Raw genomic sequence first — 52931 nt, forward strand, 5'->3', positions numbered from 1 at the left:
AGGCAGCTCGAAGCTGGTGACATAGTCGACGTTCAGTAACGCAATGCGCAGGCGCTCCTCTGCCCCGGCCCGCAGCTGACGACACTCCAGGTATACTTCGCGCCACTGCTCCCGGAGCCGTGGCGTCTCACCGGCTTCGGTAAACTGGTATTTTTCAATATCGTAATCAATTCTCCCGGCCACCGCGCATTCCTTTCTGAATCAGTCCGCGGGTTATATTATCATCCTCCGACGCCGTCCCCTATGCCCAACGCCGCTGTCGTTGTCGATTATTTACGATAAAGATAACGGGTGATGATCACATCAAGAACAAACAGCAGGAAGATAACGCTGCTTAACCATAATAAGCCTGCGAATAAATCAAGTAATTGCATCGTTGTTCCCTCGCCGTTGGCCCTAAAAAAGACGCTCCATCACCATAAAGTAGTTAACAACCACCTTAACAGCCACAGAATAAAATTATTTAGCACGATGCCATCCCAAGCCCGGACAGATTCATTTTATTGTCATTAACTTGTCATCAAAAAATGTCTATCATCAACCGGCGCCGCAGGGTCGTCTCTGCCGTCATGGTATGGCGGACAACGCGTCGCCACGCGGTTTAACAACACGGAATAACCTCGCCCTGCCTCATTCTTACTGTCATTGCATAATTTTATATCAGGCACGTTTGTCATCCTGCTGAATAATCCGTAAAAGCGCCGTAAGCAATAAAACCCCTGCAGATCGGTTTACCATGGAGAAATAAGATGCCTAGCGAAAAAGCCCGCAGCCTTGACCATTTCTATGAATTACTGGCGACAGGACAACACTCGAAGATTGAGCTCGATTTTGATGTCGCCGCGGACGATTTTTTTAAAATCGCCACCGAGTTTGGCGATATTGGCGCGAGGATCACCCGGGTTAACGAACGATTTATTATTAAGATCAAGCCGCCGAAGGCATAAACACCCGGCCAGAGTCGTTGCAGCAGATCACCGGTTTGTGCGCATCCCTCTCGGTCATCCCTGACCGGACGGCGCGACGCGCCAGCAAATCCTCACCTGCCGGCGCGAATCAGGCTCAGTGATAGCCCTCGCTGCCGGAGACTTTGCCGCGAAAGACGTAGTAGCTCCAGGCGGTATACATCAGGATCACCGGGATAATGAGCAGCGCCCCCGGCAGCATAAATACCTGGCTGGAGGGCGGCGCAGCGGCATCCCACAGGGAGATATGCGGTGGAATAATGTTCGGCCAGACGCTGATCCCCAGCCCGCTGAAGCCGAGGAATATCAGGCCCAGCGTCAGGATAAAGGGACGGGCGTGGCTGGCGGGGCGCGCGCTCAGGCGCCAGATCCACAGGCTCAGAGCCAACACCAGAATCGGCACCGGCACGAACCAGAAGAAATTGGGCAGCGTAAACCAGCGTTCCGCCACGTAGCGCCAGCCCAACGGCGTCCAGACGCTGACCACCGCAATCACCACCATCAGCGCCAGCAGTACCTTGCGGGTCAGCTCGCGCATCCGCTGCTGCAGCGCGCCTTCGCTTTTCATAATCAACCACGTGGTGCCCAGCAGCAGATAGGCCACCACCAGCCCCAGACCGCAGAACAGATTGAAAGGGGTAAGCCAGTCCAGCGTCGAACCGGCGAAGCGGCGGTCAGCCACCGCAAAGCCGTTGATAAACGCGCCGACGACAATCCCCTGGCTGAAGGTCGCCAACAGCGAGCCGCCGGCAAAGGCATAGTCCCAGAAGATGCGATGCGAGGGAACCGCTTTAAAACGAAATTCAAAGGCCACGCCGCGAAAAATCAGGCCGATGAGCATCGCCGTCAGCGGGATAACCAGCGCATCGGTGATCACCGCATAGGCCAGCGGAAAGGCGCCGAACAGCCCTGCCCCGCCGAGCACCAGCCAGGTTTCGTTACCATCCCAGACGGGGGCGACGCTGTTGACCATCACATCGCGCTCTTCGCCATCATGCACCACGCTGAACAGCATCCCAATACCTAAATCGAAACCATCCATCACGATATACATCAGCGTGGCGAAGACAATGATGACAAACCAAATCACCGAGATATCGATGCTCATGATGCGTTCTCCTCATCACGCACCGGCTCAGCCGCTGAGAGCGGACGCGCCGGGGTGCCTGCGGTTTGCGAGGTCAGCTCCGTCACCGGCTGCGGCCCTTTTTTGATAAGCCGGAAAATGTAGTAATACCCCACGCCAAACACGGCGCAGTAAACCACGATAAATACCAGCAGGCTGATGGCCATCTGCAGGGTGCTGTGCAACGACACCGCATCCCGCGTGCGCAGCAACCCGTATATCACCCACGGCTGGCGGCCCATCTCGGTGGTCACCCACCCGGCGACCAGGGCAATCAGACCGGCGGGCCCCATACAGAGCGCAAACCACTGGAAGGGACGCGAGTGGTACAGCCGCCGCCGATAGCGCAGCCAGGCGCTGCAGATCCCTAAGGCGATCATCAACACGCCCATCCCGACCATGATGCGAAACGACCAGAAGACGGCGGGCGAATAGGGTCGGTCCTCTTTCGGGAAGTCTTTCAGGGCCGGCACCTGCTTATGCAGGCTGTGGGTAAGGATCAGGCTACCGAGAGCGGGGATCTCCAGACCATAGCGGGTCCGCTCCTGCTCCATGTCCGGCAGGCCAAACAGCAGCAGCGGCGTGGCCTCGCCGGGGCGATTTTCCCAGTGCCCTTCGATGGCCGCGATCTTCGCCGGCTGATGCTCAAGGGTGTTAAGACCATGCATATCCCCCACCACCGCCTGGATCGGCGCTACCAGCAGCGCCATCCACATCGCCATCGACAGCATTTTGCGGATGGCCGGCGAGTCGTTGCCGCGCAGAAGATGCCACGCGGCAGACGCCCCGACGAACATGGCGCTACTGAGAAACGCGGCTATCGCCATATGGAACAAGCGATACGGAAAAGAGGGGTTAAAGATAATCGCCAGCCAGTCCTGCGGGATGAGATGGCCATTTTCGATGATAAAACCCTGCGGCGTCTGCATCCAGCTATTGGAGGCAAGGATCCAGAAGGTAGAAACCAACGTGCCAAGCGCCACCATGCTGGTGGTAAAAAAATGCAGCGCTGGCGGCACTTTATTCCAGCCAAACAGCATCACCCCGAGGAATCCCGCTTCAAGGAAGAAGGCGGTCAGCACTTCGTACAGCAGCAGCGGGCCGGTAATACTGCCAGCGAACTGGGAAAATCCGCTCCAGTTGGTGCCGAACTGATAGGACATGACTAATCCGGAGACTACGCCCATGCCAAAATTGACGGCAAAAATTTTCAGCCAGAAATTGTAGAGTGAACGCCAGACATTATCCCGGGTTCGCAGCCACATCCCCTCAAGCACCACAAGGTAGCTGGCAAGGCCGATGGTGATGGCCGGAAAGAGGATATGGAAGGATACGGTAAAGGCGAATTGCAATCGGGCCAGATGAAACGCGTCGAATTCAAACATATTCCACACCCATCATTGTGAATCGCCCCGGCCGCAGCCGGGGCTCATGCGAACATCACTTAGCTGATGATGAAGTGTTTTGCTTCCCGGCGCCGAGTTCGGCGCCGGTCAAAGGATCGCCCTGCGGGTCAGACTGCGTTCGCTTCAGCATCGCTTTGCACAGCGCTTCCTGCTCTGGCGTCAGGCCGACAGAAGCACTGCCATCTCCGCCGTCTACGCCCGGCTGTGGATCCTTGACATAATCGAAGTGTTTGTCACTGTTCCAGCTGCCGCGTACTTCTCCACCTTCAGACATATTGTAGTAGGTGTTAGCGTACTCGCTAATGGGCGGCAGTTTGCCCGGTGGATAGTTGTTGCGAATCGACTGCAGGGCCTTCTCAAAAGAGAGCTGATGCGCCGCTTCGCGGGTCATCAGGAAGGCCAGCGCGTCTTTCACGCCAGGATCGTCGGTCACGTTGATCAGGCGTTCATAGACGATCTTCGCCCTCGCCTCCGCCGCGACATTCGACCGCAGGTCGGCGGTGGGTTCGCCGATAGTATCAATGTAGGCCGCCGTCCACGGCACGCCCGCCGAGTTGGTCAGCGGGGTACCGCCGCCGTACAGCAGGGATGTAATATGGCTGTCATTGCCGTTGGCGGTGAGCGAACGATAGAGTTCCGCTTCGCTCTCGGTGCCCTCCGCCAGGGCTCCTTTGGCGCCTTTATTCAGCATGCCGACCAAAGTGCCAATGATCTCCAGATGGCTCAACTCCTCTGTCGCGATATCCATCAGCATATCTTTGCGGCCGGGATCGTCATCGCTTAATCCCTGGGTGAAATAACGACACGCGGCGGCCAGCTCGCCCTGAGGGCCGCCAAACTGTTCGAGCAGTAAATTCGCGAGCCCCGGATTCGGTTCAGCAACGCGTACGGTATACTGCAGTTGTTTCACATGACGAAACATAGGCCTGCCTCCTGGGTTATTTTTTCGCTTCTACGCCGTCAGCATCTGAACGCAGGAGAAACTGCTCCGTGGTCTGAGGAATATGTTTAATCAGCCAGTCGGCCATTTCCCGCTCTTCCGCCAGGATGGCTTCAATGGCTGGGATGGAGGCGGTATCGCCCGCTTTTTCAGCGGCCGCCAGCAGAGAGGTATAGCAGGCGATTTCAAACTGCTCGAAAACGTACCCGCTGATCGAGCCTTTGACGATTTCATCGGAAGGAAACATCCCGCCGATGGACTGGCCGAGAGCCGCCATTTTACTCATCGAATCTTTAATCACCGAGCGCGAAATCTCATTGCGGTCGAGGATCTCTTCCAGCACGGTAATTTGCCGTTTGGTCTCGTTAACATGCTGTTCGATTCTGGCACGGAGATCCGGATAATTATCGATACGGCCAGCCATTGATTCCAGCATGGACTCTGCCTGTTTTTCCATGGCATGCGCATCTCGTAGCCAGTCATGGTAATGTTCAACGTGATTCATCGTGATTTCCTCGTGTCAGGGAGAGTTTATTTTTCCGCTTTCTTATTAATATTACCTACCGCCAGATCGGTTAATTTCACATCGGTTTGTTTTTCTTCTTCCAGGGTTTCGGCAAGCAGTTTGGCTGCTTTTTTATAGCCCAACTGCTCTGCCAGGGTGACCAGAGTACCGTAACTGGCAATTTCGTAATGCTCGACCTTTTGCGCAGCGGCAATTAATGCAGCATCACGTACCTCATTTTTTTCCGTGCTCTCAACGACTTCATTAGCTTCTTCGATTAATCCTTCCATGGCCACGCATTTCATGCGTTTGATTTTCAGGTTGGATTCCTGTTCAATAATCTGGTCGATACGTTCGATCTGGCCCTGGGTTTCTTCAAGATGAGCATTGAACGCCGCGCTGAGTTTTTCACTGGACGCCGCTCTGGCTAGTTTAGCCAGCCCGCGGGTTAATTGTTTCTCTGCGCTGTAGGTATCTGAGAGCAGGTGAATAAATACATCTTCAATGCTTTTCATATTCATAGAAATACCTTCTGGAGTCAGAAAATAACTGCGAGTCTGTGACAGACTCGCAGGAGATACTTTCACTTCAGGGTGCAAGGAAAAGGATAATCAGGAATTATCGGACTTGCGGCCACCGCCGTGGCTATTCTGTCCGCCTTTTTTACCCGCTTCGGACGCACGCTGCGGATCATTTTTAAAGTTCCCGCCGCTGTGCTGACCACCTTTACGACCTGCTTCAGAAGCTTTTTCACGGTCTTCAGCAAAATTACCGGAACCACCACGATGCTCTGCCATATTTCACCTCATGTATATCGGTTATGTCAGTACGATACGAAAATATTCCGTATCACTCGTCGTTCGATATTTAAATCTAGCGGGTAATGCTGGTTAGTCAAATTATTATTCCGTTTTTTCGACACCTTTTAGCAGTAATTCGGAATAATTCTACAAGACACCTCAAAAATAACCAGACGGCACCTTGACGCTAACTCACTGTGTTCAGGGAAATAATGTATGCAGATCACCTCTGCGGCAAAGAATTATCTATACCGGAGGATTACTACCGTTGGGTTATATAACGAAGCGGCAGCATTGTCCTTTGCCAGACGGAAATTAAGAATTTTCCCTGATTTTACGGATAAAAAAAAGCCGCTGGGGAAGCGGCTAGCAAACAAAATGGAGCGAATATCATACCCGATTAATACTGGCACACATAAGGGCAATAGGCAAATAACTCGAACAGACCAGCCGGGAAATAAGCGAAGCGTGGAATATATTCAGCTCCTGGAATATCACGCAGTTCCATTATTAGTACTCTACGCTTTATTTTTTACGATGATTTATCGGTGACGATAGCAGCCGTTCACCAGGCCGAAGAACCGCATGCTGTCAACCTTTCTCTCGAGGAGAATATTCTATGAAAGCACTCACTTATCACGGCCCGCATCATGTCAGCGTCGACACCATGCCTGACCCGGCTCTTGAGGCAGCGGACGATATTATTCTGCGCGTCACCGCGACAGCGATTTGCGGTTCCGATCTGCATCTGTACCGCGGAAAGATCCCCGGCACGCACCATGGTGATATTTTCGGCCATGAATTTATGGGGGAAGTGGTGGAAGCCGGTTCCGAGGTCACCGCGGTCCGCAAAGGCGACCGGGTGGTTATCCCGTTTGTCATCGCCTGCGGAGACTGCTTCTTTTGTCGCTTGCAGCAGTATGCCGCCTGCGAAAGCACCAATAGCGGCCAGGGAGCGACGCTCAATCGAAAAGGCATTTCGCCACCGGCGGCGCTGTTTGGCTATAGCGATTTGTACGGCGGGATCCCGGGCGGCCAGGCGGAATATGTACGGGTCCCCAAAGCCAATACCGGACCGTTTAAAGTGCCAGACACCTTACCCGATGAAAAGGTGCTGTTTCTGTCAGATATTCTGCCCACCGCCTGGCAGGCGGTTAAAAACGCCGAGGTCAAACCCGGCAGTAGCGTGGCTATTTTTGGCGCCGGCCCGGTAGGCCTGCTCTGCGCCTCCTGCGCCAGGCTCAATGGCGCAGAACAGATATTTATCATCGATCATAACGATTACCGACTCGATTTCGCGCAACAACGCTATGGCGCGATCCCGATAAACTTTGACCACCATGACGATCCTGCGCAGTGGATTATCGATAACACGCCGGGCCATCGCGGCGTCGACGCGGTGATCGACGCCGTGGGCTTCGAGGCGAAAGGTAGCCTTACGGAAACCGTCCTCAGCACCCTGAAAATCGAGGGGAGCAGCGGAAAAGCCCTGCGCCAGTGCATCGCCGCCGTGCGCCGCGGCGGCATCGTCAGCGTACCCGGGGTTTACGCCGGTTTCATCCACGGCTTTATGTTTGGCGATGCCTTTGATAAAGGACTGACCTTCAGGATGGGACAAACCCACGTCCACGCCTGGCTGCCGGATCTGCTGGCGCTTATTGAGCAAGGGCTGCTTACCCCGGAGGAGATTGTCACTCACCATATGCCGCTGGAGGAGGCCGCGCGCGGCTATCAGATCTTTGAGAAACGTGAAGAGGCGTGCCGCAAAGTGATCCTCGTACCGGGAATGCAGCCCGGGAAGGCGACCCTCTGAGAAGGCGATTACCGCGCAAGGAAATTCTCGGCGGACCGATCGCGGCATGATATAAACATAGCGTGCTTTGGCCCGCCGTCGCTGATATAGCCGTTCACCAGAGGAGAAGTTGATGCTCGAGTTACGTCCGAATTGCGAATGCTGTGATAAAGATCTGCCGCCAGACTCACCCGAGGCGTTTATCTGTTCATTCGAGTGCACCTTTTGCCGGGACTGCATGACGACGCGACTGAACGGACATTGCCCGAACTGCGGCGGCGAACTGGTGCGGCGCCCTGTGCGTCCCGAAGAGGCGCTGCGGCGCCACCCCGCCTCCACCCTGCGCCGCCATGCACAGTAGGCGAGACGCAGGTCTCCCGGCTAAGGTAAAAATCCACGCCCGAGGAGAGCGCGGAGCCTGAAGGCGTGACCGGTGGCAGACAACGTGCTCTTCCGATTATCGCCCGGCGGCGCTTCGCTAGTCCGGGCGAGCGTTTCCGGGTTCATATTCTGCATGTCAGTAAAACGGCTTTCCCGCCCGTACTGCCCGTCGGCGATCGCTTTCATCGATAGCCGCAGCCGTCAGGGTTTATCCCCCCACATCGCGATTTCACTAAAACTCAGCCAGCCCTGTGCGCTCAGGCTGCCGTATCGCATGGCTGGCGTTCTTTTTTATTCACCATCGCAAAAACGCTTGGGAGCATTTCCGTTGCAATCGTTGATCTCCTGCCAGGCATATTTCGCTGCACACCGAAGCTTCCTGCTCTGACCGTCAGTAGACTGCCGGGAAATTCACCACGGAGCAGACTTATGATTGCGGTACTTTTTGAGGCCGACGCCTTACCACAAGCACAGGAAAGATATCTTCAGCTGGCGGCCGGGCTGACGCCTTTGCTTTCAGACACGCCGGGGTTTATTGCCATTGAGCGCTTTCAGAGCCTGAGTACGCCCGGCAAAATCCTCTCGCTATCCTGGTGGGAAGATGAAGCCTCGGTGGCCAACTGGCAGCAAAATGAGCGGCATCTGGCTGCCCAGCGCGAAGGCAAAGCATCGATTTTTTCATATTACAAAATACGCGTAGCCCGCGTGTTCCGGGATTACGCATCGGATCGGGGAGCACAGTCAGATGTATGACATTCACGTGATTCTCAGCAACTCGCCGGGCTCGCTTGGCGCAATGGGTATGGCGCTGGGTAACAACGGCGTGGGGCTCGAAGGCGGTGGCGTATTCACCACGCCTGATGCCGGACATGCGCATTTTCTGGTGGAAGACGGTGAGAAAGCCCGCAGGGTGCTGACCGAGGCCGGCTTTACGGTCAGCAATGTATGCCGTCCTCTGATACGAAAGTTACCTCAGGAACGTCCTGGGGAACTGGGAGACATCGCGGACACCCTGGCCCATAATGGTATTAATATTCTGGTACAGTACAGCGACCACCGTAACCGGCTCATTCTCCTTACCGATGATGACGCCCGGGCAGCGGAAGTGACCAAAAAATGGGCCATACTTTCTGAATGAATCTCCTGAAACCGCAGCAAGACAGTGAGCCAGAGGAGGCGCTGGAAACAGCTATGGCGATGGTGGCCTCCGCCCTCTCTGACTCGTCAAGGGTCAGTATTCTCTGCGCGCTGATGGACGGGCGCGCATGGACGGCAACCGAACTCAGTACGGTCGCCGAGGTGTCCGCCTCCACCACCAGCGGCCATCTTGCCCGGCTGCTCAGCAACGGACTGGTGGTGTGTCTCGCGCAGGGGCGCCACCGCTATTACCGCCTGGCGGGCTCGCATATTGCCGGGCTGCTGGAAAACCTGATGGGCGTCTCTATGCAAGCGCATAAGACGCTTCTCCCCAGCACGCCGGTTAATCTTCGCTACGCCCGGACCTGCTACGATCATCTGGCGGGCGAGCTGGCGGTCAATATTTATGAATTTATGCTGAGGGAAAAATGGCTGGCGGCAGATGGCCTGGCCCTGACGTCAGCCGGTAAAACCCAGCTTGAACGCCTTGGCGCAGTACTGAACGCCCGCCCACGGCGTAAGCCTTGCTGCCCCTGTCTCGACTGGAGCGAAAGACGTTTTCATCTGGGAGGCGACGCCGGCTCGGCGCTAATGACGCTGTTCCTGCAAAAAGGATGGATAACGCGCGCGCCGGGATATCGGGAAGTACAAGTGACGGATAGCGGCAGAGCGGCGCTGTCCCGGCTGTTTAATCTGAAAGTGAGCGGATAGCCTGAGTTTAGGCTACAGCACATTTTCGCCGAACGGCACCGGTTTAAGCCGGTCGGGCCATCAGTATGACGCCTGGCGTGCAATCCGTTTTCATGCGAGCTCTTACGGCAAATGGATCTCTCCCTGTCATGAGGTATATAGCTTTGTTGAACGTTGCGCTGCGGGACATTCGCCATCGCCTAATGCTTCAAGCGTCCGGCAGAATAATTGCCTGAAGGCGAAAAAAAACGGGAGCCCATCGGCTCCCGCTTTTACTTAATCCACCAACGGGATTACATATTCGCGATAATCGCGTCGCCAAACTCTGAGCATTTCAGCAGTTTAGCGCCTTCCATCAGACGTTCGAAGTCATAGGTTACGGTCTTGGCGGCGATAGCGCCTTCCATGCCTTTGACAATCAGGTCTGCGGCTTCGAACCACTGCATGTGGCGCAGCAATACCTACCACAAAAACAGATAAGATATTGTTTTTATTATTTATTATATCAATTTAAAGTAAATTTTTTACCTCAAGTATCCATTTTCAACCCATTGATTTATCTTATGTAATTCTTCATTTTGGGGAATGTATATCTATCAATATTCATGCTCACGGCTCTATGTCTCACAACACTGGACAATCATCATCATCCTTCCCTGTCCGATTGATAACGAATGTCACTACCCCGACAACTGTAACATCATCCAGGGCCTCACCTTCCAGCGCTTCACCGTCTCGTGTAATAAATGCCCGGCCCATAATTTTTGCAAAATCAGTGCCGCCGCCGTATTGAATTAAAACGGTATCTCCTTGCTTTGGTTTTACGGAGCAATCCACTACGGCATAGCCGGTTTCTGTTTGTACTATCCGAGTATTGGGGCCGGTACCGCAGAGTGAATCAACGGTCAGACGCCGTTCAACATAGTCAGCAGCTGGCGACGGAAATCCCACGTTATAGCCCTCCGTTTGGGTTGTATAACTGGAACGTGCGCTCATCGCCTTCCTGCGTTGAGACATCCCGGAATGTCGTCACATAGTGCTCTATCCACTGGTTAGCCTGGCGCGGTGACCATATCCAGTTAACTTTTGCGAGTTCCCGGATAAAACCGGACGTTGTCACGGTGCGACGGCCATTAGGCTCAATGACAATTGCCTGACGCCAGGCTATTTCGATATCTGAGTTTCGCGGCATAACTTCACCTCCCGAAAATACTGTTTTTATATACAGTAGATTCATTAAGAGATCTGATCAATACAGGTTCCAGCTATCAATCAGGAACACTGAGGAGGAAACCAGTCACCTTTTAGCCTCTGATATTGGTTTCACTTAGTGATTATGTTGTCTATGTGCCAACTATGAACTATCTTTTCTCAAAACCTGCTACTGCAAAATGGATATAAGATGTCACAGACGGACTTGCTGATTGTTGTTTTTACGCTGGGCATTTTAGCCTATGGCTATTCCATATGGTTCATTTCGAACAGAATACTTTGCTCGATATTTCATAGACTTAAAAAGAATATATGAATTGGGATGGTATAGACCCAAATTCATGGTTCTTGCCCCTCGACGTCGGAAGGTACTTACAGATCATCTTCGCTCTTAACCTATCACATCGGCACCTACTCCATGATGTAACAGCTCAGACCAGAAATATCTGGAAGCTTTAGGCATATTCTTGGAAGATAGACGAGCGCAAAGACGCACACAGCAATGATGTTATGTAGTATTTTCCCCTTGAGTGTGCCTGCTCAAGGGGATTTTTTATCGGCGTATTGTACTGGCAAATATTTGTAAATCGTCTTCACTCCCACGCCTGTCACATCGGCCACACGCTACTGGACGGGCGCTTAGTCCGGTATGTTTCTCGCGCTACTACTGCTTACGTTAACGTCTGGTAATGATCTAGCGGCGCGACGTAAAGCGGCGTTGAAAGCAATTATAGTGACCGGCCGGCGATGGTACTTCACACGGTTAGAATGACTCTGAAATAAATAAACATCTTCTGGATAGCGTTCTCTTCTACGAGCAATCATCGCGTCCACTGGAGGGGTTGATTTAACACGTAGCTCCTTCAGGTGACCCTGTTTTCGTATCAGTATCAGGTCACCATCAATATCATCATATCGAATACTCAGCAGCCTTCCAGCGCTTAAACCCGTGTGAAAAATTAACGCCCACAAGTCAGCCCATGTATCTGAGATGGAAACAAGATTGCTGTTAATAGTTAAAAATTGCTCAAAACTTATTGTTTTCTTACCGTTCACGAACAAACCAAACTGTTTTCAAGGCTGAATGAATTGATTAAGCCAAACGTAACATATCAGGAAAAGTAGTGAAATCTTTGTCTTCAAGTCGCCGGGAGGTACTTGTAGATTGTTTTCACGTCCACGCCTGTCACATCAGCCACCTGCTGCCGGGTAGCGCCGTTCTCCAGCATTCTGCGGCACTGCTCCACCACATCTTCAGTCATAACCCGGCGACAGCCGCCTATGCGTCCCTGCTCTCTCGCTGCTGCCAGCCCTGCGCGCGTAATGAAAATATAAAGCGCGACATTTATCGCGCTTTTTTAATTGCATTTATCGCGATCGGCATCAATCTCTGATATCAAACGGCGATGCCGTGCACATTCAGGCAGTGATTCCTTATTTGGTTGTACTGAGCGGCAATCTCGTCATCAGTCAGCACTCTGTTCCACGCAGCCATCTGTACAGTCGTTAAAAACAGAAAGCATTCACCAACGCCTTACCGTAAATACTGAACTCATAGCCTCCAGGGTGGTTTCGAAGGTCAGAGCCACAAAGTGAGGTTGGAACAATACCCATCCCACCACGGCTGTTTTCATCCGTTAACCAGTCTGTCGGCACATACGCAGCGACCTCATCCATGGCAGCCCGGTATACCTGCCCGTTAATGTATCGCCACTGTTCCAGCGTATAGCGACCATCATCGTGTGAAGGGGTGCGCGGCACGGGCATTATCACGACCTCAGAGCCTGCTGCCTTGAGTTTTTTGATGATGTTGCGGAGGTTGCCATACAGAACATTCCCTGCATTATCATTCATCCCAAAACAGACAACGGTAACGTGTGGCGCTGTCGCGATGACTGCATTCATGCGGGTATTTCCCACACCGCTGGTTGAATTGGTACCCGATACGCCGAAGTTAAGATAATCAACGGTGACGCCGTAGGTTTCCTCCATCCATTCCTTCAGTCGCCAGTTCCATCCAATCTTCACATGTACCGCGCCACCTCCGTCTCCCCAGTCCTGAGCGGGATATAAGTTTGTCAGTGTATCAGTTGCATAACCCTGCAGGATGCGCTGCAAATCACGGGTGCTGCCGTTTGCCACGGTTTCCGGACTAGCGATATTCGACACGGCTGTAATCGAATCACCATAACCGACCAGCGTAATATTTTTACCCTGGTTGAGTCGCGCCAGAGTCTTTTGCAGGCAACGGCGATTATGCTGTCGTAGAAAATCAGCATCCCCCGCCCCCAGCATGTCACATCCGGCCTCGGGCCAGCGATATACCGGCTCCAGTTCAACGCTGCTACCCGCGACTAATGCATAGTAAAGCGCAACTTTTCCTGATGGCACAGCCGGGCGGTATTCCTGCACATCAAAAATCCTGTCCGTCCCTTTGGTTATTCCCACAGCAAGCGTAACAGGGTCGATGTACACAAGGTCATACCGTTCATTAACGTAACTGAAGGTGACGTTCACGGCGCGAGTCGTGGCAGTCAGGCCGCGCAACTTCCCGCCATAGCTGTCAATGTTATAGTCGGTCCCTTCAACCAAAGGGGTACCGGTACTGGCATCCGTTACGACAACATTACTGATGCGCTTATAACCCAGCCACGCATTCACATTTGACGGCCACTGCGAAGTGGCGGCGGTTTGCCTCAGGCTATAACCCTCAACAGTCGCAGAACCAGAGCTTGTCGCATCCAGCGTCAGCGATCCTGTTACAGGCTGACTCACTCCGTTGGCTACGACCGCCGATCCGGAAAAGTCGAGCGCTCGCCCCAGGACACTAACAACTGGAAGGTAGCGAGTAATTAATGGATGCACTGCCGACTCAACGGCTGTAAGCCTCCCGTCAATATCGGCTATTTTCCCGGGAATATCTTCCTGCTTTTTATAAGTAACAGAGTAAGCAACCGCTGCTGTTTGCCCGTCACCAATGGTTGTCCATGCTCCGCCATTAATTCCCCGTCGACTATACCAGCCGCGCTGAGCGAGAACGGGTAATGTTGCGGAAGAATAGAGCGCTGCACCGGCCCCCAGATAACCGATAACCTCAGACGAACCATTTTCCGGGAGAAAAGCCTCAACAGAAATGAGGGGGAACGCACCTTCCGGTATCGCAACATCAAGGCGGAATGGAACCCTGGTCATTGCTGTACCTGTAGATTTAAGGTAGACAGGGATATCTTCACTATAGATTTCCGCATCCCCCTCCAGCTCTCCGGGAGGTGTTTCACTTCCGGTCATGTCAATCGCGCGAGCAAAGACCTTAATGCGCAGGTAATCATTTAATGCCAGACCGTCCAGCCATAGCTCGATTTCATTGAGCGTATCCATTTCATGGGGAATGGGTACCGCCCAGCGGAAAAAAGTACCGGCCAGGGGTTGGGTTGCATAGCCCCATTTATTGCTGGATGATTCACGAATTACAGACTGTGCGCCCTCATCGTTCACCTGTTGCTGTAACGCGTTCAGTTTTGCCATGGTATCCGACAGGGTGACTTCATTTACCGAAGCCTGTTCAACAACGCCCACGAAAGATACATTATTCAGCCAGTACGCAACCCCTTTTGTGCCGGTAATCATCTGCCATGTATTTGTCACCCGGTTGATAAATGCGCCCAGTGCAAAACCTGATGGCGCGGTTTCGCCAGCGGTAGAATACTCATGCGCCTGCGTCCCCATATCGGCTGTTTCACCAGCTTCTGTGCGCGGATAGACAACCAGCATAACGAAATATCCAGCCGGGATATTCAGGTTGGGGATGGAATAATTAACGCCATAGAACCCGTCATCAGGCGCATCGGGGTGAACGCGGCCTGCGTAAACCTGAATATCACCAGCCAGCGTACCGGGCATGGATGTTGATGCTACATCAGAGTTTTTACGTAAAACCGCGCGATAATAAATCTGATTAACATGCGTCAGATTGCTGTGGCGAAGCGTGATGCTGTTAAATCCTGTTTTACCAGGGAAGCTCAGTACCCATCCATAAAACTGACGATTCGCGCTCCCCGTAATAGCCCAGTCAGGAGAATTGGGCGGAACACTGGCTACGGAAACAGACTCACCATTAAATGAACCGTAATTTACCGGACTTTCATACCCAACATTAAAAGCGATGCGATATAGCGATGTTTCTGGAATAGTAATGCGACGCCACTCAGACTGGTCAACTGGCATCCAGAAACCGCCAAGGGAGTTTGATAGCGCAGCAGTCTCGCTATTAGCAATATCCTGACGTCCACACCCCATATAAACAGGATTACCGCTTGCATCGAGCGGCTGAACCACGAAAAGCGCTGTTTTGTCTGCTGGTACCGCCGTATCATCAAAAACAAGGCGGATAAGCTGATATCCGGTTGCAATAGATGACTTAATCGCAACGTCATTCATATTGATGATTTTCGAACTCAGCAGCTTATCGCCATTAGCACCAGGAAAGATAGTTGCACCATCAACAGAGCGAGAATAAATGCTGATTTTCAGGCTATCAATATTGTTAATTCCATCAACCCACATCTCGATAAAATTAAAAACTCGACCATCAGATGTAGATCCTACCGCCCATGTACTTGTGGTGGCATTGGTCCAGTTGCTGGTCCTTATCACGGACGAATGAAACGTTTCTGTAGAACGTAACTCCCTCGACAGAAATTGAGGTTTTGTTTCTGCGTCGCCAACAGCTTCCTGAGATGGCATTTTCCGCCCGGTAGCCTCCAGCGTGCCGGCGTTGTTGATGTACTCATCCGCCAGCGAACTCCCGTCTGCACTTCGCACGTAGGTTGCGGAGCCATCGGGGATATTCGCGATATCCGCCTGCGCCGCAGCCAGCGTCGCATACTGGCGGCTGAGAGGAATCAGATTCTGTCGTGTCTCCTCTGTAAGGGCTTCATTCTTCGCCATCATTCCGCGCCAGGTATCCAGATCATCGCCAGCGCGATCCGGCTCAGTCAGCGCAGACCCATTGACCAGCTTATCCAGACGCTCAGCGTTATCAAGCAGCACAGCGGGAGACGTGCTCCCCAGCTCCGGGTTAAAGTCCATGTTTTTTGCTCCAAAAAAGGCGTTCGCCCAAACGAGGGTTTGAGCGAAAAGATTAATTAGGGGGGATTTTTGGTATTAAGCGACGTCGCCGGGGTATGTGGCGTCGTCGTACTGGTAGAACGATTCGAGATATTCTTTAGCGGTGACCTGGCATGTTCCGTCAGACTGCGGGGCGATCTCCTCTACAATGGCGTCGTAGACGTGGCGCGTTGAGCCGCAGAACACCAGGCGGATCGGCTCGATGGTTGCCGACGACAGGTCAACCTTCATCGGGTCATCAAACTCGCTCAGGTGCGGGACTGACAGCTGAAAATCGCCTACCCTACTCGCCACCATCAGCCCGGATGCAGAGCCATCCTGATAGCGGATCAGCGCGCGGGGGTTTTCGAAAGACCAGTCCAGCGGCTCCGTGACGGTGAACGTTGTCACGCCACCAGCCGTTGTCATCGCCTCCACCAGACAGGAAATCGTGTTGTTACCCGGAATATCATCCGTGAGCACAATGCGATCGCCCGTGTTGTAGCACAGCGCGTCCAGCTCGGTAGTGGTCTGGAACGTCACCCGCTGCTGAAGGTATTTCATCAGGCGACGCATCCCGATCTGGTAGGCGTGATCCTGATTCAGTACCCCATCGAGTTTGTAATTCTCGATTTTCACCGGCGTGGGATTGTCCGGCGTCCGGCATTTAACGGTCTCCTCCGCCCAGGTAGTCCCGTTGATGTATGTCACGTCGACGCCATCAAAATCATCGTCGGACGGTACGGTAAATCCGCTCTGCAGCTCCTCCACCATCTCATGCGGAGTGAGCACGCCAGTCCAGGGCTTAATCCCCTCACGGTTGACCGTCGCCAGGCCATCACTCAGCAGAAAACGTGACTTCCCGGCATTGGCTATCTTCTGCAGCATTTCCAGCGCTGAGATACTGTCGCCGGTAGCAAAGTCGAAATACTCGCCGCGTGGCGTCCAGTATGCAGACTCCAGCACATTGATGGTGTCGACGTCCATCTCCAGCCCAAGAGAGTTCGCGACATGCAGCAGCGCTCCCGAAATGGTTCTGGCCGTTCCTGAGTCGTAGGCCCGCGTGGCCACAACGTTTACGCGGCGGTCCGACTGAGCCGCCAATTTGCCCCCCGTCTCAACGGTCACCGCCATCAGCGACACGCCGGGATAGGATGAAGGGCGCGTCAGCAGTCGCCCGCGCAGTGCCTGCCAGTACATCGTATCTCTGGCATTATCCTGCCCCTGTTCATTTTTCCGGCGACACCGGACCTCAACGAGGCCTGGTGAAGACAGAGTGATACGCTCAGTAAATCCAAGTCCGTTAATATTTTTTAACTTGTAAAATCCGTCGCGCGTTTCCCATCCTCCCCCTGAGCCGTAAATACGGTATTGAATTACCCAGCCAACCCACCACGCTTCTTTCTTGCCCTTCTTGTTGAATCCACAGATACCACTCGGGAAAGAGAAATTTACTTCGAAAGCGTCAATCTTTTCGTTCTCAGGGCAGGCAAGAAATGGTCCCATCCAGGTATCATTATCGTTTATCCCGGTAGCCTCATAGTCGATCATCGTCCTGGCTATGAATCCCGGCCATGACTCATCAATAACACCGTTAACCAGACGCGCCACCGTTGCCGTCGCGCCGTCACCTGACACAATCCGGTACTCATTCCCGCGGTGAGCAAGTGAAAGCCGTTGCACCCCCTCTGGAATGCCGGAAAATGCCGTTCCCGTGGCGGAGTTATAGGCGAGTGTCACATTCGTCGTTACCGCCGGGCTGCCGCCGGTTGATGCCGTGCCGGAGGTGTAAACCGGGGAGGTACCGAAAACAGCTGCAGGCAGCGCAGAGGAAGTGATCGCCCCACCCGCGAATGGACTGGCCGCTTCGGTTATCAGTACGGTGCCGCCGTTGTCCTGCGCGACCAGGCCGGAGCCAGTGAGTCCCTCGGTGATGGCCGCCAGCAGTCCCGACATCGAGACATAGTTAGCTACCAGCGATACGGTATAAGTTGTGCCCTGCCAGGTGATCGTGAACGTGCTGGAGCTGGTCGAAAAATCGTAGGTGGTCGGGGCCGCACTGGCCTGGAGTTTTGCCGCACTCCCCCCGGTGCCGGGCACTGCAGCCTGACCGGGGGTATATGACGCGATAAACAGATCGTAATCGACAGAGTTAAACCCCAGCGTCACCGGCATACCTACTACCGGTGCGATCTCCGTCAGCAGCGGGCTGGCGATAACACTGTATCCAGCCGCCGAAGTGATCTGGTAGTTCGCCGGGGCTTTCAGTTCGACTACTGCGCCAGCGACCCAGCTGGGCGGTAGCGCGTTTTCGTTCTCGTCGTGGTCATCGCCGTCATCCGTGTCCAGCCCGGTAAACGTTACGCTCGAACCGGATACGGTCATGCTGTCTGCGATAATGTCGTTTGCGTCCGGCGACGTCTGGGCCATATCCAGACCGGTACCGGATGATGTCCCGCCGACCTCCGTACTGTTGAACCAGTTTTCACTGCGCTCATCACCGGAAACGTCCGCGCCTGGCGGGTAATGGGTGCTGCTGAATCCCGGTAGCGTTGAAGCTGGCGTACTGCCAACCCGGATATCGCCATTGGTATAAATCAGATCACCGACACCGAGACACAGCAGCATCTGGACGCGCATTTTCGTAGGATCGGCGGCATCAAACCGGGTAACGGGCTGCACGACATAATCCGGATAAATACGCACGCGCCCAAAAACTTCACGAATCGCATCACCCAGTTTCGCGCTGTTTGCTTTAGCGGGGTTCAGGTCGAGGCTCCGACCTGTGGATGACGTATAGCCGCCGGCATCAATGTTACTCATCATGAACAATGAATAAGCCGCAGATGCGACGGCAATGCCCACTCCTATCCAGGCAATTGTCGCGGCCTCAAGCCCGAAAGGCACCGGATAAAGCCTGACATCACTATCAGGGCGAATCACACACTTAGCCCACTCGCCTGGCGGAATTAACAGCCCCTCAACCTCAACGGTCAGCGGTGGGACATCCCGATCCTCGTAGCCTTCAACATTTGCCACCAGCCAGCTGCGAATACTGGTTACACCATGCTCATGCGTTTCGAGTGGTTCACCGGGAAGCCGGGACGGGTAAAAACGAATGGTCATTGCCAGAACTCCACTTTGACAAATCGGCGCTTAAACCGCGGCAACGGCAGAAAGGTGACGTTCGTACCCGGGTTGCATTCCGCCACATGCAACAGACCACCGATACTGACCACGATCCCTACGTGGGTGACGGTCGACCCGGAATAACAGGCCACCCCGGCCCCTTCGCAGGGTTCGCAGCGCTCAAGGGTAAGCATCATCCTGCGCGCTTCCCGGTCGAGGCCGCCGTCGTCTTTGGTGACCCCTGCAAAATCGGGCCAGACGGGTAAATTCAGGTCGCGGCGTATCTCGTTCACAATGCCGAAACAGTCGAGTTGCGGGTATACGCGCCCGCCCTTCAGCCAGGTGACTGAACGGTATTTATCAGGGTTAAACATTGGGATTCCTTAGCTGATATAACGCAGTCCGGGGAATACAGGGAGCGTGTAGCGGTATCGCGGCCAGGCGGTATCGAGGATATTCATGTAGCCCGCAGTGATCTGCACCTCTGTCGCCGTCCAGGAGCCCGACTTGATTTTCAGCGTATACGGCACTTCCGCAGGGGCCGCTAAATCCGTGGAGATATAACGCCGGTACGTCAGAAATGCAGACAGACGGTTAGCCAGCGCATTGCGGATCGCCGTGGACACAACACCATCGATATTGCACAAGGCAAATTTGAGGTCCTGCGTGCCGTCCGCATTGCGCGCCGGCAGCGCAATGTCTATCGCACAGGCTGAAAACGTTACGGTATCGCCGTTCTCCGTCGTCGCCGTGATGTTGTCGTAACCCTGGCACAGATAATGGACGTCAGAACCAATGGTGATCTGCAGCGTCTCAATGATCACCTCCGGCCCGCTGCTGGCGTAGAGGCGTTTAATCTGCGTCATGCTTCGGCCACTCCTTATTCAGCGCAATATCCAGCAGTGAGCTGCCGACGATCCATTCCGGGTAATGCCCCCATCCAGACGGCGGCAATGGACGCTCCCAGAGTTCTACTGGCGCGGTATATCTCCAGTAAAGTCCGCCTTCGGGAGTGGGGCCTTTATAAATATCCGTGAAACGACACACGTAATTTTTCAGCCCTACAGGCGTTAATAACGGTATGTTGAACCACGCCGCCCCATCTGATAACTCATCCCGAAACCACGCCTCAAAAGCCTGCGCCTGGGCGTCAGAAAAAATCCAGGCCAGATCTGTTTGGGTTGGTGTCGAGGTGTAGGCACGCCGCTGTCGTGCCCGGCCAGTTACCATCTGAGTCCGTTTCAGAGGAGATACAGGAGTTAAACCAAAACTCTCTTTAAGCGGTCCAGGCAGGTAAGCGGAGGGGTAATAAAGCGTTGTGGTGATAGCCATTAGCTAATTTTCCTCCCCGAGGTAGTTTTCCCCATCAAGGCCTTATGCAAATCACCCTGACCGCTTGCGACTGAATTAACCGCCTTCCGGTATCCCCTTTCTGCCCCCTCATCTGCAGCCTTACGGACCAGCGCCAAAGTTGCATCGGAAGGGTTACCATTGATGGGAATAGTGATCGTGGGAGAATAAATAGTTCCACCACCGGTTGACTGGTTTGCAACTCGATCCAGAGTGGCATCCAGTTTGGCGCTGGTCGCTGCGGTGGTCACCCGCTCTCCTTTTTGAAGCAACCAGGTACCTGTTTCAGGAACTGCATCAATCCCGTCATGCGCCATTCCGACTGCAGAAATATTTGAAACTATTCCAGCGGTTGCAGCAGCAACTGAAGCCATAGCAGCCAGGTTATAGGGGAATGGGTTTGCCGCAGCCATGGCGATACCCTGCTGGATAGCGATAACAGACTGAGCAATAGCCGCGGCTTTCTGAACTGCAAACGCGGCTTTGTATACTCCTGATTGCTCACCAAAAGCTGTACGGGTCAAATCCACCATAGAACCAAGCCCATCGACAACACTGCTCAACATCAGCTGATTACGTGCGGCATCAAGATTATTCATTTCATCCTGGTGTTTTTTCTTCAGCTCCAGCTCTCTGGCGTCCCACTCCTCATTAAGATCAGAACGTGCCTGGCGGTTCTGTTCCAGCAAATCGAGCTGATTCTGATACCATTTTTCCTGCTCTTTCTGTGCGTCATCAACTTTTTTCAACTCTCCAGACTCACCGCCAAACATCGGATCAAGACCACTAAATTTAGGCGAGTCGGAAAATGACGCTTTCGATATGGCCTTGGCGGCTTTTTTATATTCTTCAGGGCTGATCCCCTTCATTCCCTGAATATCTTTTAATACTTCAAAACGCTCTTTCGTCGTTTTAAGTAATTTTTCTTCTGGAGTTAATAACTCATCCTGCAAATCTCGAAATTTTGACAACGCGTTATATTTATCAACTTCTGAGGCCAAGCCCTCAAGCCTGATTTGCTGTTCTTTATTTATCCCAACCAGACGACCAGATACTAAATCGAAATGTAGTTTTTCTACTTCCGTAGCATCTTTTGTTTTACCGGTTAGTTGATCCACCAGTGCAATTTGCTGGAGATAAGATTGTTCTACGGCTTTGTAGGCATTCTGTAGCTTAGCCGCAGACGTATCTTTTTTCTCGGGTTGCTTCTGATTAGATTCGTTTTTCCCAAGTTTATAATCATTTTCTTTTGACGGGTCTATACCCATATCAGAAAGTAGAGATGTGAGCCCTTTCGCTCCTCTATCTACCTGCTCCGGAGTCATGCTTGACTTTATCGCGCGAAGAAATTGAAGACGTTTAGTTAAAAAGTCTAATTCGTCTTTTTGTTCCTTACTTTGATTCCCTCGTTTGTTAAGGAATTCAATGCGCTGTGCAATATCACTTTCATCAGCAGCGTTATAATTACCAGATACAGCACCGATACGAGAGCGGGTATAAGTAGCAATGGCCCCCAAGCCACCAGCAATACGCCCCACAACCCCGGCAAGGCTTATGGCTTCACCAACCAGGTCTGATAGCCCCTGAAGAACAGCAGGATCGGTGAAGACGTCACGAATATCATCAAGCCCATCCTGCAATGGTGTAAGGTCAACCTTAGCCAGCCCCGAAGCAATTTCCATTTTAAGGCCGCGGGCGCTAGTCTCTATGTCCTGAAAGAACTGATTAACCTTAACAAGGTTATCAATATCTTCTTGCGGCGGTGCGATACCAAAATCCTTTGATAGCTGGATGAACTGTTTCAGCTTCTCGTTGTTGTTGTCGAACAACGGCAGCATTTTTGACAGGTCATTCCCCAGGCTTTCGAGAATATTGGTTTTCCCGGCCTGAGAGGGGATTTTCTGCAATGCCGAGCTGATAGCCAGTAACTGCTTATCAGGGGATTGCTGGGCCAGTTTCTCAGCTGAAAGCCCGAGAGTATCCAGAGCCTGAGCAGCCTCACCAGATTTATTCAGAACCGCATCACCGACTTTATCGTTAATATCCTTGAAGATGTCAGCAATGTTATCCCCGGTTAAACCTGCTTGTTCAGCTGCGTATTGCCAGGATAACAAATCCTGAGTGGACATTTTTAATGACTTAGCCCAGCGATCTGCTTCGGTAACTTGCTGCGCTGTATTTTTTACTATCGCCAGTCCGGCCGCACCAATTCCAACGGCAGCCGTTGCAGCTGCTGCGCCAATAGCAATAATGGATGTTCCGATTTCCTTAGCATCTTTTTTTACCTGGTCACGCCATTTTTGGGATGCCCTTTCGGCTTTATCCATACCCTGGACAAATCCGCCGACCTTTGCAATAAGGTCAATTGTTAGTGTACCGAGGGACTTGCCAGCCATTTATTTTCTCCAGGCAATAAAAAACCCCGCGTGGGCGAGGTTTATGTTTATTGGTGCTTTCCAAGGGGGGCTTTCGGCTATTGATGAGCACTTTGCTCTCAGTTCTGAGAGGCTTTACCACCAGTACATTGATACTCAACTGATACGTTAGTCATGTTACAACCATACGCCCCCATCTGGGCACAGACAGATGTTTGCCCACCAAACGCTTCGGCTCCATCATATCCCCAAGTCTTACATTTTTGTGAGGCGAGATCTTTAGCCTGATTCAAATCAACTACCGGACTTTCGAACATTGCTACTGTGTAGCCCATTCTCACTGTCCCATCAGCTTTGCTACCCCCCATCGGGGTCATTTGTTTTTTTGCGGCACAAGCCGTCAGTAAAAGAGCCCCTAAAGCAACTATCAATATTCTTCTCATTCCATGTTTCCTTTGATTGCAATCGGAAACATCCTAACATATGAAACTTACAAAACAATATAGCGCACCGCTGCCAGATCAATAAATTCTAATCATCAGTAAATGAAACATATTTTTTTAAGCATATGGTTTGTTAACTTAATTTTATGGTCCTCAATGCCAACTTTTCATAGCGTCCTCAAGCGACACAGGAGCTTCGTTGATGTGTGGTGCAAAGTCGCTAACCTTAAACGGGGGCGTGTTCTTTGCCTTATTGATGTTAGCCAGGACAGAAGCCACCAGCGAAGCCCCCCACTCGGTTCGCATCATAACGTTAAGCTGACCATACTTATTACGGTACTTTACCCACACCTGAAACTCACGAAGGCTCATTCGCTCCTGAGCCTCCGCTATGGTCCGCCCACCGATGCCGTTCATGACTAACTCACACCAGAACTCGTCTTCTCCTGTGAGTTCGTAGTCTTTCCCAGATCGTTGACTTCCTGGATGACGGCCAGCAAAGCAATAACGATTGGCCCATCGAGCGCGCCACGGTCTTCAGATGCAGTTCCGAGAATGTCTGCCTCAGTAAAGATTTGCTTCCCTTCCTCATCGCAAATATGGGCAGCAATACGCCCAGCCACCGGATCAGATTTTCCGTTGTACGCCAGCAGTTCAGCTTTAGTGGTGTGGTAGCCCATCGGGCGCACATAGACGGTTGCGATATGCTCTTTCCCGTCACGGCCTTTCCACTTAATTTCTTTTTCCACGGGACGCCCGGTAAAGGCACCGGTTTCTTTTAACGTATCGAGAGTAAGTTGCATTTCAGCTCCTGAATTGAAAAGCCCGGATAACCGGGCATATTAATTACGCTGCGACCTTCGGCACCCATACGGAAGAGCCAGACCGCTGGATCGTGGCGGAGGTCGTCACAACAGCGTTACCCTGGAAATCAAACGGGAAATCGGAAACGTAACCCTGGAAAATGAACCAGGTGCGATCCGATGGCAGCACCAGGCCATCAACAGCATCCTCAGCGCCAGGAGCGGCGGCTGTCGGGACACTGGTTCCATCTGACCAGCCAACCGCAAAAGTTAACGGCGTCTGGTCATTCGCTTCAGCGAGGCCATGCAACATAATGTGGCTGGCGTTCGTCGGATCAGCGTTAAGCCCGACGGTTGCGGCCGCAGGCGTTTTAAGCCCCTTTTTGTAGGTTCTGGAATCCCGTTCACTCAGACAGGTATCTTCAATCTGATCGGCAGGGTTCCCGCCGGGGTTGAAACTGGTGATGCATTCAACCTCGCTGACCACGCCAGACTTGAGCACAAAAAACTGCGTGCCTTGCGTTAATACAGACATGTTTTGTCTCCATAAAAGAAAAACCCGCACAAGGCGGGTCAGTTTGGGGTTGTTGGTTATCTGGTCGTTATCCAGTCAACATCGAAGGAATAGCGGTATCGCATTGTTTCAGGGTCGCGGCTTTGTTCACCCCATCGGGTGATATAGGCCTTGCCCTCTATTGCGTCACGCAAAGCGCGGGCAACGGCGATCACATCGGTGTCAGTATCACCATAGACATCAACCTGCAGAGAATAGTGATCTGCATCTGGCCGCTGGTTCAGATAATTTTCAGGGTTGCCACCTATGTTTTGCCAGACTGCATAGGGGTAAACGATATTATCGTCCTGCATACCGAACGGATAAAGCCGCACGGGGGTAGAACCTAACAAATCCCTGACTGCCTGGCTGGCTGCGCAAACTGCAAATATTGGAGCAATCATACCGGAGTTCCTTTTTTAGCCGCCCGTCGTACAGCGCGATCGATGGACTTTTCCAGCTCCAAAGCAAAAACGTTAATCACATCGGCATCGACCCCATTCAGTGCAGGCCTAATTATTGGCCTCGCTGCAGCATGTTCTGTGCCGAACTCCAGGAATCGCCAGTACCAGGTATCCCCGCCGGGATTACCTTTATCTCCGGCAGTGTTAAAACTTTTACCCGCCCTGCCTTTTCGGACGTTGGCCTTAGTATTGGCGTATTGCCTGGCGCCGCCCATCACCCCGACACGAAACGTCGGATCGCCGGTTCTGCGAAACGCCTTGCTGCTGAAGCTGACCACAATGTTTTTGTAGATAGCCTCTTTGGTGAGAGGGTCATCAACCCGCGCGGCATTATTGCGCGCTCTGTCCCTGATGACGTTCGCCGCTTTACGCAGCGCTGCACGACCGGATTTATCGCGAGTGACCTGTGAGACGGCATCCAGTTTCCCCAGGACGGAATCGAGGCCGGTCAGGTTTACTTCCACGCCATCAGCCATCGTTAGCCCCCTCTGAACAAGGCAGTGTCAGGTATTCCCTGCCGCTCCGTGGATCAGGTAAAACGCCCTCAATGTTGTAGATGCGACCACGAAACAGGATCCGATGTTTGCGGGTAACACCCTCACGGTAACGAATCGTTATCCGGGTGGTAACTTCGCCCTGAGAGGCCTGGGCGGCGATAAACTCACGTGCGGATAAAGGAGCGACTTCGGCCCAAAGGGTTGCGACATCGCGCCAGGTATTAATTACGGCTCCCGTTGTCGGGTTCTGTTCTTTGACCGGTTCCTGCAGGGTGATCCTGTGACGCAATTTTCCGGCCTGCATATCACCCCCTGGGTTTCCCACTCAGATAGGTTTGCTGCTCTGGCGCCACTTCGAGATCGCCGGCAAGCGACTGGATAATCACATCGGACAGGGCGACGTTAGACTCAGCCAGGCGGTTTATCGCTTCCGTCTGCTCTCGCTGTGCTGCTGTTTGTTCTCTCAGCGCTGCAATCAGCGCGTTTACCAGTTGCTCGTTCATAGGCTATTTTCGTCCACTTTTTTAACCATTCACGCCGACGGAGACACCCTTCACAGGCCATAAATCACCTCAAAGTGGGATATATCGGTAGGGTTCAAGCAACGAAGTGAAGCCGAAGGGGATGCTCATTTTATTTACATCGGAAGCTTCTTCCCTGCTGTTGAACCAATGCCCAACAAGAAGCATCAGCGCCAGGAGGATATCGTCAGCAATTTTTAACCCGTCTGGATCGGTATCAGGCACAGAGTCTTCATGCAGTTTCCGATTAATGAAGTTCTCTGCGCGACGCCGAGCAGCTGTGAAATACAGCGTCAGCAGTTCATCTTCGGTTGCATCGTCAATATCGATCCGACACTGCGCCCGCAACATCTCAATCGTTGTGCTCATGTATTTTCCCTGGCCCGCAGCGAACTGCGGGCATAAAAAAACCGCCGGAGCGGTGGAGGTTGAAGCTGATTATTGCCTTAGCCGCCAGATGCCGGTTTACCCACCAGCGCCTTAATCGCGCCGGTATCTTCCAGTACGCAGTCGAAGCGGTGGAAGGCCAGGAAGCCAGTCTGATCGTACTCTGCGTAACGCTCAACCAGCCGTTTCAGCGTCATGTAAGTGACGCGACGAACGATAAAGCGGTTAAAATCGCCGAAGTAGGCAAATTTGGCATCAGCCGCGATATCAGGAATAGCCTGGTCAACGACATACGGCACCTGCAGAACAGTAGCAGGTGCGCCACCGATAATGTTCGGTAACCAGAGCGGGCGGCCCTGTCCATCCTCCATTTCCTCCACCAGCTGCAACGTTGCATCGTTAAAGGCCCAGCGCACCTTTGGACCGTTACGGTATGCCGGGTCGACAGAGTGCTTCAGGGCGTTCAGCTCTTTCCAGGTAAAGGTGGTCGCTGCTGCGGTATTTTTGGTGCCAGTTACCGACGCAGCCAGCCCTTTAGGCTGCAGCGGGGTGCCGGTGCCGGTCCCTAATACCAGATACTTCGCTTCACCACGTCCGATGCGAGTGGCGATACGCGCGGCCAGGAACGCCTCGATATCTACGCCGCTGTCCTGGAGCAGTTCATTGGATACGCGAATGATTTTAGAGGACAGTTTTTTAGCCCCCAGCGTTGCACCGCCGAAAGACACGTCTTCTTCACTGGTTTCAGTGTTTTCGCCCAGCAGTTCACCTTCTTCAGTGGTACCGTCAGAGGTTGCCCAGTCAATGTCCTGGCCGTTGGCGGTATTCAGAATTTGCGCCACACTGGCAATTCCACCGTAATCTTTCAGTGCTTCGACGATCTTATTGCGGAACTGGGTTGGTACGGTGTACCCCCCTTTTTCATCCGGCGTCGTGCCCTGTGCACGCAGCTCCTTTAAAGCCTGGCGTTCTTCAGCGCTCATCTCGCCAAGACCACGGCGCAAAAACGCATTAAACGCCGCAGCACGGCGTTCGTTAGCCTGTGCTTCCGGGTTTGCTGGATCACGATTCTGCTGCTGGCGCTGTTCCGGCTCGTTTTCGTGGATATAGTCCTGATCCTGGCGGCGCAGTTCCTCTTCGCGTGCAATACGCTCATCAAGGGCGTCAAGCTCCGATTTTGCAGCGTTCCACTGAGTACGCTGCTCATCGGTCCAGGGTGTATCACCAATTTTGTCATGCAGGGCACGCATATCTTTGGCGATGATGTTACGTTTTTGCTTCATTTCATGCAGTTTCATGATTTTTCCTTACGCGTTAAGAAGGGTCAGCAGGCGCTCACGCGCCATTCGTTGATTAATGGCGTTCTTTAGCGCACCGCTGTCGCGCGCCTCCTGCCAGGCTTTCATCGATCGGACGCCGGAGTCGGCCTCCTGATATGCGGGATAAGTCACCGGACTGACATCAAACAGCCGGGAAAACTTCGATATTTCACGAATAACGATCCCTTCATCGTCCTGGTACCAATTTTCACCGTCATGGGATACCCGGAAGGCAAAAGATGACTGGTTAATGTCACCGCGCATCATCGGCGCCAGCACCAGATCGCGGATAGTTTGCGTATCCGGCGCTGTAATGTCATAACGCAGGCCGCGCTCATCGACAGACAGGGATAGCGTCCCGGCAGCGCTCCGTCCGAGAATAAAGTTGGGGTCATGGTTAAACAGCCCGCGAACATCATCATTCAGCACATCGTCAAATGCTCCGGGCTTGATGATTTCACGGAATCCCCACAGGGGTTCAGAACGGCTGTTGAACACCGAGCCATAGCCCAGAATGCGGGTAGGTTCATCGGTGCGTTGCTCGGCTCTGACCTCCCCGCTGTAACAGCGCGTTTCACGGTCATTCATTGGGCTTTTCCTCGTCGGTTTTAGGTGCCTTAAAATCGTCTGCGGGGTTCGCGGCGTTAACGCTCACCAGCATTTCATCCAGGCCATCTACCGGATTCATGTCTTCGAAGGCTCGCGCTTCATTGCGGCTCATCCAGCCATCAGTGATCGCAAAGTGGTAGAACTGAGCACGTTCCTGCGGGGTCCCGCGTAGCAGGCCTGTCAGGTTAAACCTGACGTAATATCCGGCGGCCAGTTCAGCACGGGTGAACAGGCGGCGATTGAGTTCCTGTTCCCAGTTCGTTACCCACGGCATGATCGTGTAGCGGACAAACTGAATGGCCTGCTGCGTAATATTTGAGAAAGTGGCTTTTTCGAGATCGTTAATCATGTGCGCCGGTACATTAAATATCCCGGCAATCATCGACCGGTTCAGCTTCGACATATCAATAATCTGGGCATCAACCGGGGAAACGGTGAGCGCTTTGTAATCCAGCTCTGCCGGGAGAAGCATTGTTTTATTCTCCTGGCTGCGCAAAGCAGCTGTAGCTTTTTGCCACATGCTTTTTAAACGCCCCCAGCTTTCTTCATTCAGCTGGCTTTTCACCGAAATAATGCCAGCGGGTCGCGCATTACCGTTGAAGAATGAACTGGTATAAGCCTGCCCGCTCATCCCCATGCCTATCGTCTCGGCATGCTGCATGATTGGGCTAAGCCCCATTTTCTGGTTGTTACCCAGCGCCCGGATATGCACCATATCGTCGGGATTGACGGCAAACGCCCCCTCTTCGTTGTAAACGCCATAGGTATACCGACCACCAGTGTTAAGCAGTGTCGTTTCCCAGGGCATGCAACATTCCAGCCCGGAAACTTCACCACGACGGGAACGCTTCACCCAGGTGTAACCATTCCCCCAGCCCAAAATATGACGCTGTTTTAACTCACGCCACTTATAGCTGGTCTGCCACATATTCGGCTCATCGTGAACCAGGTAAAACACAGGGTGATCGCGGGCAGCTTCAACCTTGTTATTGGTTTTCCGCATAACATGCAGCGGCATCTGAGCGATATTCGAAGAGATAACGTAAATACAGGCATACACCGCAGCCAGCTTCATCGCCGTTTCCGGGCTGACAAATACGTCTCGGGCAAACACATTATCGGTTTCGGCCGATTCACTCGTGATCGGCGTGGCCGGATTTTCCAGTGGTTCACTGCGAAAAAGAGCATCAAGCAGCATTATTCCCCCTCATTGCCGCTAACAGCGCATAAATGAGTAGCAGGGTTCCCGACATCATCAGAGACATCGCCAGACCGAACTGGAGATACACGCCTGCAGCAAGCGAACCGAACCCGGTAAGCCCGATAACATCAGTGATTAGAGTTTTCATAGAAGTAAAAGGTCTTCGTCAGGATCGATAGTGGACAGGAAGTCAACTTCACCACCACCGTTAACAAGCAAGCGACTCATCGCAATAAACATCGCGACAGGACCGTCAATTTTGTTTTCTGGGGTGGCCTTGTTGGGGAAAATATTCTCGTTTTTGTCTGGTTTGACGGTGACGTTTGACATCATCCATGTCATCACCGGATTGCCATCGTGATGAAAACGCCCGGCGTAAATTTTCGCCTCGACTTCCTTCATTGCTTCAGAAAGGTTTTTAACCGTCTGAGGGACTTCAACAATCGGTACGCCTTCAGCTGCTACCGACAAAGCAAACTGAGTGGCACTCCACGGATCGTATGCGAACTCGTTCAGCGAGTCGCCTCGCGCCCATTCGATCGTTTCCTCTTTAATTACTGCATGGTCGACAACATCACCATCGGTAAACTCAAGGAATCCAGCGAGATTCCATTTTCTGTATAGGTCCGCCTGCTGTTTAGAACAGGCTTCCAGCCGACCTTCAGGTATCCAGAATCTGGAGCGGACATAGACATCGCCATTTGGAGCAAGCCAGACTTTAACTGCAGCTGAAATATCAATTTTGTTGGAAAGGTCCACGCCGAGCCACATTGACCAGTTGGCCGAAGTGGAGCCGTCCCAGTCGTCACGGCATTTTTCCCAGCGCGCCATATCCATCCATGCTTTTTCACCCTGCACCCAGATATTGAGGTGCTTGGTAAAAAAACCGACACGCGCCGCTACCTGCTCTTTCGCCTTTTTTGCCAGGCGGCGCATATCGTCCCAACGCTTACATATCCCCAGGCCGGGATTTGCTTTCGGCCAGTTTGCCTCGTCGAAAGGATCGTCCCCCTCATCCAGGGTATAAATCAGCGCAAAATAGCTGTCATCCTTAATTGAAAGCGGGTCAGGGTTATCAAAGTTCTTCAGAACCTTGATTGCATAATCACGTTGCTCGTAGCAGATACCTTCTTTATTAAAACCCGCAGTAGTGATTGCAAAAATAAGGGACTGCAGGCGCGCACCGGTCGCTGTTTCCAGAACTTCCCAGACGTCACGGGTTTTATGTGCGTGCAGCTCATCAACGATCCCGCAGTGAATATTAAGGCCGTCGAGGTTATTCGCATCACTGGCTACAGGTTCGAATTTTGAACCCGTCCGCTCCTGGTGAATATTCAACTTGTTACTACCAAACAACCGGCCCAGAGTTTTCGGAGCCAGCTTAATCATGCGCTTCGCATCATCAAACACGATGCGGGCCTGATCCCTGGTTGTTGCTGCGGAATAAACCTCAGAACCACCCTCACCGTCGGCACCAGTCATATAAAGCCCGATGCCAGACGAAAGCGTTGATTTTGCATTTTTACGCGCTACTTCGTCATAGGCGGTACGAAAGCGACGCACAAACATGGGGTCGCCATCGTCGTCAAGAATGCTCTCAAACGTTATTTCATCTATCAGCGGGACGACAAACCCGAAAAGGTTAATCAGGATGAAGGTGTGCCAGTCCATCAACTCGATCGGCTTGCCGGTCAAGTGCCCCTTCACATGAGGGACGAAGTTATAAAAATCGAGAACGTGCTGGGCGCGGCCTTCATCAAAATAAACACCGCGCTCCGGGCCGTGCTCTAAATCATGAAAGAACCGCTGGCACGCAAGACGCACCAGTTCGCCAGCAACGATATCGCCAGATACCACGCGCTCGGCGTAGCGGAATCCATCTGCAACGGTTGCCATTCATCATTTGCGCTTTTTAAGAAATTCTTCCAGTGGGTCGGCTTCTGCCGGGCCTTTTGCACCAACCTTTGATCGGCTGGCAGGTGTCATGCCGAATTCGCTCAGCATCGCTCTGATCCGTTTCCACGCATCAGCCTTCATGACTGCTGCAGGGTGCGGTTTTATCATTCTGATTTCCCGCTCCCCTCCTTCATCTGAATCATCTTCGCTGTAGACGGCATAGGTGTAACCTTCACGATCAAGCGTGTCGCAGTGATGCCGGTATTCAACATAGGCTTCTATCAACAACTCCAGCGCTTTAGCATCCAGCGTGGTCAACACGCCGACGGCATCAAGTTCATCACCAATACGTTTGAACCAGTACTTACCCTGTTTATCGAAATGTTTCGGTATTGGGGGGACCCCTGACGGGGGTTTTGGCTCGTTCTTATTGATCGGGCGCTTGGATGGGTTCCCCTTCACTAAAGCCAGATGTGTCGGGGTTTTCGGTGGTCCTGGCATAATCGAAAACTCCTATTAATCATTGGATGGGGGACCCCAAAAAAAAGTTTTCTAACCTGCGGCGGTGTGAAAAAAGGTTAGGCGGCGGTCCTTTGGGCCTTCGTCGTCAGGGATTTGACCCCGCCCCCCCTCTGCCTCGCCTCAAATGAGAATCTATATCATTTGATGCGTTCGCGCCCGGTTTTCGTTCGATGGCAGGGCCAGCACAGGCTCTCGAGGTTCGAATCGTCATCGGTACCCCCATGAGCCTTGGCCTTGATGTGGTCAACCGTCTTTGCTGCGACAGCTCGCCCGCTGCGAAGGCAGTTCTGGCATAAATGGTTGTCGCGTTTCAGGATGCGCGCACGCCTGATATCCCACTGGCTACCGTAGCCACGCTCGTGTCGACTCTTTCCCTGCTGGTGCTGTTGCCAGCCTTCATTGCGGTGCTTTTCGCAGTAGCCTGAGCGGTCGGTTGTTGTGCCTGCGCATCCACGCTTGCGACAAGCTCGGGGAATTAGTGCGGGCATGATTAAGTCCTTATGATATTTTCATTATCACAGGCACTCAGTGAATGCCTGCTGTAATGCCTTAACTGGCCTGCTCAGCGCCGGTATCAAACAGCGCCAGCGCTTCGGTCGCTTCCTGGATGGCCTTACGGGTCTTCGAGACAATCTCACTTTCAGTGAAGACGCGATCGAAAGAGTCAGCGAATAGCTCAGCTTTCAGATTGCTATCACCAACCCAGTCAATGGCCAGCTTGGCCGCTGCGGTGTCGTAGTTAACTTTCTTGATGATATCTAGGCGGATTTGCTCGGATGCGGTGATCTCTGACATGTCTTACCTCTGTGCGATGTGGGGAGCATTATCGAAGCCACTCGGTGAATGGCTCCTGTAATGCTTTAGCTGCGGTGCTCCATTATTAGGAATACCCCGCTACGCTTGTTATATCCGAAATGTTACCTAAACTAACTTATAACTTTGCTCTGCCATGACAAAGTCTGCCGTTCTACCCGTGAGCTCATGAATGAGCCACTCTCAAGCCTTCCTGGCTCTCAGTTTTATTCTCAACCAGTAGAAAATAAACCAACTTCGTGGCTACAATCAGTCATTGGCTGGCTGTACAGCACCCCGTAGCTTTGGGATTTCCTCCACGGGGTTTTTTATAACACTTAAGGCAGATGCTTCGGTTTATCATTATTGATGCCCTTCAATGAAGGGCGCCAGTGCTGCTTATTGTCAGGTCAAGTGCTCGTAACGGGAAATGGTCTTTCCGTTTGCGTTCATCACGTACGCCACTTCTCCCTGCTTCAGGAAAACGTTCTGGTCCATTCCCGACACTGCGATACTCTGCTGATTGGGGTTGAAACCAACGCTCAGGCCGCAATGGATTTCTTCGCCACCATCTGGTGACATTACTTTTACTGTTAACATGCTTCTTCTCCTGCTTCTGGCAATAAAAAAGGCCGCCATTGGCGACCTTGCGATTGTTTTTGGTTAACTATGAAGTATGACAAGCTCTACAGCAGTAATAACAACCATTTGATTGAGAATAATATTTCTTCGCTTCTACTACTGCAGGACGGCAGGTTTCAAATATTCCAAGGTACACGCGGTTTTCTGATGCAGGCATAAAGGTACACCCGGTGACATGCACCTCATGATCTCCGTTTGCCTGAACATTTTTATTGACGTAGTAATACTGTCCCATTGTTATGTCCCAGAGTGATACTGCCAATTGCAGCATCTTCAATCTACTTCCTGGCACTAAAGCAATTAAGATAAATCTCATTTAATTTTGAGCAATATCACTTCCCTTTCTGGCAGTTGACTTCCACTGCTTTGTTATGCGCCAGAATGTCGCGCTTGGTTTGCTTATCCAGCACATCGATATCGTGGTCAGTCAGGTAGATGATCTGCACCCAGCTGCAGGCTGTATCAACGACTACCGGGACGGGTAAACTTTTCGCGCAGCTCCCGATCAACATCGTCATCAGGCATATGGCTAACGGTTTGCTGTACATCGCTTGCCTCTTTCACAACTTCCGCCTTACGTTCTGCCGCGGCGACGGTGGCGGCGGCGTTCTCTTCGGTACGCTGCTGATCGGCTTTGGCTTCTGCCTTACTGGTCCCGCGAGCATGACCAATACCAAACGCGCCAGCGATAGCGCCCAGGATGACGACCACCAGCCCAGCAATAATTTCGTAGCTCATTGCTGCGGCTCCTTCAGTTCGTCGGCCTTAGCTTTCAATACTGGCTGGCGTACGTATTGCGATAGCACGGCCAGCACCACCAGCGCAGGGCTAATCAATGCAACGATGTTTGGCGGCAGAATATTTTTGATATCTGGCGGCAGCATCGCCCAGGCGCGCAGCGCAGCATCCGGGAATGACTGCGCCCATACACCAACCAGCGCGCCGATAGCTCCCAGCTTTACAGACCACGTTTTCAGCAGCAGGCTGGCATGGCCTACGAACTCCAGCCGGGTATATCTGCGCAGAAGTAACAGAACGAGCACAGCCACCAGCACGAGCAAAGCGAAAATGATCATCTTCACAGGACACGCTCCTTAACCCAGCCGTAGAGAAAATCCTCGTTGGCTTCGCGGCCCTCCGCCAGTTCGAGATATCGGGCACCCTGGCTGCAGTTCAGCGCGCGCAAAAGAACTTGCTCACCCTCTTTCCCGCGGGCTGAAAGATATCCCTTAAGCGCAGTGATGGTTCGGGGGCCAATGGCGCCATCCGGGATCAGATCGGGGTATAGCTTTCCGCGCATGTTTAGAGCAGTGAGCCAGCGCTGGAAAAACTTACTGGCGACAGATGGCCCCATGTTCACGCCAGTGTCGCAAAGCTCATCTGCCAGTAACGTAGACAAACTCGCCACCTGGTCGAACCGGGGGCCAGTCCAGTAATCGCTCAGCAGGATTTGCTTTGCTGTTTCCCTGGGCAGGTTCCGCATATCACCGGTGTAGCCATGTGCACGGGCGGTGGTTTGCGTGATGCCCCAGCGGGTCGGCCCGCCTTTATCAGAGGGGTGATCGACATAACCCCCTTCCTTTCCGAGGATGCCCTCGATAATTTGATCTGCTGTCATGGTTAAGCCTTGTTATCGCCGCCACCGATACCGAATCGGCCGCCAAGATATTTCATTACAAACGCCCTTATGGCATCTACGCCAACGAACCCCACCCCACCGCCAATGGTGATTGAGAGAGATTTGGGGAAGTCTAAGTATTCAAGCGCCGATGCGAATGTAAGCGTTAGCGCCCCACACAGAAGCCCCTCAAGAAGCATCTTTTTCCAGCCGCCACCGCTATAAGCGATTCGAAGACCCGCCATAACAACTGAGAGCAGTACGGCCCCCAGCGGCGTATCTCCGCGCCACCAGCTCTGCAGCAACTCCAGCAGATCAGGCCAGTTACTCGGGTTAGTAGGCATTTTCATAGTCTCCACCTCCGGGTTAACGGGGTGCTGTGGGTATTGGAAAGGGATCAGGCTGGCGGGCTCTTATATCAAAGGGTAAGTACGGAGTGATTCCCGAAGCCTGAAATTTATGGTCACCGAAGCATCTAGAGGCCAGGTTCTCTTGTGTTTTATTGAATTGCCTTTTTTGACCGGCATCTCACACTTCCTTTCCATTTTAACGGTATATGTTAAGCGCCAGCTTTTTCTAGCAATGACTTCACACAGGAGTAGAGATGCTTACAGCTAAAGATGATGCCTACATTTTAAAAAGTGATGGCAGCAGATGCGGTCCATATAAGGCAAAGTTTGCAGGGGATACAGTTATCGTAAACGACAAAATGGCCGACATTGATGACGGAGATACTGTTATTCGAATCCTTCCAAACGGCAAGGAAGAACATAAGGAAATTTATAAGGCTAATTTTTACGACACTGGCGTTGGCGGATTTGGTCCACACTTCCAACTCAAAGTTGGTCCCAAAAAGGTTCAACCAGCTGTCTCTTCACAGCAAATCAACATTCACGGAGGAAATGTCCAGATTGGAGATCATAACCGTCAGGAGATTACCAATAGTATCGAAACTCTGAATAACTTAATAAATAGCTCACAGGGTACGCCACAGCAGAAAGAAGAGGCAAAGGGGCTGCTAAGAAAGTTAGCAGAACACCCATTGCTTACTGCTATTGCCGGTGGGGCTATAGGACTGCTCTAGATGTGAAAAACCCGCACAATGGCGGGTTTCTTTTTTCTGTTCAGTTGCTCAGTTCGCTTTAACGTCCCGAGCCTATCACAATTCAAGCACTTTCCGCGCAACTATTCAAGTAAAATCTGTCGCCATTTGTGCCAAATGCGTCACACATTGGTGCGTAAAGCATCGATTCTGCAAGATTTAACCAAACATCGATCCTGCTCTCACAAGTCCGCAAGCACCATTCTGGATGCTTTTCGTTTAGCTCTTTCGCCATCGCCTTCTTACTCATGCGGTAGACATATCGATCCCTGATTAACTGATAGAGAGCTTTATTCCCGGAACGCACAAGTTGAGCACTAAGCACAGAATCAATTATCAACCCTTCCTCGTCAGTACAAAAAGCCAGACCGCTTTTATTTTTACCACTGAGGATTTCCTTAAAGAACGCTTCCAGCTCTGGCTTGGTAATGCCTGATTTTTTCATACGGCGCAAAGCATCGTTTATAGCGGTCTTCGTTATCTTCCCTGACGCCAACAGCTGATTGAACATATTTCCACCACTACCGCCGCCGATGTACGACCAGCGGCCCCACATGCGCAGCTTCCCTTGAATCCAGATGGCCTCCAGCGTTTTCAGCCTGACCATTTCACCAGCTTTTCCAACCTCGGACGGGTTAATCATTATGCGTTCTCCACTATGCCAGCACGCCAATTGCCAGCGAACGATCCAGAAATCGAAACAGCAGCTCCAGCTGTGAGCCGTGCTTCTCCTCAAATGCCACGGTGTCAGCGTGCAACTCGTCGTGATGCGCTCTGCAAAGCGGCAACACAAACAAATCGTGCGCTTTCGTTCCCATTCCACCTTGTCCGTGGCCTATCAGGTGATGGGGATCATCTGCTTGTTTGTTACAGCAGATACACTGCTGGGACTTAACCCAGCGCGTCCAGCTCTCGTTTACCCAGCGGCGGCGCTTTGGTCGCAGCATGAATGATTCCGGCGTTTCAGGATCTACGCGAAGACCGAGAATCTTTTTCTGCACCACTTCGCTCGCCGCTGGCTCCGGCACAATATCGCTCTCCTTCATCACTGGTTGATGCTTTATTTCCGGCAATCGCAGGGCTTTCCGGGCCAGCGATTCAGGGATGACGTGCGCCAGATTGTTTATTACCAGCCACCAGCACAACTCGGGGATCGTCAGTTGATGGTCTTCGTTGAACCCCAGCTGTGAGCGGATGAACGTTATCAGCCAGGATACCAGGTTCTCACGCGCAATGCCTGCCAGTGTCTCTGTGTACTGATCACGCACCAGGTTATCGCAGGCCCAGCAAAGGCGGATGCTGCCAGGCTCATGCCGGAACAGCGTAAAATTTTCGCTGTGCCACGAGCCGTGGGGATACTGGCATTCAAAACGACGCTCCAGCTCGGCCTCCAGCGAGCTGATACCACCCGCGCGCAGAATGACGTCTTTGTTTTCGAAGACTGGCTTCAAAACCGGGTCTTCTGCCAGTGGCTGCCTGGCGGGAGGGATAGCGCCGGTTGCGTAGTCGCTGTATTTTTCCGGTGCAGGCTCAATCAGTACCCGCCCTCTCCTGAACATCGGCATGAGATCAGCACCTGGGCGAAGAAGAACAACGCCCATGCGTGGGGCAATCTCAGGGGTTAGTAGTGCTCTCATATCATCTCCACGTCAGGCAGCTGCACGAAAACGTCGGATGGTGATTTCTACTTTCCCTTTCTTCACGATGTTCCCCCACTCCACCAGCATGCGCTTAACCTGACTGTCGTCTTCCCAGACGCCTGTTAGAGTCAGGGCATCGAACAGCGCTTTGTTGTAGTTATCGATATCCCGACGGCGCTGATCCGGCGGATACAACACTATGTGAACCTCGGCCAGATCAGAGGATGGCCGGGGAACGGCCCGCAGTTGCTCTATAATCGCCGCTCTCGCTGCCTGCTGGAACTTGCGCCCTGTCTCGCTTACCAGATGCCTGCCTTTCAGCGGTCCCTTGCTCGGGGCGCGCCAGTAACTATTTACGCTCGGTGGAAATGGTAAAGTCAGTTTCATTTAGCCCCCTTAAAGGATCGCTACAACGTCTTTTGCGACTTCCCGCGTACTGCTTTTGCAGGAGATCGAACGGCGCGCGTTGATGAATTGCAGGTTAAAACCATGCTCCCGGTACAGGTCGAGAACCTTCGGTGCAGATGAGTTAGAAATCACTACCCGAGCCCCACGGTGAAAGGCAGATACACATTGCTTCGCCAGGTCTACCTGGTTCTCCCAGTTAAAACCACCAGCGGCGTAGGCGGTGAATCCGGTTGTTCCCGGCATCGGTTCGTAAGGCGGATCGCAGTAAACCACATCCCCTTTCCCGGCCAGGCTGATAGTTCGGCGATAGTCAGCAGTCATGAAGACGCAGTTATGCGCCATAGCCGCGAAGGCTTTCATCTCATCCATCGGGTAATACGGGGCCTTGTAGCCTCCCCAGCCCACATTGAACTTGTTCGCCTGGTTGTAGCGCATCAGGCCATTGAAACAATGCCGGTTGAGATACAGGAATGCAGCTGCGCGTTCAGTAGCATCCAGCGTCTGTGCGTTGAACTCGGAACGGATCAGCTCATAGCCATCTGGTGACCGCATGTGCTCGAACATCCAGCGGGCCTTCAATTCCACTTCATCCGGCACCACCGCTAACATCTGATACAGATTAATCAGGTCCGGATTAACGTCCGCCAGCAGGTAATCTGCGTGCTTTTCGCTGTTCAGGAATACCGACCCACCACCAACGAATGGCTCTATCAGGCGTTTTCCTGCCGGGATATGCACGAACAGGTCAGCCAGCTGGGTATACTTTCCACCAGCCCATTTGAGAAATGGCTTGCTCATGTGCGGAACCCCGAGTTTTCTGGCAATGAGTAATCAACCCCATCGAAGCTGGCTCGCGAAATGGACGACTCCTGGCGGGAGCTATTGAGTGGAGCAGATAGTTTTAACGACAGCTCATCCCATTTTTCCCGAAGCTTCGACGGGCTGAGCACGTTTTTACACCAGAACGAATCTTTGTTGGCGCGCTTGAAAAGTGAGCAAATTTGTTTATGGGTTCTCCCGTCCTGCATCACCATCAGGCGAACCTCATTCGCCCATGCGGTCCAGTTTGGCTCTTTAGGGCGAACTACCTCACCATCACTTTCAGCAGCCAGTTCGTACATGCTGATAATTTTTCCCCAAATGAACTCGGCGCAGGTTAAATCGTCCTGGCTGCCCCACTGCCGCTTTGCAGCGCTGTACACCACCGCGTCAGGATGTCGTGACAGAAATTCATCTGCAGATCCCTGTTCGTCCGGTTGCGAAGCGTCCGGACAAGAAGGATTTATATCTGATGGATCAGTAGTTGATTTTACTGACGGATCCCCACCAGATTCTGACGGGTCAAAACTGGTTTTTTTGATGGATTCCGACGCCTCAAATTTTGAGGGGTCAATTTTTGACGCATCAGATATTGACGCATCAGATTTTGACGCGTCAGATTTTGATGTGTCAGAAACTGACAGGTGAGAAAATGCCGCTTTCTGTAGTTTGGAAACGTTGAGCTGGTAGACGTTCGAAGCATTACGGTTGCCGTTGCGGCGCTGCGTACGAGTGAGCCACCCCTCTTTCTCAAGTGCAGCTATCGCCGTTCTGACAGTACTTTCACCAGCGCCAATCTGACGCGATATGGTCGCAATAGAAGGCCAGCAAACACCCTCATCGTTGCTGAAGTCAGCCAGGCGCGCCATGATTGCCACGCTGGATAGTTTCATCCCCGAAGATGCGCAAGCGTCCCAGACGTATCCTGTTAATTTAGTGCTCATGATCGTCCTTTATTTCTCTGAATTTACGTCTGAACTGCTCAAGGGGGCTAAAGCATTCATGCTCGTACCCTTTACGCAGGTATATAACGCGCTGTGTCTGGGGCTCCCAGCGTATGACCCTGACCGGGACACCGTAGTGATCTCTGAACCATCGGTTGAGCTCTCGCATACTTTCTCCGCCTGGCCGTTAAAGTCCCCTACCACCCACTGAGCAAACTGGTAGCAGACAGGCTCGAACCCGCCTGGTACTCTTACCCCATACACGAACTGCACCGGTCCTGCTCCACCAGGAACTGGCCGCGCTACAAGTTGCGACCTGCGGTACTGTGTTGATAAACTGTTCATGCGTTAGTAATCTCCACTGATGACGACACGCCACGACGCCAGGAGCTGCAACTCGCTGGCGTCACTTCTTTTTGCGTGAAAATAACGTGATAATTGCGGCAATCTCTTCTTCCCGAGCTGCCAGGTGGCGGCGGTGATGCACCATGATTTCTTCGGCCTCATGCCTTTCAATAACGCCATCTTCAAGTGCCTGTTCGATAATCTGATCAACCTGCCCCCTGGCGGCAGAGGTACGCATTGCCCGGCTAAACAAGTCCACTCGGTCCAGTTCTTCCAGGTGCGGAACATCCACCAGCAGAGCACCACGGCGGCGAGCGAAGTAATCAGCCAGTAACGACGTATTGGAAATGTCCTCCATCGCTTCCAGCTCGCTGACTTCGAAGAAACGACAGCCGTTTTTCTCGTAAAGGTTGTTGTTAAACTGCGTCACCGTCATTCCCAGTGCGCCAGCCATTGCTTCGCGCCCACCTGGATATGCTTTGCACATCGCTTTGACGGCTTCTTTGAGGTTTGGCTCTACCATGTTGATTTTCCTTTTGTAGTTATCGAATAACCGTTTAAGCAGTACGATTATTTGCACTTGGTACGTCATCTGTCTGATAGCGACTTGGGTACAAAATGTGTAATTCGCTTATTTCTCCTCTAAAGAACTTGGCTAATCTCTCCGCCAATTCGACAGATGGGACTTGCTCGCATCTTTCAATGCGGCTCAACGTTGCAGGATCTACCTGTACCCCGGTTGCAACGTGCAATAAGGTCATGCCATGCGATTTTCGCAATTTTCTTAATGGTGATTGCATAATGCCTCCTATTTTTGCGTATTACGCATGTTATTCCACGCTAGCGAATTGCGCAAGTTGCTTTGCACGAAACGCAAAAACAACATGTAATGAGTGAATGAAAATAGGATCTCGCATACGACAACTTCGCTTAGCGAAGAACATTAAAATCGCAGAGCTTGCAGAAGCTGTGGGCGTTGATGCTGCCAATATTTCCAGGCTTGAAACTGGTAAACAAAAGCAGTTTTCAGAACAGACACTTAACCGACTTGCTCAAGCTTTAAGCGTAAGTGTACCTGACCTATTTACCTCTGACGAAAATGATACTACTGTACATATAAACAGTGAAAAACATGCATCTCCCGTAAAGGATGTGGATGTATACAGAGTCGAGGTACTTGATGTGAGCGCAAGCGCCGGGGCAGGACATATACACGGTAGTGACGTCATAGATGTCATTCATGCTATCGAGTTCAGCAATGATCAGGCATTGGCAATGTTTGGTGGCAGGACTCCATCTGGAGTAAAGGTCATCAACGTTCGCGGTGATAGCATGGCCTCAACGATTGAGCCTGGCGACCTAATCTTTGTGGACGTAACTATCAATGAGTTTGACGGGGATGGGATTTACGTCTTTGGTTTTGATGGAAAAGTTTATGTTAAACGCCTGCAGATGATACCAGACCAACTGCTAGTCATCTCTGATAACCCTCGTTATAGAGAATGGAATATAACTAAAGAGAACGAACACAGATTCTATATCTACGGAAAGGTTTTAATAAGCCAGTCTCAGTCCTTTAAACGGCATGGATAGCATTCATCATCATAAACTAGGCCTCATTCGAGGCCTTTTTTTTCGCCTTAAATTTGCGCTTTACGCACTTAACTATTGCGTTACTCGCAATTTATGATTATCTTCTATTCGTCGGCACATGACGCAACTTACGGACAAGGATGAACAGAACACAACATGGAAGCGCATTCCCCTTCTTTCCGGTGGGGATCGGTTTGTAACTGAAGGAGTGCGCTTCCAGTTGTGAACGGCAATATTCATGACCGTTGTATGGAACATGCAGCGTTAGCGGCCTGAGAGGCCCTTTATCCATGCCTCTCAGAACAACCGGAATGTGCAAGCTAAGTGTTTCAGGCACGACGTGCGCCCCACCAGCGCGGCGAAAAGGTGTGACGCCTCGGAAGAGACGAGGGCACAACCAAAAGAGCGCTGGCATGCAAAAAACATCTCGCAGCCGTTGCGGTACCAAAAGCCAGGATGGAACGGCAGAACGCTGTAGTGCTCTTTTTGTTGTGTGGAGATAACTAACCTGATGCCATTGCAGTGGCGGATCGAGGAAACGAAATGAACTTCTTCAAAAATGCTCTTATTTACCGGCTCTCTCGCGATATTACCATCGTGGAAGAACACACCATCGCGGATCTGGCAGACAAGCTTGAACCATTCCGTTTCTCTCCTTGCGGGAGTCAGGATATGGCTAAATCCGGTTGGGTATCTCCCCTTGGACAGTATTCTGACCAGCTATTTCATTTTGTTAGCGGTCAGCTTCTGCTCGTGATCCGCAGGGAAGAGAAAATTATCCCACGCCCAACCATTACCGATGAGCTCAACAAGAAAATTTTTAAGCTTGAATCAGAACAGGCGCGACGTCTGAAAAAGACTGAAAAGGATGCTCTACGCGATGAGGTTTTACATAGCCTTCTCCCCAGGGCTTTCTCACGGAACATCATCACGCGAATCTGGGTGAATACCACCGATCACCTGGTCATAGTCGATGCCTCCAGTGCGCGCAGTGCTGAAGATGCCCTGGCACTCCTGCGCAAGACCCTGGGATCTCTTCCCGTCGTTCCTTTGACAATGGAAGAGCCTGTCGAGCTAACGATGACTGAATGGGTTCGTTCAGGCAGCGCGCCTAATGGTTTTAATCTGGGTGATGAAGCAGAAATTAAAGCTGTTTTGGAGGCCGGAGGTATTGGACGCTTCAAGAAACAAGACCTCGTAAGTGACGAAATTCATACCCACATCGAAGCTGGAAAGGTTGTCACTAAATTATTCCTCGATTGGCAGGATCGTATTCGCTTTACCCTTTGTGACGACGTATCCATTAAGCGTATTAAATTCGCTGATGAGCTCGTATCTCAAAATGATGATATCGATCGTGAGGATGTAGCACAGCGGTTCGATGCAGATTTCATTCTCATGACAGATGAAATGAGTACTCTGATTTCTGATTTGACCAAAGCTCTCGGCGGCGAAGCTAAGCGATAAATTTACCAAGCATCTAACCCATTCTCATGGGTTGGGTTGCTGCACCCTAAATTTACGCGTTGCAGCGCGTCAGATGGAGAACAAAAGATGGCTAAGACAGCAAAACAACTGATTAAACAGGCGTACGAAATAGCCAAAACTATGCCACCAGAACAGGCAGCAATCATCAGGGAACTGGCTACCGTCCTCGATGTGTCGAATGTAGCTCTGCGCCAGACGCGCACCGAACGTGACGCCCTTCTCGCAGAGGTCAAATCCTGGGCGAAGGAGTGTGATCGTATTACTGAGCGATATACCAAGAAGCGCATAAATCTGCATGTCCTCGAAGCAATGCGCGATTTGAAAGCAATTTCCCCCACCAGCTTCCGTAACGTGGAGGCTCTCTGATGGCTAAAGACTCAAAGGTTGTATACGGCGCCAGCGGCAAAACGAACGTTTTAACGTTCGAACCTGAAAGCCTGCACCTGGTTACCGACAAAACACACCCGCTTTACGATGAACGGGTCCACCTTCCTATCGACGAAGGGATGGTTCTGAACATCAAGGAGCTGGGTGTACTGGAACCTATCATCGTCTGGAAAGACCCTGAAACGGGGCTCACCTGCGTAGTTGTAGGCCGTCAGCGCGTAAAACATACCCTGGAGGCAAATAAACTCCGTCTGAAAGAAGGCAAAGACCCACTGCTTGTTCCCGGAGTCGTTAAGCGCGGATCAGCAAATCAGATGGCTAAATACATGGTCAGCGAAAACGAAATTCGCCGACCTGATACCCCGCTTGGCCGGGCTAAAAAAATGTCAGACGCGCTCGACCGCGGGCTCGATGAGGACGACATTGCGGTGTTGTTTGGCTGCAGCGTTCAGACCGTTCGTGCAACGCTCTCCCTTCTCGATGCCACTCAGGCCGTCAGGGAAGCGGTGGAGGCTGGCACAGTCACCGTTACCCAGGCGCGTCAGCTGGCATCGCTTAAACCCGAAGAGCAGCGGGAGAAGGTCTATGAAATCGAAGCGGCAACTGCTGGCACAACCGGCCATGAAAAAGCCCGGCGTCAGCGTCAAATCCTCGGTGAGGCAAAGCCTCGCCTGAAAACCCGCAAAGAAATCACAAAAGCCCTGGAATCTGCCGAGGGTGAGTATGCGAGCGCACTCCGTTGGGTGCTTGGGGAGGCCGTATGACAATCGTAAAAACCCATACCGGCACCGTGATCACCAGAGACGGTCCGAAGGTAAAAAAACTGCACCAGACAGAGCGGATGTGGGTCGTCGGCAAAAACGAGTTTTACCACAAAGAAACCGGGCGCCGTCACTTTGCAGAAAATACGCGCCGCCGGTTGCTGCTCGACACCATCAAGCCTATCGAGGTGAAGCATGTTTAAACAGAACGAAAAGGCTATTTCACAGATTGCGGAATATATCCCGCGCGCCTGCCGGGGTATGCAGCTGCAGGAAGCGAAAGCGCGTCTGGAGAAAAAAATCGCGCTCTATACCGATGACGGCTGTGATGTTGCCGTTCTTAACGCGGCGTTTGCATCAGCCCTTAACAGTCATACGCGGGAGTCTTTTTTTTCGTGCATCGCCAAGCAGCTGCGCGAGGGGGCCAAATGATCACTGGGACCACGAATTACGATGAAGAAGCTCTTGACGAAATTGCGTGTGATATCTGCGGTTTCAAAAGCACAGACCCTGGCGGCGATCACTACTGCTGCGAGGATAACTCCGATGACTGATATCACCGAACTGGCGCAATCTGAAATTAATAATGCGTTGGCCCAGCTGAAGCAGATCAGCGAATACGCCACGCCGTCTACTCAATACGCTCGTGTGCTGCGTAAATACATCGCCACGCTGGTAGAGGCGCTGGAGAAGGCGCAGCAGAGGATTGATGAACTGGAGAACGATGAAGTTCGTCAGCGCTTGGCTAACGCAGAGCACCAACTCTACATGGCTGAACTGGCTAAAAATAATCTGAGAGCCAGTCGTAAGGCGCAGTTCCGCAAGCGCAAGGCGGCTGAGCAACGAATCGCCGAGCTGGAGTCTCGCACCGTCACTGTAGAAAACCTGCAGGAGAGCGCCTACAGAGCTGGCTTAACTGCTGGCTGGAATCTTGGGCTGGCTAATAACAACGACGGGTTCAATAAATGCCTGGCGGCTCATACGGCTGGCATCAAGGTGGAAGCTGAGTGATGGCTATAGAAAACCCGAAATCATGCCCGCACTGCGGCGGTGAGAATGGATTCCACACGAAAGAGGTTGTGGATTACAAACAGTTTTATGCTTGGGATGGTTCATTCCTTGAGGGGCAGCACACCAGCGGCATTCGCGGCGGAAAAGCGTTCTACTGCTGCGACTGCGGTCGGAATATAACATCGCGCATCAATAAGCCAGGAGCCAACCAATGACCAAATCAACCATAACCAGAGAGCGCTTGGAACAACTCGCTGATAACAACACTATCTGCAAAGTTTCATGGGATGAGCGGATCGAACTGGCACAAATCGCGCTGTCCGCAATGGACGGCGAGCCGGTGGCATGGGCATGGCACTATCGTGAGCAATGGCATGTTACAAACGATGAACGCCGCGCAGAATTTGTTGCAAAAGATGGTGATGTGGCTGTACTGCCGCTCTATCGCCACGCGCAGCCGGCGCCGGTAGTGCCGGAGGAAAAACCAATTCCAAATACACTGAGCATGTACGCCGTGGATGCAGTAGCAGCCATCGCTGAGGTGAAGGGCTGGAACGCCTGCCGCGCAGCCATGCTCGCAGCCGCCCCGCAGGAGGTGAAAGGTGAATAAAGACGAATTGCTTCAGAAGATATCGGCGCTCGCTACTGAATGCCACGCGCTGGCCTGTGAGCTTGATATTGGTGATGAGCGAACCGAAATGTTCGAAATCTACAGCGTGCTACACAACCTCGGTCGCCGCGGGTACGCCTGCCAGGTAGGGCGGCGAATGAATCCATTGCTCGCATCCTGCGATGACGACGATGATGAGGATGATGACTGATGCCAAGTAAATTAAAGCGCCGGCGATGGAGGCGTATGCGGGATGATTTAGCCTGGTATAAGGATGAAGCAAAGGACCTTCATTGCCGTCTTATGGAATTAACCGATGAAGTTGCAAACCTTCGCAAACAGATTCTCCCAGAATCTAAAACGGTGATTGCCAAACTGAAGATGTACGAAACAGATAAGGATGATCGAGACCACCAGCTATGCAGAAGATGTAATGACGGGATTCGTGGTGGTTGCTCGTCATGTGCTTATAACGTTCGATAACCGGGTGCAGCCGGTATGTGGAGAAGAAATGTCACGTATGGTCTCTTTACTCGAATGGGCGAAAGATGAATTCGGCAGTGAAGCCCCTAGCGAGCGAGTATTAAAAAAATACGCTAAAGGTCAGATGATAGCGCCACCACCGATGAGAGTCGGACGGCGCTGGATGGTTGACAAAGAAGCTCGTTTTATAGGTGTAGTTGCTGAACCGCAACTTCCAATAAATGTTAACCCAAAACTGAGACGGATAATTAGCGATGGCAGCTAGACCGCGTACCCATAAAATCACTATTCCAAACCTATATTGCAAACTTGATAAACGTACCGGAAAGGTTTACTGGCAATACAAACACCCGATATCTGGTCGTTTTCACAGCCTCGGCACGGACGAAGCTGAAGCAAAGCAGGTGGCAAGTGAAGCAAATACTATTATTGCAGAGCAGCGAACCAGGCAGATCCTTGGTATTAACGAGCGCCTAGCTCGCATGAAAGGAAACCGCACGGATATTACAGTTTCTTCATGGCTCGACAAATATGAATTGGTGCAGGAGGAAAGATTGAAACACAACGAGCTGCGCCCAAACTCTTTTCGACAGAAAGCTAAACCAATCCGTCTTTTTCGGGAACATTGTGGAATGCAATATCTAAAAGATATTACAGCACTTGATATTTCCGAAATAACAGATGCTGTTAAGGCAGAGGGTCATAACAGGATGGCTCAAGTTGTACGCATGGTACTAATAGATGTTTTTAAGGAGGCTCAACATGCTGGTCACGTTCCGCCAGGATACAACCCTGCCCAAGCAACGAAACAGCCACGAAACAAGATAAGCAGACAAAGGCTATCTCTGGAGGAATGGAAGGCTATTTATACATCCGCCGAACAACAACAACCTTATTTACAATGTGGAATGTTGCTTGCCATTGTAACAGGGCAACGCCTAGGAGATATTTGCAATATGAAGTTTTCGGATGTATGGGATGATATGCTGCATATTGAGCAGGAGAAAACAGGAACTCGATTAGCCATTCCCCTTTCTCTCAGAAATGAAGCGTTAAATATTACTCTGAGTGATGTTATTTCAAAATGTAGAGATGCTGTGGTGAGTAAATACCTTGTTCATTTTCGCCATAGCACCTCACAGGCTAGTCGTGGTGACCAAGTGTCAGCCAAGACACTTACTTCAACGTTCAAGAAAGCACGGGATAAAAGCGGTCTAACCTGGGAAGAGGGAACAGCTCCGACTTTCCATGAACAGAGATCACTTTCCGAGCGCTTGTATCGTGAGCAAGGGATAGACACCCAGAAACTATTGGGCCACAAAACAATGAAAATGACTGACAGATACAATGATGACCGCGGTAAAGAGTGGATCATTGTTGGTAAAAAAGCAGTATGATCTTCAATCAGTTTTGGGGAAGAATTTTGGGGAAGTTTTGGGGAAGCCTCCGCACACTCCAAAAAAAACGGGAGCCCATCGGCTCCCGCTTTTACTTAATCCACCAACGGGATTACATGTTCGCGATAATCGCGTCGCCAAACTCTGAACATTTCAGTAGCTTAGCGCCTTCCATCAGACGTTCGAAGTCATAGGTCACGGTCTTGGCGGCGATAGCGCCTTCCATGCCTTTGACAATCAGGTCTGCGGCTTCGAACCACTGCATGTGGCGCAGCATCATCTCTGCGGACAGGATGATGGAGCCCGGGTTCACTTTGTCCTGGCCGGCATACTTCGGCGCAGTACCGTGAGTCGCTTCGAACAGCGCGCACTCGTCGCCGATGTTGGCGCCCGGGGCGATACCGATACCGCCAACCTGCGCCGCCAGGGCGTCAGAGATATAGTCGCCGTTCAGGTTCATACAGGCGATAACGTCGTATTCCGCCGGACGCAGCAGGATCTGCTGCAGGAACGCATCGGCGATCACGTCTTTCACCACGATCTCTTTGCCGGTGTTCGGGTTCTTGATTTTCACCCACGGACCGCCGTCGATCAGCTCGCCGCCGAACTCTTCGCGAGCCAGCTGGTAGCCCCAGTCTTTGAACGCGCCTTCGGTGAACTTCATGATGTTGCCTTTGTGCACCAGAGTGACGGAGTCACGATCGTTGGTGATCGCGTATTCAATCGCGGCGCGCACCAGGCGTTTGGTGCCTTCTTCAGAGCACGGCTTGATGCCGATGCCGCAATGTTCCGGGAAGCGAATTTTCTTCACACCCATCTCATCGCGCAGGAATTTGATCACTTTGTCTGCTTCCGCAGAGTCGGCTTTCCACTCGATACCGGCATAGATATCTTCTGAGTTTTCACGGAAGATAACCATGTCGGTCAGTTCCGGGTGCTTAACCGGGCTCGGGGTGCCCTGGTAGTAACGTACCGGACGCAGGCAGACGTAGAGGTCCAGCTCCTGGCGCAGCGCCACGTTCAGAGAACGGATGCCGCCGCCGACTGGGGTGGTCAGAGGACCTTTGATAGCAACGCGGTAGTCACGAATCAGATCGAGAGTTTCAGCTGGCAGCCAGACGTCCTGGCCATAGACGTGGGTTGATTTCTCACCGGTGTAAACTTCCATCCAGGAAATTTTACGCTCGCCCTTATAGGCTTTCTCAACGGCGGCATCAACCACTTTCAGCATCGCTGGGGTAACGTCAACGCCGATACCGTCACCTTCAATGAACGGGATAATCGGATTGTGAGGGACGTTCAGTTTGCCGTTTTGCAGGGTGATTTTTTGACCTTCCGCCGGAACTACTACTTTGCTTTCCATTAACCTCTCCTTCGAGCGCTTCTGGTTCTGCTCTTCCCTCTTCACGCGAGCCTGGTGTTGGCTGAGTCGGCCAGCTTCGGCGTACCGGGTCTTCCCGCTAACCGGAGCTATCGCGTCCGTGTCGCCTTCCTGCCTGTAGTGCGAATCGGTTTGAGCAATTTTTTGTTAATAATTTGTAATGAGCATGTCAATACTACCTGAATGTTTGCGTCCATGAAAGGCATTCGTAATTAGGCTATAATGCGGCAATTGATAAAGCCTGAAAATACCATGCAGAAAACTTCATTTAGAAAACATCGCGTTGAGCGATTCAGCACACAACAAGTCACCAGACAACGTAAAGAACGCCAGCCAAAAACTGTGATCTTGTTCAATAAACCCTATGATGTGTTGCCGCAATTTACCGATGAAGCCGGGCGCAGCACGCTGAAAGATTTTATTCCGGTGGCGGGCGTTTACGCCGCAGGTCGGCTAGATCGCGACAGCGAAGGCCTGCTGGTGCTGACCAACGACGGCCCGCTGCAGGCGAAGCTGACCCAGCCGGGTAAGCGCACCGGCAAGATCTACTATGTTCAGGTGGAAGGCGAACCCACGCCCGAGGCGCTGACCGCCTTGCGCGACGGCGTCACCCTTAACGACGGCCCCACCCTGCCTGCCGGCGTAGAACTTGTCGAGGAGCCCGTCTGGCTGTGGCCGCGCAACCCGCCGATTCGTGAGCGCAAATCGATTCCCACCCGCTGGTTGAAAATCACGCTCTACGAGGGACGCAACCGCCAGGTACGCCGGATGACCGCCCACGTCGGCTTCCCCACCCTGCGGCTGATCCGCTACGCCATGGGCGGCTATACCCTCGACGGACTGGCCAACGGCGACTGGCGCAAAGCCGAATAACTGAAAAGGAAAAGCGATGTTTAAACCTCATGTCACCGTTGCCTGCGTGGTTCACGCCCAGGATAAATTTCTCATCGTCGAAGAAACCATTAACGGCAAAGCGCTGTGGAACCAGCCGGCGGGCCATCTCGAGGCCAATGAAACGCTGCTGCAGGCCGCCGAACGTGAACTGTGGGAAGAGACCGGCATTCGCGCCACGCCGCAGCACTTCATCCGCATGCATCAGTGGCTGGCTCCCGATAACACCCCGTTTCTGCGCTTCCTGTTCGCCATCGAACTTAGCGATCTGTGCGCCACTGAACCGCACGACAGCGATATCGATCGCTGCCTGTGGCTCAGTGCTGAGGAAATTCTTAACGCGCCGAACCTGCGCTCGCCGCTGGTTGCCGAAAGCATTCGCTGCTACCTGCAGGACCCGCGGCAGCCGCTGTCGCTGATTGGCGCATTTAACTGGCCGTTCACAGGGGGTGAATGAACGGTGAGCGCGTGCTAGAATACGCCGCCTCGAAGTTCAATGTAGCGAGTATTTCCATGTCAGAAAGCCAGAAAAAAGTGATCGTCGGCATGTCCGGCGGCGTCGACTCCTCGGTCTCCGCGTACCTGCTGCTGCAGCAAGGGTATAAGGTGGAAGGCCTGTTCATGAAGAACTGGGAGGAAGACGACGGCGAGGAATACTGCACCGCCGCCGCCGACCTTGCCGATGCGCAAGCGGTCTGCGATAAGCTGGGCATTGAACTGCACACCGTTAACTTTGCCGCCGAATATTGGGATAACGTCTTTGAGCTCTTCCTGGAAGAGTACAAAGCCGGCCGCACGCCGAACCCGGATATTCTGTGCAATAAAGAGATCAAATTTAAAGCCTTCCTCGAGTTTGCTGCCGAAGACCTCGGCGCCGACTACATCGCCACCGGGCACTATGTGCGCCGCGCCGATGTCGACGGTAAAAGCCAGCTGCTGCGCGGCCTCGACGGCAACAAAGATCAGAGCTACTTCCTCTACACCCTTAGCCACGAGCAGATTGCCCAGAGCCTGTTCCCGGTGGGTGAGCTGGAAAAACCGCAGGTGCGTAAGATCGCCGAAGAGCTGGATCTGATCACCGCGAAGAAAAAAGATTCCACCGGCATCTGCTTTATCGGCGAGCGTAAATTCCGCGATTTCCTTGGCCGCTATCTGCCGGCGCAGCCGGGCAAAATCCTCACCGTCGACGGCGAGGAGATCGGTACTCATCAGGGGCTGATGTACCACACCCTGGGCCAGCGTAAAGGGCTGGGTATCGGCGGCACCAAAGAGGGTAGCGAAGATCCATGGTACGTGGTCGATAAAGACGTTGAGAATAATATTCTTATCGTCGCCCAGGGCCATGACCACCCGCGCCTGATGTCCGTCGGTCTGATTGCCCAACAGCTGCACTGGGTAAACCGTGAACCGCTGCAGGGCACCCTGCGCTGCACGGTGAAAACCCGCTATCGCCAGACCGATATCCCCTGCACCGTTACCGCGCTGGATGAAGACCGTATCGAAGTCCGCTTCGATGAGCCGGTCGCGGCGGTGACCCCGGGCCAGTCCGCAGTGTTCTATTTAGGGGAAGTGTGCCTCGGCGGCGGAATTATTGAACAACGACTGCCTCTGCAGTCCTGAACGCGCGTTATTTCCGCCGGGACGAACCGCCCTGGCGGCTGACAAGGAGTATGTGTGGCGAAGAATTACTATGACATCACCCTGGCGCTGGCTGGCGTTTGCCAGGCGGCGCGACTGGTTCAGCAACTGGCGCATCAGGGACATTGCGACAGCGATGCCCTGCATGTGTCGCTGAACAGCATCATCGACCTCGATCCTGAGTCGACGCTGGCGGTGTTCGGTGGCAGTGAAGCCAATCTTCGCCTCGGTCTTGAAACGCTGCTAGGGGTGCTCAATACCAGCAGCCGTCAGGGCCTCAATGCTGAACTGACGCGCTATACCCTGAGCCTGATGGTGCTGGAGCGCAAGCTCGCCGCCAGTAAAGGGGCGATGGACACGCTCGGCAACCGCATCGCCCGCCTGCACCGTCAGCTGGAACACTTTGACCTGCAGTCCGAAACGCTGCTCAGCGCCATGGCGGGCATCTATGTCGATGTGATAAGCCCGCTGGGGCCGCGTATTCAGGTGACCGGCTCCCCTGCCGTGCTGCAAAGCCCGCAGGTGCAGGCGAAAGTTCGCTCAGCGCTGCTGGCGGGTATTCGCGCCGCGGTGCTCTGGCATCAGGTGGGCGGCGGACGTCTGCAGCTTATGTTTTCCCGTAATCGTCTGGTTAACCAGGCAAAGCAAATTCTTGCTCATTTAACCCCGGAGTTGTGATCTATGGAATTATCCTCACTGACCGCCGTTTCCCCTGTAGACGGCCGCTACGGCGATAAAGTCAGCGCGCTGCGCGGTATCTTCAGCGAATTCGGTTTGCTGAAATTCCGCGTTCAGGTGGAAGTACGTTGGCTGCAAAAACTGGCCGCCCACGCAGCGATCAAGGAAGTTCCT

General features: G+C 52.5%; 73 protein-coding genes and 4 pseudogenes (2 of these 77 cut by a window edge). 26 read left to right on the forward strand and 51 right to left on the reverse strand.

What is annotated here, in order from left to right; all coding sequences use genetic code 11:
• Positions 1-183: the 5' end (the start) of a helix-turn-helix domain-containing protein gene (locus KHQ23_RS21845; protein WP_004150791.1), read on the reverse strand. The gene continues 450 nt to the left of window position 1, outside the view; 183 of the gene's 633 nt are visible here — the first part of the coding sequence; it begins with the start codon at positions 181-183; its stop codon lies off the left edge, out of view.
• Positions 184-749: 566 nt separating this feature from the next.
• On the opposite strand from KHQ23_RS21845, the gene KHQ23_RS21850 reads away from it, so the two are divergent.
• Positions 750-947, forward strand: coding sequence for a hypothetical protein (locus tag KHQ23_RS21850; RefSeq protein ID WP_032434340.1), 198 nt, complete (start codon positions 750-752; stop codon positions 945-947).
• 115 nt (positions 948-1062) lie between these two features.
• Here the strand turns inward: KHQ23_RS21850 and cydB are convergent, their stop codons facing one another.
• The 6 genes from cydB to KHQ23_RS21880 all read right to left on the reverse strand — a co-directional run bounded on the left by cydB (position 1063) and on the right by KHQ23_RS21880 (position 5739).
• Entirely contained in the window at positions 1063-2073 is a 1011-nt protein-coding gene (gene cydB, locus KHQ23_RS21855) for a cytochrome d ubiquinol oxidase subunit II (protein ID WP_004183659.1), read from the reverse strand.
• Positions 2070-3476: a cytochrome ubiquinol oxidase subunit I gene (locus KHQ23_RS21860; protein ID WP_032434338.1), complete on the reverse strand. Its 1407-nt coding sequence runs from the start codon at positions 3474-3476 to the stop codon at positions 2070-2072. Before KHQ23_RS21860 ends, cydB begins: the two co-directional genes overlap by 4 nt.
• Positions 3477-3531: 55 nt before the next feature.
• Positions 3532-4419: a manganese catalase family protein gene (locus tag KHQ23_RS21865; protein WP_004179357.1), complete on the reverse strand. Its 888-nt coding sequence runs from the start codon at positions 4417-4419 to the stop codon at positions 3532-3534.
• 16 nt (positions 4420-4435) lie between these two features.
• Positions 4436-4942 carry a ferritin-like domain-containing protein gene (locus KHQ23_RS21870; RefSeq protein ID WP_004140514.1) on the reverse strand — a complete coding sequence of 169 codons (507 nt, stop codon included), beginning with the start codon at positions 4940-4942 and terminating at the stop codon, positions 4436-4438.
• A gap of 26 nt (positions 4943-4968) precedes the next feature.
• Positions 4969-5463 carry a ferritin-like domain-containing protein gene (locus tag KHQ23_RS21875; protein ID WP_004148027.1) on the reverse strand — a complete coding sequence of 165 codons (495 nt, stop codon included), beginning with the start codon at positions 5461-5463 and terminating at the stop codon, positions 4969-4971.
• A 90-nt stretch (positions 5464-5553) separates the two neighbouring features.
• Positions 5554-5739, reverse strand: a complete 186-nt coding sequence (locus KHQ23_RS21880; RefSeq protein ID WP_004150795.1) for a general stress protein — start codon at positions 5737-5739, stop codon at positions 5554-5556.
• A gap of 219 nt (positions 5740-5958) precedes the next feature.
• Between KHQ23_RS21880 and KHQ23_RS21885 the strand changes: the two genes are divergently transcribed.
• The 3 genes from KHQ23_RS21885 to KHQ23_RS21895 all read left to right on the forward strand — a co-directional run bounded on the left by KHQ23_RS21885 (position 5959) and on the right by KHQ23_RS21895 (position 7895).
• A complete protein-coding gene (locus KHQ23_RS21885) occupies positions 5959-6294 on the forward strand; it encodes a hypothetical protein (protein ID WP_040154132.1) in 336 nt (111 codons plus the stop codon).
• Between the two features lie 67 nt (positions 6295-6361).
• Positions 6362-7555, forward strand: coding sequence for a zinc-dependent alcohol dehydrogenase (locus KHQ23_RS21890; protein WP_004140529.1), 1194 nt, complete (start codon positions 6362-6364; stop codon positions 7553-7555).
• 112 nt (positions 7556-7667) lie between these two features.
• On the forward strand, positions 7668-7895 hold the full coding sequence (locus KHQ23_RS21895) for a DUF1272 domain-containing protein (protein WP_004140530.1): 228 nt from the start codon (positions 7668-7670) through the stop codon (positions 7893-7895).
• Positions 7896-7915: 20 nt separating this feature from the next.
• On the opposite strand, the gene KHQ23_RS26570 is transcribed toward KHQ23_RS21895, so the two are convergent.
• Positions 7916-8101 carry a hypothetical protein gene (locus KHQ23_RS26570; RefSeq protein ID WP_004140532.1) on the reverse strand — a complete coding sequence of 62 codons (186 nt, stop codon included), beginning with the start codon at positions 8099-8101 and terminating at the stop codon, positions 7916-7918.
• On the opposite strand from KHQ23_RS26570, the pseudogene KHQ23_RS21900 reads away from it, so the two are divergent.
• The 4 genes and pseudogenes from KHQ23_RS21900 to KHQ23_RS21915 form a co-directional block, all read left to right on the forward strand.
• Positions 8049-8222 (forward strand): annotated as a pseudogene (locus KHQ23_RS21900) (hypothetical protein); the annotation flags it as partial. The gene KHQ23_RS26570 and the pseudogene KHQ23_RS21900 sit on opposite strands and share 53 nt — an antisense overlap.
• 122 nt (positions 8223-8344) lie before the next feature.
• Positions 8345-8668 carry an antibiotic biosynthesis monooxygenase gene (locus KHQ23_RS21905; RefSeq protein ID WP_032434336.1) on the forward strand — a complete coding sequence of 108 codons (324 nt, stop codon included), beginning with the start codon at positions 8345-8347 and terminating at the stop codon, positions 8666-8668.
• Complete coding sequence (locus tag KHQ23_RS21910; RefSeq protein WP_004190914.1) at positions 8661-9053, forward strand: hypothetical protein; 393 nt, start codon at positions 8661-8663, stop codon at positions 9051-9053. Before KHQ23_RS21905 ends, KHQ23_RS21910 begins: the two co-directional genes overlap by 8 nt.
• Positions 9050-9763 carry a helix-turn-helix transcriptional regulator gene (locus tag KHQ23_RS21915; RefSeq protein ID WP_004140538.1) on the forward strand — a complete coding sequence of 238 codons (714 nt, stop codon included), beginning with the start codon at positions 9050-9052 and terminating at the stop codon, positions 9761-9763. Before KHQ23_RS21910 ends, KHQ23_RS21915 begins: the two co-directional genes overlap by 4 nt.
• A 272-nt stretch (positions 9764-10035) precedes the next feature.
• Here KHQ23_RS21915 and KHQ23_RS21920 read toward each other — a convergent pair.
• The 34 genes and pseudogenes from KHQ23_RS21920 to KHQ23_RS22065 all read right to left on the reverse strand — a co-directional run.
• Positions 10036-10203, reverse strand: a pseudogene (locus KHQ23_RS21920) (isocitrate/isopropylmalate family dehydrogenase); the annotation flags it as partial.
• Positions 10204-10366: 163 nt separating this feature from the next.
• Positions 10367-10738 (reverse strand): hypothetical protein, encoded by a 372-nt coding sequence (locus KHQ23_RS21925; protein WP_032437619.1) that lies wholly within the window; start codon positions 10736-10738, stop codon positions 10367-10369.
• Positions 10695-10934, reverse strand: a complete 240-nt coding sequence (locus KHQ23_RS26405) for a hypothetical protein (protein WP_023284987.1) — start codon at positions 10932-10934, stop codon at positions 10695-10697. The genes KHQ23_RS21925 and KHQ23_RS26405 overlap by 44 nt, the downstream gene beginning before the upstream one ends.
• Positions 10935-11593: 659 nt before the next feature.
• Positions 11594-12016, reverse strand: coding sequence for a hypothetical protein (locus tag KHQ23_RS26410; RefSeq protein ID WP_040174799.1), 423 nt, complete (start codon positions 12014-12016; stop codon positions 11594-11596).
• 77 nt (positions 12017-12093) lie between these two features.
• A pseudogene (locus KHQ23_RS21930) lies at positions 12094-12276 on the reverse strand (helix-turn-helix domain-containing protein); the annotation flags it as partial.
• A gap of 184 nt (positions 12277-12460) precedes the next feature.
• Positions 12461-15697: an SGNH/GDSL hydrolase family protein gene (locus KHQ23_RS21935; protein WP_307851074.1), complete on the reverse strand. Its 3237-nt coding sequence runs from the start codon at positions 15695-15697 to the stop codon at positions 12461-12463.
• Positions 15677-16042: pseudogene (locus KHQ23_RS26575) on the reverse strand (flagellar biosynthesis protein); the annotation flags it as partial. The gene KHQ23_RS21935 and the pseudogene KHQ23_RS26575, both read right to left, overlap by 21 nt.
• 75 nt (positions 16043-16117) lie before the next feature.
• On the reverse strand, positions 16118-19186 hold the full coding sequence (locus KHQ23_RS21940; RefSeq protein WP_147047496.1) for a host specificity factor TipJ family phage tail protein: 3069 nt from the start codon (positions 19184-19186) through the stop codon (positions 16118-16120).
• Positions 19183-19563, reverse strand: a complete 381-nt coding sequence (locus tag KHQ23_RS21945) for a hypothetical protein (RefSeq protein WP_017880229.1) — start codon at positions 19561-19563, stop codon at positions 19183-19185. The genes KHQ23_RS21940 and KHQ23_RS21945 overlap by 4 nt, the downstream gene beginning before the upstream one ends.
• A gap of 9 nt (positions 19564-19572) precedes the next feature.
• Positions 19573-20055, reverse strand: a complete 483-nt coding sequence (locus tag KHQ23_RS21950) for a DUF1833 family protein (protein WP_023343209.1) — start codon at positions 20053-20055, stop codon at positions 19573-19575.
• Complete coding sequence (locus KHQ23_RS21955) at positions 20042-20521, reverse strand: hypothetical protein (RefSeq protein ID WP_032447774.1); 480 nt, start codon at positions 20519-20521, stop codon at positions 20042-20044. Before KHQ23_RS21955 ends, KHQ23_RS21950 begins: the two co-directional genes overlap by 14 nt.
• Positions 20521-22935 (reverse strand): phage tail tape measure protein, encoded by a 2415-nt coding sequence (locus KHQ23_RS21960; RefSeq protein WP_211776842.1) that lies wholly within the window; start codon positions 22933-22935, stop codon positions 20521-20523. Before KHQ23_RS21960 ends, KHQ23_RS21955 begins: the two co-directional genes overlap by 1 nt.
• A gap of 98 nt (positions 22936-23033) precedes the next feature.
• The gene (yecR, locus tag KHQ23_RS21965; RefSeq protein WP_211668670.1) at positions 23034-23357 is read right to left on the reverse strand and encodes a YecR family lipoprotein; all 324 of its coding nucleotides are present in this window, start codon (positions 23355-23357) and stop codon (positions 23034-23036) included.
• Positions 23358-23510: 153 nt separating this feature from the next.
• Positions 23511-23774 (reverse strand): phage tail protein, encoded by a 264-nt coding sequence (locus tag KHQ23_RS26580; protein ID WP_307851073.1) that lies wholly within the window; start codon positions 23772-23774, stop codon positions 23511-23513.
• 2 nt (positions 23775-23776) lie between these two features.
• The gene (locus KHQ23_RS21970) at positions 23777-24160 is read right to left on the reverse strand and encodes a phage tail assembly chaperone family protein, TAC (protein WP_004899623.1); all 384 of its coding nucleotides are present in this window, start codon (positions 24158-24160) and stop codon (positions 23777-23779) included.
• 43 nt (positions 24161-24203) lie between these two features.
• Positions 24204-24695: a phage tail tube protein gene (locus KHQ23_RS21975; protein WP_040221233.1), complete on the reverse strand. Its 492-nt coding sequence runs from the start codon at positions 24693-24695 to the stop codon at positions 24204-24206.
• Between the two features lie 56 nt (positions 24696-24751).
• Positions 24752-25117: a DUF3168 domain-containing protein gene (locus tag KHQ23_RS21980; RefSeq protein WP_130939216.1), complete on the reverse strand. Its 366-nt coding sequence runs from the start codon at positions 25115-25117 to the stop codon at positions 24752-24754.
• Positions 25114-25653, reverse strand: coding sequence for an HK97-gp10 family putative phage morphogenesis protein (locus KHQ23_RS21985; protein WP_000763233.1), 540 nt, complete (start codon positions 25651-25653; stop codon positions 25114-25116). Before KHQ23_RS21985 ends, KHQ23_RS21980 begins: the two co-directional genes overlap by 4 nt.
• On the reverse strand, positions 25646-25978 hold the full coding sequence (locus KHQ23_RS21990) for a phage head closure protein (protein WP_004184710.1): 333 nt from the start codon (positions 25976-25978) through the stop codon (positions 25646-25648). Before KHQ23_RS21990 ends, KHQ23_RS21985 begins: the two co-directional genes overlap by 8 nt.
• A 1-nt stretch (position 25979) precedes the next feature.
• Positions 25980-26177 carry a hypothetical protein gene (locus KHQ23_RS21995; RefSeq protein WP_211776843.1) on the reverse strand — a complete coding sequence of 66 codons (198 nt, stop codon included), beginning with the start codon at positions 26175-26177 and terminating at the stop codon, positions 25980-25982.
• 69 nt (positions 26178-26246) lie between these two features.
• Positions 26247-26564, reverse strand: a complete 318-nt coding sequence (locus tag KHQ23_RS22000; RefSeq protein ID WP_004104233.1) for a head-tail connector protein — start codon at positions 26562-26564, stop codon at positions 26247-26249.
• Between the two features lie 77 nt (positions 26565-26641).
• A complete protein-coding gene (locus tag KHQ23_RS22005; RefSeq protein ID WP_116779430.1) occupies positions 26642-27880 on the reverse strand; it encodes a phage major capsid protein in 1239 nt (412 codons plus the stop codon).
• 9 nt (positions 27881-27889) lie between these two features.
• Positions 27890-28489: an HK97 family phage prohead protease gene (locus KHQ23_RS22010; RefSeq protein WP_000999827.1), complete on the reverse strand. Its 600-nt coding sequence runs from the start codon at positions 28487-28489 to the stop codon at positions 27890-27892.
• A complete protein-coding gene (locus KHQ23_RS22015) occupies positions 28482-29708 on the reverse strand; it encodes a phage portal protein (protein ID WP_040221229.1) in 1227 nt (408 codons plus the stop codon). The genes KHQ23_RS22010 and KHQ23_RS22015 overlap by 8 nt, the downstream gene beginning before the upstream one ends.
• 147 nt (positions 29709-29855) lie before the next feature.
• Positions 29856-31607 carry a terminase large subunit gene (locus KHQ23_RS22020; protein WP_000246643.1) on the reverse strand — a complete coding sequence of 584 codons (1752 nt, stop codon included), beginning with the start codon at positions 31605-31607 and terminating at the stop codon, positions 29856-29858.
• A 3-nt stretch (positions 31608-31610) separates the two neighbouring features.
• Complete coding sequence (locus KHQ23_RS22025; RefSeq protein ID WP_023316719.1) at positions 31611-32108, reverse strand: phage terminase small subunit P27 family; 498 nt, start codon at positions 32106-32108, stop codon at positions 31611-31613.
• Positions 32109-32266: 158 nt separating this feature from the next.
• The gene (locus KHQ23_RS22030; RefSeq protein ID WP_021313631.1) at positions 32267-32617 is read right to left on the reverse strand and encodes an HNH endonuclease; all 351 of its coding nucleotides are present in this window, start codon (positions 32615-32617) and stop codon (positions 32267-32269) included.
• A gap of 61 nt (positions 32618-32678) precedes the next feature.
• Positions 32679-32924 (reverse strand): DUF2560 family protein, encoded by a 246-nt coding sequence (locus KHQ23_RS22035; RefSeq protein WP_019705415.1) that lies wholly within the window; start codon positions 32922-32924, stop codon positions 32679-32681.
• A gap of 402 nt (positions 32925-33326) precedes the next feature.
• Entirely contained in the window at positions 33327-33521 is a 195-nt protein-coding gene (locus KHQ23_RS22040; RefSeq protein ID WP_048287734.1) for a hypothetical protein, read from the reverse strand.
• A 374-nt stretch (positions 33522-33895) separates the two neighbouring features.
• The gene (locus KHQ23_RS22045; protein ID WP_072060499.1) at positions 33896-34075 is read right to left on the reverse strand and encodes a hypothetical protein; all 180 of its coding nucleotides are present in this window, start codon (positions 34073-34075) and stop codon (positions 33896-33898) included.
• Complete coding sequence (locus KHQ23_RS22050; RefSeq protein WP_048287736.1) at positions 34026-34301, reverse strand: hypothetical protein; 276 nt, start codon at positions 34299-34301, stop codon at positions 34026-34028. The genes KHQ23_RS22045 and KHQ23_RS22050 overlap by 50 nt, the downstream gene beginning before the upstream one ends.
• Complete coding sequence (locus KHQ23_RS22055) at positions 34298-34645, reverse strand: hypothetical protein (RefSeq protein ID WP_040186327.1); 348 nt, start codon at positions 34643-34645, stop codon at positions 34298-34300. The genes KHQ23_RS22050 and KHQ23_RS22055 overlap by 4 nt, the downstream gene beginning before the upstream one ends.
• Positions 34642-35181 carry a glycoside hydrolase family 108 protein gene (locus KHQ23_RS22060; RefSeq protein WP_040186325.1) on the reverse strand — a complete coding sequence of 180 codons (540 nt, stop codon included), beginning with the start codon at positions 35179-35181 and terminating at the stop codon, positions 34642-34644. Before KHQ23_RS22060 ends, KHQ23_RS22055 begins: the two co-directional genes overlap by 4 nt.
• A gap of 2 nt (positions 35182-35183) precedes the next feature.
• Positions 35184-35531, reverse strand: coding sequence for a phage holin, lambda family (locus KHQ23_RS22065; RefSeq protein WP_040186322.1), 348 nt, complete (start codon positions 35529-35531; stop codon positions 35184-35186).
• 254 nt (positions 35532-35785) lie between these two features.
• Here KHQ23_RS22065 and KHQ23_RS22070 point away from each other — a divergent pair, with 254 nt between their 5' ends.
• A complete protein-coding gene (locus tag KHQ23_RS22070) occupies positions 35786-36265 on the forward strand; it encodes a hypothetical protein (RefSeq protein WP_040186320.1) in 480 nt (159 codons plus the stop codon).
• 82 nt (positions 36266-36347) lie between these two features.
• Here KHQ23_RS22070 and KHQ23_RS22075 read toward each other — a convergent pair whose 3' ends face one another.
• The 8 genes from KHQ23_RS22075 to KHQ23_RS22110 all read right to left on the reverse strand — a co-directional run bounded on the left by KHQ23_RS22075 (position 36348) and on the right by KHQ23_RS22110 (position 41239).
• Positions 36348-36926 carry a DUF1133 family protein gene (locus KHQ23_RS22075; RefSeq protein WP_040186317.1) on the reverse strand — a complete coding sequence of 193 codons (579 nt, stop codon included), beginning with the start codon at positions 36924-36926 and terminating at the stop codon, positions 36348-36350.
• A gap of 13 nt (positions 36927-36939) precedes the next feature.
• Positions 36940-37920 carry a DUF968 domain-containing protein gene (locus tag KHQ23_RS22080; RefSeq protein ID WP_040186316.1) on the reverse strand — a complete coding sequence of 327 codons (981 nt, stop codon included), beginning with the start codon at positions 37918-37920 and terminating at the stop codon, positions 36940-36942.
• A 12-nt stretch (positions 37921-37932) separates the two neighbouring features.
• Entirely contained in the window at positions 37933-38310 is a 378-nt protein-coding gene (locus KHQ23_RS22085; protein ID WP_000779146.1) for a RusA family crossover junction endodeoxyribonuclease, read from the reverse strand.
• Positions 38311-38319: 9 nt separating this feature from the next.
• On the reverse strand, positions 38320-39129 hold the full coding sequence (locus tag KHQ23_RS22090) for a Dam family site-specific DNA-(adenine-N6)-methyltransferase (protein ID WP_040186313.1): 810 nt from the start codon (positions 39127-39129) through the stop codon (positions 38320-38322).
• A complete protein-coding gene (locus KHQ23_RS22095) occupies positions 39126-40094 on the reverse strand; it encodes a helix-turn-helix domain-containing protein (protein ID WP_049006285.1) in 969 nt (322 codons plus the stop codon). Before KHQ23_RS22095 ends, KHQ23_RS22090 begins: the two co-directional genes overlap by 4 nt.
• Positions 40084-40263, reverse strand: a complete 180-nt coding sequence (locus KHQ23_RS22100; RefSeq protein ID WP_004184738.1) for a DUF4222 domain-containing protein — start codon at positions 40261-40263, stop codon at positions 40084-40086. The genes KHQ23_RS22095 and KHQ23_RS22100 overlap by 11 nt, the downstream gene beginning before the upstream one ends.
• A gap of 237 nt (positions 40264-40500) precedes the next feature.
• Positions 40501-40962 carry a YmfL family putative regulatory protein gene (locus KHQ23_RS22105; protein ID WP_004213338.1) on the reverse strand — a complete coding sequence of 154 codons (462 nt, stop codon included), beginning with the start codon at positions 40960-40962 and terminating at the stop codon, positions 40501-40503.
• 34 nt (positions 40963-40996) lie between these two features.
• Positions 40997-41239 carry a helix-turn-helix transcriptional regulator gene (locus KHQ23_RS22110; protein ID WP_001191665.1) on the reverse strand — a complete coding sequence of 81 codons (243 nt, stop codon included), beginning with the start codon at positions 41237-41239 and terminating at the stop codon, positions 40997-40999.
• Between the two features lie 97 nt (positions 41240-41336).
• Between KHQ23_RS22110 and KHQ23_RS22115 the strand changes: the two genes are divergently transcribed.
• The 12 genes from KHQ23_RS22115 (at position 41337) to KHQ23_RS22170 (ending at position 48169) form a co-directional block, all read left to right on the forward strand.
• Complete coding sequence (locus tag KHQ23_RS22115) at positions 41337-42032, forward strand: helix-turn-helix transcriptional regulator (RefSeq protein WP_000690183.1); 696 nt, start codon at positions 41337-41339, stop codon at positions 42030-42032.
• Between the two features lie 543 nt (positions 42033-42575).
• A complete protein-coding gene (rdgC, locus tag KHQ23_RS22120) occupies positions 42576-43499 on the forward strand; it encodes a recombination-associated protein RdgC (RefSeq protein WP_211776844.1) in 924 nt (307 codons plus the stop codon).
• Positions 43500-43586: 87 nt separating this feature from the next.
• Complete coding sequence (locus KHQ23_RS22125; RefSeq protein WP_040149782.1) at positions 43587-43886, forward strand: hypothetical protein; 300 nt, start codon at positions 43587-43589, stop codon at positions 43884-43886.
• Positions 43886-44671 carry a ParB/RepB/Spo0J family partition protein gene (locus tag KHQ23_RS22130; protein WP_040149784.1) on the forward strand — a complete coding sequence of 262 codons (786 nt, stop codon included), beginning with the start codon at positions 43886-43888 and terminating at the stop codon, positions 44669-44671. Before KHQ23_RS22125 ends, KHQ23_RS22130 begins: the two co-directional genes overlap by 1 nt.
• Positions 44668-44871 (forward strand): hypothetical protein, encoded by a 204-nt coding sequence (locus KHQ23_RS22135; RefSeq protein ID WP_019705292.1) that lies wholly within the window; start codon positions 44668-44670, stop codon positions 44869-44871. Before KHQ23_RS22130 ends, KHQ23_RS22135 begins: the two co-directional genes overlap by 4 nt.
• A complete protein-coding gene (locus tag KHQ23_RS22140) occupies positions 44864-45100 on the forward strand; it encodes a hypothetical protein (protein WP_023341457.1) in 237 nt (78 codons plus the stop codon). The genes KHQ23_RS22135 and KHQ23_RS22140 overlap by 8 nt, the downstream gene beginning before the upstream one ends.
• A gap of 21 nt (positions 45101-45121) precedes the next feature.
• A complete protein-coding gene (locus KHQ23_RS22145) occupies positions 45122-45679 on the forward strand; it encodes a hypothetical protein (RefSeq protein ID WP_226498851.1) in 558 nt (185 codons plus the stop codon).
• Entirely contained in the window at positions 45679-45894 is a 216-nt protein-coding gene (locus KHQ23_RS22150; RefSeq protein ID WP_071885116.1) for a molecular chaperone DnaJ, read from the forward strand. Before KHQ23_RS22145 ends, KHQ23_RS22150 begins: the two co-directional genes overlap by 1 nt.
• Positions 45891-46289, forward strand: a complete 399-nt coding sequence (locus KHQ23_RS26415; RefSeq protein ID WP_032439278.1) for a hypothetical protein — start codon at positions 45891-45893, stop codon at positions 46287-46289. The genes KHQ23_RS22150 and KHQ23_RS26415 overlap by 4 nt, the downstream gene beginning before the upstream one ends.
• Entirely contained in the window at positions 46282-46500 is a 219-nt protein-coding gene (locus KHQ23_RS22160; RefSeq protein ID WP_094326986.1) for a hypothetical protein, read from the forward strand. The genes KHQ23_RS26415 and KHQ23_RS22160 overlap by 8 nt, the downstream gene beginning before the upstream one ends.
• Positions 46501-46800: 300 nt before the next feature.
• Positions 46801-47037, forward strand: a complete 237-nt coding sequence (locus KHQ23_RS22165) for an excisionase (RefSeq protein ID WP_000089156.1) — start codon at positions 46801-46803, stop codon at positions 47035-47037.
• The gene (locus KHQ23_RS22170) at positions 47027-48169 is read left to right on the forward strand and encodes a site-specific integrase (protein WP_000741346.1); all 1143 of its coding nucleotides are present in this window, start codon (positions 47027-47029) and stop codon (positions 48167-48169) included. The genes KHQ23_RS22165 and KHQ23_RS22170 overlap by 11 nt, the downstream gene beginning before the upstream one ends.
• Before the next feature lie 112 nt (positions 48170-48281).
• Here the strand turns inward: KHQ23_RS22170 and icd are convergent, their stop codons facing one another.
• Positions 48282-49532 carry an NADP-dependent isocitrate dehydrogenase gene (icd, locus tag KHQ23_RS22175; protein ID WP_004150800.1) on the reverse strand — a complete coding sequence of 417 codons (1251 nt, stop codon included), beginning with the start codon at positions 49530-49532 and terminating at the stop codon, positions 48282-48284.
• A 240-nt stretch (positions 49533-49772) separates the two neighbouring features.
• On the opposite strand from icd, the gene rluE reads away from it, so the two are divergent.
• The 5 genes in view from rluE to purB are tightly spaced (at most 56 nt apart) and all read left to right on the forward strand, a layout consistent with a single transcriptional unit that may run on beyond the window.
• Complete coding sequence (rluE, locus tag KHQ23_RS22180) at positions 49773-50423, forward strand: 23S rRNA pseudouridine(2457) synthase RluE (RefSeq protein WP_032434335.1); 651 nt, start codon at positions 49773-49775, stop codon at positions 50421-50423.
• A gap of 16 nt (positions 50424-50439) precedes the next feature.
• The gene (locus KHQ23_RS22185) at positions 50440-50898 is read left to right on the forward strand and encodes an NUDIX hydrolase (RefSeq protein WP_004150802.1); all 459 of its coding nucleotides are present in this window, start codon (positions 50440-50442) and stop codon (positions 50896-50898) included.
• 56 nt (positions 50899-50954) lie between these two features.
• Entirely contained in the window at positions 50955-52061 is a 1107-nt protein-coding gene (mnmA, locus tag KHQ23_RS22190) for a tRNA 2-thiouridine(34) synthase MnmA (protein ID WP_004150803.1), read from the forward strand.
• Positions 52062-52115: 54 nt separating this feature from the next.
• Positions 52116-52757, forward strand: a complete 642-nt coding sequence (gene hflD, locus KHQ23_RS22195) for a high frequency lysogenization protein HflD (protein ID WP_032434333.1) — start codon at positions 52116-52118, stop codon at positions 52755-52757.
• A 3-nt stretch (positions 52758-52760) separates the two neighbouring features.
• Positions 52761-52931 carry the beginning of an adenylosuccinate lyase gene (purB, locus tag KHQ23_RS22200; protein ID WP_004150804.1) on the forward strand. 1200 nt of this gene lie beyond the right edge of the window, so the window shows 171 of its 1371 coding nt (coding positions 1-171); the start codon lies at positions 52761-52763; its stop codon lies off the right edge, out of view.

The sequence above is a fragment of the Klebsiella sp. 64 genome (genome assembly GCF_018223915.1).
GTDB classification, from domain to species: domain Bacteria; phylum Pseudomonadota; class Gammaproteobacteria; order Enterobacterales; family Enterobacteriaceae; genus Klebsiella; species Klebsiella pneumoniae.

Coding starts and splice junctions, on each gene's coding strand:
- KHQ23_RS21970 (WP_004899623.1), bottom strand. CDS start 24,160: ATGCAACTTACTCTCGATACGTTAAAAGAAACCGGTGCCTTTACCGGG.
- KHQ23_RS22110 (WP_001191665.1), bottom strand. CDS start 41,239: ATGCAATCACCATTAAGAAAATTGCGAAAATCGCATGGCATGACCTTA.
- KHQ23_RS26580 (WP_307851073.1), bottom strand. CDS start 23,774: ATGAACGGCATCGGTGGGCGGACCATAGCGGAGGCTCAGGAGCGAATG.
- KHQ23_RS21850 (WP_032434340.1), top strand. CDS start 750: ATGCCTAGCGAAAAAGCCCGCAGCCTTGACCATTTCTATGAATTACTG.
- KHQ23_RS21875 (WP_004148027.1), bottom strand. CDS start 5,463: ATGAATATGAAAAGCATTGAAGATGTATTTATTCACCTGCTCTCAGAT.
- KHQ23_RS22025 (WP_023316719.1), bottom strand. CDS start 32,108: ATGCCAGGACCACCGAAAACCCCGACACATCTGGCTTTAGTGAAGGGG.
- KHQ23_RS22075 (WP_040186317.1), bottom strand. CDS start 36,926: ATGATTAACCCGTCCGAGGTTGGAAAAGCTGGTGAAATGGTCAGGCTG.
- KHQ23_RS21960 (WP_211776842.1), bottom strand. CDS start 22,935: ATGGCTGGCAAGTCCCTCGGTACACTAACAATTGACCTTATTGCAAAG.
- KHQ23_RS22125 (WP_040149782.1), top strand. CDS start 43,587: ATGGCTAAGACAGCAAAACAACTGATTAAACAGGCGTACGAAATAGCC.
- KHQ23_RS22085 (WP_000779146.1), bottom strand. CDS start 38,310: ATGAAACTGACTTTACCATTTCCACCGAGCGTAAATAGTTACTGGCGC.
- KHQ23_RS22165 (WP_000089156.1), top strand. CDS start 46,801: ATGTCACGTATGGTCTCTTTACTCGAATGGGCGAAAGATGAATTCGGC.
- KHQ23_RS21945 (WP_017880229.1), bottom strand. CDS start 19,563: ATGTTTAACCCTGATAAATACCGTTCAGTCACCTGGCTGAAGGGCGGG.
- KHQ23_RS22035 (WP_019705415.1), bottom strand. CDS start 32,924: ATGTCAGAGATCACCGCATCCGAGCAAATCCGCCTAGATATCATCAAG.
- KHQ23_RS22040 (WP_048287734.1), bottom strand. CDS start 33,521: ATGTTAACAGTAAAAGTAATGTCACCAGATGGTGGCGAAGAAATCCAT.
- KHQ23_RS22140 (WP_023341457.1), top strand. CDS start 44,864: ATGTTTAAACAGAACGAAAAGGCTATTTCACAGATTGCGGAATATATC.
- KHQ23_RS22000 (WP_004104233.1), bottom strand. CDS start 26,564: ATGAGCACAACGATTGAGATGTTGCGGGCGCAGTGTCGGATCGATATT.
- KHQ23_RS21895 (WP_004140530.1), top strand. CDS start 7,668: ATGCTCGAGTTACGTCCGAATTGCGAATGCTGTGATAAAGATCTGCCG.
- KHQ23_RS22095 (WP_049006285.1), bottom strand. CDS start 40,094: ATGAGCACTAAATTAACAGGATACGTCTGGGACGCTTGCGCATCTTCG.
- KHQ23_RS21880 (WP_004150795.1), bottom strand. CDS start 5,739: ATGGCAGAGCATCGTGGTGGTTCCGGTAATTTTGCTGAAGACCGTGAA.
- KHQ23_RS26405 (WP_023284987.1), bottom strand. CDS start 10,934: ATGCCGCGAAACTCAGATATCGAAATAGCCTGGCGTCAGGCAATTGTC.
- KHQ23_RS21985 (WP_000763233.1), bottom strand. CDS start 25,653: ATGGCTGATGGCGTGGAAGTAAACCTGACCGGCCTCGATTCCGTCCTG.
- KHQ23_RS22105 (WP_004213338.1), bottom strand. CDS start 40,962: ATGGTAGAGCCAAACCTCAAAGAAGCCGTCAAAGCGATGTGCAAAGCA.
- KHQ23_RS22060 (WP_040186325.1), bottom strand. CDS start 35,181: ATGACAGCAGATCAAATTATCGAGGGCATCCTCGGAAAGGAAGGGGGT.
- KHQ23_RS21975 (WP_040221233.1), bottom strand. CDS start 24,695: ATGTCTGTATTAACGCAAGGCACGCAGTTTTTTGTGCTCAAGTCTGGC.
- KHQ23_RS22020 (WP_000246643.1), bottom strand. CDS start 31,607: ATGGCAACCGTTGCAGATGGATTCCGCTACGCCGAGCGCGTGGTATCT.
- KHQ23_RS22090 (WP_040186313.1), bottom strand. CDS start 39,129: ATGAGCAAGCCATTTCTCAAATGGGCTGGTGGAAAGTATACCCAGCTG.
- KHQ23_RS21890 (WP_004140529.1), top strand. CDS start 6,362: ATGAAAGCACTCACTTATCACGGCCCGCATCATGTCAGCGTCGACACC.
- KHQ23_RS22150 (WP_071885116.1), top strand. CDS start 45,679: ATGGCTATAGAAAACCCGAAATCATGCCCGCACTGCGGCGGTGAGAAT.
- KHQ23_RS21940 (WP_147047496.1), bottom strand. CDS start 19,186: ATGACCATTCGTTTTTACCCGTCCCGGCTTCCCGGTGAACCACTCGAA.
- rluE (WP_032434335.1), top strand. CDS start 49,773: ATGCGGCAATTGATAAAGCCTGAAAATACCATGCAGAAAACTTCATTT.
- icd (WP_004150800.1), bottom strand. CDS start 49,532: ATGGAAAGCAAAGTAGTAGTTCCGGCGGAAGGTCAAAAAATCACCCTG.
- KHQ23_RS22100 (WP_004184738.1), bottom strand. CDS start 40,263: ATGCGAGAGCTCAACCGATGGTTCAGAGATCACTACGGTGTCCCGGTC.
- yecR (WP_211668670.1), bottom strand. CDS start 23,357: ATGAGAAGAATATTGATAGTTGCTTTAGGGGCTCTTTTACTGACGGCT.
- KHQ23_RS22080 (WP_040186316.1), bottom strand. CDS start 37,920: ATGAGAGCACTACTAACCCCTGAGATTGCCCCACGCATGGGCGTTGTT.
- rdgC (WP_211776844.1), top strand. CDS start 42,576: ATGAACTTCTTCAAAAATGCTCTTATTTACCGGCTCTCTCGCGATATT.
- KHQ23_RS21910 (WP_004190914.1), top strand. CDS start 8,661: ATGTATGACATTCACGTGATTCTCAGCAACTCGCCGGGCTCGCTTGGC.
- KHQ23_RS22135 (WP_019705292.1), top strand. CDS start 44,668: ATGACAATCGTAAAAACCCATACCGGCACCGTGATCACCAGAGACGGT.
- KHQ23_RS22005 (WP_116779430.1), bottom strand. CDS start 27,880: ATGAAACTGCATGAAATGAAGCAAAAACGTAACATCATCGCCAAAGAT.
- KHQ23_RS21915 (WP_004140538.1), top strand. CDS start 9,050: ATGAATCTCCTGAAACCGCAGCAAGACAGTGAGCCAGAGGAGGCGCTG.
- KHQ23_RS22045 (WP_072060499.1), bottom strand. CDS start 34,075: ATGTTGATCGGGAGCTGCGCGAAAAGTTTACCCGTCCCGGTAGTCGTT.
- KHQ23_RS21885 (WP_040154132.1), top strand. CDS start 5,959: ATGCAGATCACCTCTGCGGCAAAGAATTATCTATACCGGAGGATTACT.
- KHQ23_RS21905 (WP_032434336.1), top strand. CDS start 8,345: ATGATTGCGGTACTTTTTGAGGCCGACGCCTTACCACAAGCACAGGAA.
- KHQ23_RS22170 (WP_000741346.1), top strand. CDS start 47,027: ATGGCAGCTAGACCGCGTACCCATAAAATCACTATTCCAAACCTATAT.
- KHQ23_RS21980 (WP_130939216.1), bottom strand. CDS start 25,117: ATGATTGCTCCAATATTTGCAGTTTGCGCAGCCAGCCAGGCAGTCAGG.
- KHQ23_RS22130 (WP_040149784.1), top strand. CDS start 43,886: ATGGCTAAAGACTCAAAGGTTGTATACGGCGCCAGCGGCAAAACGAAC.
- KHQ23_RS22015 (WP_040221229.1), bottom strand. CDS start 29,708: ATGCTGCTTGATGCTCTTTTTCGCAGTGAACCACTGGAAAATCCGGCC.
- KHQ23_RS22065 (WP_040186322.1), bottom strand. CDS start 35,531: ATGAAAATGCCTACTAACCCGAGTAACTGGCCTGATCTGCTGGAGTTG.
- KHQ23_RS21955 (WP_032447774.1), bottom strand. CDS start 20,521: ATGGCTATCACCACAACGCTTTATTACCCCTCCGCTTACCTGCCTGGA.
- KHQ23_RS26570 (WP_004140532.1), bottom strand. CDS start 8,101: ATGAAAGCGATCGCCGACGGGCAGTACGGGCGGGAAAGCCGTTTTACT.
- KHQ23_RS21995 (WP_211776843.1), bottom strand. CDS start 26,177: ATGAACGAGCAACTGGTAAACGCGCTGATTGCAGCGCTGAGAGAACAA.
- KHQ23_RS22145 (WP_226498851.1), top strand. CDS start 45,122: ATGAAGAAGCTCTTGACGAAATTGCGTGTGATATCTGCGGTTTCAAAA.
- KHQ23_RS21860 (WP_032434338.1), bottom strand. CDS start 3,476: ATGTTTGAATTCGACGCGTTTCATCTGGCCCGATTGCAATTCGCCTTT.
- KHQ23_RS21865 (WP_004179357.1), bottom strand. CDS start 4,419: ATGTTTCGTCATGTGAAACAACTGCAGTATACCGTACGCGTTGCTGAA.
- KHQ23_RS22030 (WP_021313631.1), bottom strand. CDS start 32,617: ATGCCCGCACTAATTCCCCGAGCTTGTCGCAAGCGTGGATGCGCAGGC.
- KHQ23_RS26415 (WP_032439278.1), top strand. CDS start 45,891: ATGACCAAATCAACCATAACCAGAGAGCGCTTGGAACAACTCGCTGAT.
- KHQ23_RS22050 (WP_048287736.1), bottom strand. CDS start 34,301: ATGAGCTACGAAATTATTGCTGGGCTGGTGGTCGTCATCCTGGGCGCT.
- cydB (WP_004183659.1), bottom strand. CDS start 2,073: ATGAGCATCGATATCTCGGTGATTTGGTTTGTCATCATTGTCTTCGCC.
- KHQ23_RS21950 (WP_023343209.1), bottom strand. CDS start 20,055: ATGACGCAGATTAAACGCCTCTACGCCAGCAGCGGGCCGGAGGTGATC.
- KHQ23_RS22115 (WP_000690183.1), top strand. CDS start 41,337: ATGAAAATAGGATCTCGCATACGACAACTTCGCTTAGCGAAGAACATT.
- mnmA (WP_004150803.1), top strand. CDS start 50,955: ATGTCAGAAAGCCAGAAAAAAGTGATCGTCGGCATGTCCGGCGGCGTC.
- KHQ23_RS22010 (WP_000999827.1), bottom strand. CDS start 28,489: ATGAATGACCGTGAAACGCGCTGTTACAGCGGGGAGGTCAGAGCCGAG.
- KHQ23_RS22185 (WP_004150802.1), top strand. CDS start 50,440: ATGTTTAAACCTCATGTCACCGTTGCCTGCGTGGTTCACGCCCAGGAT.
- KHQ23_RS21935 (WP_307851074.1), bottom strand. CDS start 15,697: ATGCCATCTCAGGAAGCTGTTGGCGACGCAGAAACAAAACCTCAATTT.
- KHQ23_RS22070 (WP_040186320.1), top strand. CDS start 35,786: ATGCTTACAGCTAAAGATGATGCCTACATTTTAAAAAGTGATGGCAGC.
- KHQ23_RS21925 (WP_032437619.1), bottom strand. CDS start 10,738: ATGAGCGCACGTTCCAGTTATACAACCCAAACGGAGGGCTATAACGTG.
- KHQ23_RS21990 (WP_004184710.1), bottom strand. CDS start 25,978: ATGCAGGCCGGAAAATTGCGTCACAGGATCACCCTGCAGGAACCGGTC.
- KHQ23_RS21870 (WP_004140514.1), bottom strand. CDS start 4,942: ATGAATCACGTTGAACATTACCATGACTGGCTACGAGATGCGCATGCC.